This window comes from Streptomyces sp. NPDC091272, from assembly GCF_044757485.1.
In the GTDB taxonomy this organism is placed as follows: Bacteria; Actinomycetota; Actinomycetes; order Streptomycetales; family Streptomycetaceae; genus Streptomyces.
Map to the genome: position 1 here is coordinate 339,841 of NZ_JBIVVC010000005.1, position 57,671 is coordinate 397,511.

Annotated in this window: 42 protein-coding genes and 1 tRNA gene (1 of these 43 running past the window's edge); 23 read left to right on the forward strand and 20 right to left on the reverse strand. The window is 72.3% G+C overall.

The window, feature by feature from the left end:
- Positions 1–984: the 3' portion of a hypothetical protein gene (locus ACIQM4_RS17145; protein WP_401591994.1), read on the forward strand. Its footprint begins 123 nt before the window's first position; only the last 984 of its 1,107 coding nucleotides appear in the window; the start codon falls outside the window, past its left edge; it ends in the stop codon at positions 982–984.
- 182 nt (positions 985–1,166) lie between these two features.
- On the opposite strand, the gene ACIQM4_RS17150 is transcribed toward ACIQM4_RS17145, so the two are convergent.
- The gene (locus ACIQM4_RS17150; RefSeq protein WP_401591996.1) at positions 1,167–1,625 is read right to left on the reverse strand and encodes an NUDIX hydrolase; all 459 of its coding nucleotides are present in this window, start codon (positions 1,623–1,625) and stop codon (positions 1,167–1,169) included.
- A gap of 259 nt (positions 1,626–1,884) precedes the next feature.
- Between ACIQM4_RS17150 and ACIQM4_RS17155 the strand changes: the two genes are divergently transcribed.
- Positions 1,885–5,178, forward strand: coding sequence for a S8 family serine peptidase (locus ACIQM4_RS17155; protein WP_401591998.1), 3,294 nt, complete (start codon positions 1,885–1,887; stop codon positions 5,176–5,178).
- 130 nt (positions 5,179–5,308) lie between these two features.
- On the opposite strand, the gene ACIQM4_RS17160 is transcribed toward ACIQM4_RS17155, so the two are convergent.
- Entirely contained in the window at positions 5,309–6,010 is a 702-nt protein-coding gene (locus tag ACIQM4_RS17160) for a nitroreductase family protein (protein WP_401592000.1), read from the reverse strand.
- 137 nt (positions 6,011–6,147) lie between these two features.
- Here ACIQM4_RS17160 and ACIQM4_RS17165 point away from each other — a divergent pair, with 137 nt between their 5' ends.
- Together ACIQM4_RS17165 and pepN are read left to right on the forward strand one after the other, a co-directional pair.
- Positions 6,148–7,176, forward strand: coding sequence for an aspartate-semialdehyde dehydrogenase (locus ACIQM4_RS17165; RefSeq protein WP_401592002.1), 1,029 nt, complete (start codon positions 6,148–6,150; stop codon positions 7,174–7,176).
- Between the two features lie 118 nt (positions 7,177–7,294).
- Entirely contained in the window at positions 7,295–9,871 is a 2,577-nt protein-coding gene (gene pepN, locus ACIQM4_RS17170) for an aminopeptidase N (RefSeq protein ID WP_401592004.1), read from the forward strand.
- Between the two features lie 139 nt (positions 9,872–10,010).
- Here the strand turns inward: pepN and alc are convergent, their stop codons facing one another.
- The 6 genes from alc to ACIQM4_RS17200 form a co-directional block, all read right to left on the reverse strand.
- Positions 10,011–11,159 (reverse strand): allantoicase, encoded by a 1,149-nt coding sequence (gene alc, locus ACIQM4_RS17175; RefSeq protein WP_401592006.1) that lies wholly within the window; start codon positions 11,157–11,159, stop codon positions 10,011–10,013.
- Positions 11,160–11,347: 188 nt separating this feature from the next.
- The gene (locus ACIQM4_RS17180) at positions 11,348–12,253 is read right to left on the reverse strand and encodes a LysR family transcriptional regulator (RefSeq protein ID WP_401592008.1); all 906 of its coding nucleotides are present in this window, start codon (positions 12,251–12,253) and stop codon (positions 11,348–11,350) included.
- A gap of 116 nt (positions 12,254–12,369) precedes the next feature.
- Positions 12,370–13,314: a DMT family transporter gene (locus ACIQM4_RS17185; RefSeq protein WP_401592010.1), complete on the reverse strand. Its 945-nt coding sequence runs from the start codon at positions 13,312–13,314 to the stop codon at positions 12,370–12,372.
- A gap of 225 nt (positions 13,315–13,539) precedes the next feature.
- A complete protein-coding gene (locus ACIQM4_RS17190; protein WP_401592012.1) occupies positions 13,540–13,770 on the reverse strand; it encodes a hypothetical protein in 231 nt (76 codons plus the stop codon).
- A 20-nt stretch (positions 13,771–13,790) separates the two neighbouring features.
- Positions 13,791–16,070: a 4-alpha-glucanotransferase gene (gene malQ / locus ACIQM4_RS17195; protein WP_401592353.1), complete on the reverse strand. Its 2,280-nt coding sequence runs from the start codon at positions 16,068–16,070 to the stop codon at positions 13,791–13,793.
- Positions 16,071–16,478: 408 nt separating this feature from the next.
- Positions 16,479–16,721, reverse strand: coding sequence for a hypothetical protein (locus ACIQM4_RS17200; protein ID WP_398416932.1), 243 nt, complete (start codon positions 16,719–16,721; stop codon positions 16,479–16,481).
- Positions 16,722–17,031: 310 nt separating this feature from the next.
- On the opposite strand from ACIQM4_RS17200, the gene ACIQM4_RS17205 reads away from it, so the two are divergent.
- Positions 17,032–19,974, forward strand: a complete 2,943-nt coding sequence (locus ACIQM4_RS17205) for a beta-N-acetylglucosaminidase domain-containing protein (protein ID WP_401592355.1) — start codon at positions 17,032–17,034, stop codon at positions 19,972–19,974.
- A 186-nt stretch (positions 19,975–20,160) separates the two neighbouring features.
- Here ACIQM4_RS17205 and ACIQM4_RS17210 read toward each other — a convergent pair whose 3' ends face one another.
- Entirely contained in the window at positions 20,161–20,712 is a 552-nt protein-coding gene (locus ACIQM4_RS17210; protein WP_401592014.1) for an HNH endonuclease, read from the reverse strand.
- A gap of 238 nt (positions 20,713–20,950) precedes the next feature.
- Here ACIQM4_RS17210 and ACIQM4_RS17215 point away from each other — a divergent pair, with 238 nt between their 5' ends.
- From ACIQM4_RS17215 to ACIQM4_RS17280, 14 genes are all read left to right on the forward strand, one after another.
- The gene (locus ACIQM4_RS17215) at positions 20,951–22,069 is read left to right on the forward strand and encodes a mechanosensitive ion channel domain-containing protein (RefSeq protein WP_401592016.1); all 1,119 of its coding nucleotides are present in this window, start codon (positions 20,951–20,953) and stop codon (positions 22,067–22,069) included.
- A gap of 225 nt (positions 22,070–22,294) precedes the next feature.
- Positions 22,295–23,491 (forward strand): ROK family protein, encoded by a 1,197-nt coding sequence (locus ACIQM4_RS17220; RefSeq protein WP_401592018.1) that lies wholly within the window; start codon positions 22,295–22,297, stop codon positions 23,489–23,491.
- Positions 23,492–23,550: 59 nt separating this feature from the next.
- Positions 23,551–24,885, forward strand: coding sequence for an ABC transporter substrate-binding protein (locus tag ACIQM4_RS17225; RefSeq protein ID WP_401592020.1), 1,335 nt, complete (start codon positions 23,551–23,553; stop codon positions 24,883–24,885).
- Positions 24,886–24,891: 6 nt separating this feature from the next.
- Positions 24,892–25,860, forward strand: a complete 969-nt coding sequence (locus ACIQM4_RS17230) for a carbohydrate ABC transporter permease (protein WP_401592022.1) — start codon at positions 24,892–24,894, stop codon at positions 25,858–25,860.
- A 4-nt stretch (positions 25,861–25,864) separates the two neighbouring features.
- A complete protein-coding gene (locus ACIQM4_RS17235; protein ID WP_401592024.1) occupies positions 25,865–26,758 on the forward strand; it encodes a carbohydrate ABC transporter permease in 894 nt (297 codons plus the stop codon).
- A gap of 28 nt (positions 26,759–26,786) precedes the next feature.
- Positions 26,787–28,052, forward strand: coding sequence for a 6-phospho-beta-glucosidase (locus tag ACIQM4_RS17240; protein ID WP_401592026.1), 1,266 nt, complete (start codon positions 26,787–26,789; stop codon positions 28,050–28,052).
- Positions 28,049–29,029 carry an N-acetylglucosamine kinase gene (locus tag ACIQM4_RS17245; RefSeq protein ID WP_401592028.1) on the forward strand — a complete coding sequence of 327 codons (981 nt, stop codon included), beginning with the start codon at positions 28,049–28,051 and terminating at the stop codon, positions 29,027–29,029. Before ACIQM4_RS17240 ends, ACIQM4_RS17245 begins: the two co-directional genes overlap by 4 nt.
- Positions 29,030–29,425: 396 nt before the next feature.
- The gene (locus ACIQM4_RS17250) at positions 29,426–30,832 is read left to right on the forward strand and encodes a hypothetical protein (RefSeq protein WP_401592030.1); all 1,407 of its coding nucleotides are present in this window, start codon (positions 29,426–29,428) and stop codon (positions 30,830–30,832) included.
- 92 nt (positions 30,833–30,924) lie between these two features.
- Positions 30,925–31,956, forward strand: a complete 1,032-nt coding sequence (locus ACIQM4_RS17255; RefSeq protein WP_401592032.1) for a glutamate ABC transporter substrate-binding protein — start codon at positions 30,925–30,927, stop codon at positions 31,954–31,956.
- Between the two features lie 175 nt (positions 31,957–32,131).
- Positions 32,132–33,538 carry a hypothetical protein gene (locus ACIQM4_RS17260; RefSeq protein WP_401592034.1) on the forward strand — a complete coding sequence of 469 codons (1,407 nt, stop codon included), beginning with the start codon at positions 32,132–32,134 and terminating at the stop codon, positions 33,536–33,538.
- The gene (locus tag ACIQM4_RS17265; RefSeq protein ID WP_401592036.1) at positions 33,535–36,321 is read left to right on the forward strand and encodes a tetratricopeptide repeat protein; all 2,787 of its coding nucleotides are present in this window, start codon (positions 33,535–33,537) and stop codon (positions 36,319–36,321) included. The genes ACIQM4_RS17260 and ACIQM4_RS17265 overlap by 4 nt, the downstream gene beginning before the upstream one ends.
- 2 nt (positions 36,322–36,323) lie before the next feature.
- Positions 36,324–37,877, forward strand: coding sequence for a protein phosphatase 2C domain-containing protein (locus ACIQM4_RS17270; RefSeq protein ID WP_401592038.1), 1,554 nt, complete (start codon positions 36,324–36,326; stop codon positions 37,875–37,877).
- An 84-nt stretch (positions 37,878–37,961) separates the two neighbouring features.
- Positions 37,962–39,320 carry a VWA domain-containing protein gene (locus tag ACIQM4_RS17275; RefSeq protein WP_401592040.1) on the forward strand — a complete coding sequence of 453 codons (1,359 nt, stop codon included), beginning with the start codon at positions 37,962–37,964 and terminating at the stop codon, positions 39,318–39,320.
- A gap of 101 nt (positions 39,321–39,421) precedes the next feature.
- Positions 39,422–40,423 carry an FHA domain-containing protein gene (locus ACIQM4_RS17280; protein ID WP_401592042.1) on the forward strand — a complete coding sequence of 334 codons (1,002 nt, stop codon included), beginning with the start codon at positions 39,422–39,424 and terminating at the stop codon, positions 40,421–40,423.
- 40 nt (positions 40,424–40,463) lie between these two features.
- On the opposite strand, the gene ACIQM4_RS17285 is transcribed toward ACIQM4_RS17280, so the two are convergent.
- The gene (locus tag ACIQM4_RS17285) at positions 40,464–41,429 is read right to left on the reverse strand and encodes a methyltransferase domain-containing protein (RefSeq protein ID WP_401592044.1); all 966 of its coding nucleotides are present in this window, start codon (positions 41,427–41,429) and stop codon (positions 40,464–40,466) included.
- A gap of 96 nt (positions 41,430–41,525) precedes the next feature.
- Between ACIQM4_RS17285 and ACIQM4_RS17290 the strand changes: the two genes are divergently transcribed.
- A complete protein-coding gene (locus ACIQM4_RS17290; RefSeq protein WP_401592046.1) occupies positions 41,526–41,930 on the forward strand; it encodes a globin in 405 nt (134 codons plus the stop codon).
- Between the two features lie 88 nt (positions 41,931–42,018).
- Here ACIQM4_RS17290 and ACIQM4_RS17295 read toward each other — a convergent pair whose 3' ends face one another.
- The 7 genes from ACIQM4_RS17295 to ACIQM4_RS17325 form a co-directional block, all read right to left on the reverse strand.
- Positions 42,019–42,696, reverse strand: coding sequence for a hypothetical protein (locus ACIQM4_RS17295; RefSeq protein ID WP_401592048.1), 678 nt, complete (start codon positions 42,694–42,696; stop codon positions 42,019–42,021).
- Positions 42,697–42,712: 16 nt separating this feature from the next.
- A complete protein-coding gene (locus ACIQM4_RS17300) occupies positions 42,713–43,156 on the reverse strand; it encodes an acyl-CoA thioesterase (protein WP_401592050.1) in 444 nt (147 codons plus the stop codon).
- Between the two features lie 29 nt (positions 43,157–43,185).
- Complete coding sequence (gene ettA / locus ACIQM4_RS17305; protein WP_401592052.1) at positions 43,186–44,850, reverse strand: energy-dependent translational throttle protein EttA; 1,665 nt, start codon at positions 44,848–44,850, stop codon at positions 43,186–43,188.
- Between the two features lie 161 nt (positions 44,851–45,011).
- A complete protein-coding gene (locus ACIQM4_RS17310) occupies positions 45,012–46,463 on the reverse strand; it encodes a TQXA domain-containing protein (RefSeq protein WP_401592054.1) in 1,452 nt (483 codons plus the stop codon).
- 218 nt (positions 46,464–46,681) lie between these two features.
- Positions 46,682–47,257 (reverse strand): single-stranded DNA-binding protein, encoded by a 576-nt coding sequence (locus ACIQM4_RS17315; protein ID WP_401592056.1) that lies wholly within the window; start codon positions 47,255–47,257, stop codon positions 46,682–46,684.
- A 241-nt stretch (positions 47,258–47,498) separates the two neighbouring features.
- Positions 47,499–49,340, reverse strand: a complete 1,842-nt coding sequence (locus tag ACIQM4_RS17320) for a GTPase (RefSeq protein ID WP_401592357.1) — start codon at positions 49,338–49,340, stop codon at positions 47,499–47,501.
- Positions 49,341–49,492: 152 nt separating this feature from the next.
- On the reverse strand, positions 49,493–51,076 hold the full coding sequence (locus ACIQM4_RS17325; RefSeq protein ID WP_401592359.1) for a dynamin family protein: 1,584 nt from the start codon (positions 51,074–51,076) through the stop codon (positions 49,493–49,495).
- A gap of 339 nt (positions 51,077–51,415) precedes the next feature.
- On the opposite strand from ACIQM4_RS17325, the gene ACIQM4_RS17330 reads away from it, so the two are divergent.
- Both ACIQM4_RS17330 and ACIQM4_RS17335 read left to right on the forward strand, forming a co-directional pair.
- Positions 51,416–51,488, forward strand: a tRNA-Arg gene (locus tag ACIQM4_RS17330).
- Between the two features lie 208 nt (positions 51,489–51,696).
- Positions 51,697–52,845: a glycosyltransferase gene (locus tag ACIQM4_RS17335; protein WP_401592058.1), complete on the forward strand. Its 1,149-nt coding sequence runs from the start codon at positions 51,697–51,699 to the stop codon at positions 52,843–52,845.
- 97 nt (positions 52,846–52,942) lie between these two features.
- Here ACIQM4_RS17335 and ACIQM4_RS17340 read toward each other — a convergent pair whose 3' ends face one another.
- The 3 genes from ACIQM4_RS17340 to ACIQM4_RS17350 form a co-directional block, all read right to left on the reverse strand.
- Positions 52,943–53,413 (reverse strand): DUF1772 domain-containing protein, encoded by a 471-nt coding sequence (locus ACIQM4_RS17340; RefSeq protein ID WP_401592060.1) that lies wholly within the window; start codon positions 53,411–53,413, stop codon positions 52,943–52,945.
- 74 nt (positions 53,414–53,487) lie between these two features.
- Positions 53,488–54,366, reverse strand: a complete 879-nt coding sequence (locus ACIQM4_RS17345; RefSeq protein WP_401592062.1) for an ABC transporter permease — start codon at positions 54,364–54,366, stop codon at positions 53,488–53,490.
- A gap of 35 nt (positions 54,367–54,401) precedes the next feature.
- Entirely contained in the window at positions 54,402–57,053 is a 2,652-nt protein-coding gene (locus ACIQM4_RS17350) for an alpha/beta fold hydrolase (RefSeq protein WP_401592064.1), read from the reverse strand.
- 178 nt (positions 57,054–57,231) lie between these two features.
- On the opposite strand from ACIQM4_RS17350, the gene ACIQM4_RS17355 reads away from it, so the two are divergent.
- Entirely contained in the window at positions 57,232–57,642 is a 411-nt protein-coding gene (locus tag ACIQM4_RS17355) for a GNAT family N-acetyltransferase (protein WP_401592066.1), read from the forward strand.
- Positions 57,643–57,671 lie beyond the last annotated feature (29 nt).

Below are 57,671 nucleotides of genomic sequence, written 5' to 3' on the forward strand. Positions count from 1 at the left end.
GGTTCGGTCCGGGCCGGTGCACCCGGCCGCCCTCCCGCCGGCATCCAGCGGCGCGTCGTGACGTCCGCCCAGTTGCGCGAGGACGGGGTGACGGCGGCCGGGGCGTCCGCGCGGTGCGGGCCCGGCGGGCCGTGGCAGCAGTTGCTGCCGGGGGTGTTCGTCCTGCACCAGGGGCCGCCGACCAGCGAGGAACGCCTGCACGCGGCGCTGCTGTACGCGGCGCGCCCCGGGCGTGCGGACGAGGAGGCGGTGATCACCGGGCTCGCGGCGCTCGCCCTGCACGGGTTCTCCTCGGCGCCGCCGCTGCCCGCGCTGGAGCACATCGACGTGCTGGTGCCCAGGACGCGGCGGCTGCGCTCCACCGGGTGCGTGCGGATCGTGCGGGCGCACGCACTGCCCGGCACCCGTGTCGTCACCGGACTGCCGGTCGCGCCGGTCTGCCGCGCGGTGACCGACGCGGTGGCGCAGCTGAGCGACCCGGAAGCGGTACGCCGACTGCTGACCGAGGCAGTGCGCGGCGGTCACTGCGAACCGTCCGTGCTCGTCCGGGAGTTGCGGCTGGCGCGCCTGCTGACCAGGCCCGGCGTGCAGGACGCGGTGGACTCGGTGCTCGCCGAGGACCGGTCGGTCGCCGAGGAGCGGCTGTACGAGATGGTGCGCTGCTTCGGGCTGCCCGACCCGCTGTGGAACGTGGACCTGCGGCTGCCGGGCGGCCCGCACCTGGGCGGTGTGGACGCGTTCTGGCCCGAGCAGTCGGTGGCCGTGGAGCTGGACACCCGTGCGCCGCGCCAGGACGAGGACGCGCTGTTCTCGCAGTACGCGCGCAAGCGGGAGCACCTGGAGCGGGCCGGCGTCACGGTCGTGCACCTCACGCCGCAGAAGCTGCGGGAGACGATGGACCAGCAGGCGGCAGTGGTACGCACCGCCCTGATGGCCTCGGCGGACCACGACCCGGCTCCCTACCTGGTCGTACTTCCTCGCTGAGCCCCGACCGAAAGCCCTCGCCCCCGGGGGCGGGGGCAAGCTTCCAGGGGCGCGGGGAACTGCGCGACCAGCCACGACGCACCCGCACGGTCTCCCGCAACCCCCGGTAGGTCCCCGGCAGGCCCCCGGGGGCCCTAAGCGGCGCGGATGCTACGGGCCCGGCGGCCGACCACTGGAAACCCTCACGGCGCCACCCTCCCGCTGCGTCCCGTCGCCGGCCTCTCGCGCCACAGCGCGAGACCGGTGTCGACAAGTTCCACCCGGTCCAGCGCCTCGACCGCGTCGAGCCTGTGCCACGCCGCCAGGTCCGTCGAGCCGCCCGTCTCGTGCCGGAGCTCACCGCCCACGACCTTCGCCTCGTACACGATCCGCAGGCCCTGGAAGTCCGCGAAGGAGCCGAGCCGGCGGGGGTAGCGGCGGCGGATGGAGTCGAGGCCGAGCAGCTGGACGGGTTCGACCGCGTAGCCGGTCTCCTCGTCGACCTCGCGGACCACCGCTTCGAGGGGGTCCTCGCCGTGTTCGAGGCCGCCGCCGGGCAGCGTCCAGCGCTTCGCCCCGTCCCGGGCCACCCAGCGGGCCAGCAGCACTTTCTCGTCCCGTACGCACACGGCATAGGCAGCGACTCTTAGCTCAGCGTTCATCTGCCGAGGCTAGGCGGATCGGCTGTGGAATGCGCTTCGGACGCATCAACTGGCGCTACGGCGCACTCCGTGGCGCGCGCCGCCGGGCGCCGGGTGGCGGAACACGGCCACTGGCGGATGTGTGCCAGGGCCGCGATCCGACTCAGTCAACTCTCCCCAAACAACTGTCACTTACGACATGCTGACCGGTCATTGGACACCGAAATCCGGACCGAATCCGTCCGGACTTCTTCCAGTTCCTTCACATTCAGGGATGCCCATGACCCCCATGTCCCAGCCGTCCGCGCCTCGCGCGGGCGGAGTCAGACGCAGCGCGCGAATAGCCTTCGCCGCCTCGCTGGTGGCCGCGCTGTGTGCGACCGCGCCGCTGCCCGCCTTCGCGGCCGGAACGCCCGACCCCACTCCCCCGGCCCCGAAGTCCGCCGCGGCCAAGCTCGGCAGCACGGACGAGGCGCTGCTGACCGAGGCGCAGGCCTCGGGTGCCAAGGACGTCACCGTTATGGTGGCCACCGCTCCGGGCGCGACCGAGCAGGTCGCCGCGCAGTTCGACGGCATCCCGGGTGCGACCGTCGGGCGTACCGACGACGAGCTCGGCTACGTACGGGCGACCCTGCCCACCGCCAAGGCCGAGGGCGCGCTGAGGGACGCCGCGAAGCTCACCAGTGTGCGGGCCATCGACCTCAAGCACGAGATCGCGCTGGACGACCCGACCCCGTCCGCGGACCGGGCCGGCGCAGCGGTCGCCGCGAAGGGGACGTATCCGGCGCCGGGGAAGAACACCCCCGCCGAGAACCCGTACAACCCGTCCTTCGAGACCGGCGCCGTCGACTTCGTGAAGAAGAACCCGAAGGCGGACGGCCGCGGCGTCACCATCGGCATCCTGGACTCGGGTGTCGACCTCGGGCACCCCGCGCTGCAGAAGACCACCACGGGTGAGCGCAAGATCGTCGACTGGGTGACCGCGACGGACCCGGTCGCCGACGGCGACCTGACCTGGCGCCCGATGATCACCTCGGTCAACGGCCCGGCCTTCACGGCCTCCGGCCGGACCTGGACTGCGCCCGCGGGCACCTACAAGTTCAACCTCTTCCGGGAGAACGCCACCGTGGGTGGCGACATGCAGGGCGACCTGAACCGGGACGGCGACACCACGGACGTCTGGGGCGTGCTGTACGACCCGGCGGCCGGCACCGTCCGGCTGGACCTGGACGACGACGGGGACTTCGCCGACGAGGAGGCGATGAGCCCCTACAAGGACAAGTTCCAGGTCGGCTACTTCGGCAAGGACGACCCGGCGACCGAGGTCGTCGAGCGCATCCCGTTCGTCGTCGAGTCCCGCAAGGACGTCGTCTACAACGCGGGCGGCGCCAAGGCCGACTTCGTCAACATCGGCGTCATCCAGAGCGAGCACGGCACTCACGTGGCCGGCATCACCGCCGCCAACAGCCTCTTCGGCGGCAGGATGAACGGCGCGGCGCCCGGCGCCAAGCTGGTCTCCTCGCGCGCCTGCACCTGGAGCGGCGGCTGCACCAACGTCGCGCTGATGGAGGGCATGTCCGACCTGGTGAAGAACCGGGGCGTCGACATCGTCAACATGTCGATCGGCGGTCTGCCCGCGCTCAACGACGGCAACAACGCGCGCGCCCAGCTCTACACGCAGCTCATCGACACCACGGGCGTGCAGCTGGTCATCTCGGCCGGCAACAGCGGTCCCGGCACCAACACCATCGGCGACCCCGCCCTGGCCGACAAGGTCATCTCGGTCGGCGCGTCCATCTCCAAGGAGACCTGGGCGGCCAACTACGGCTCGGTCGTGAAGACCAAGTACGCGATGATGCCGTTCTCCTCCCGCGGTCCGCGTGAGGACGGCGGCTTCGCGCCGACGATCACCGCGCCCGGCGCCGCGATCAACACCACGCAGACCTGGCTGCCCGGCGGCCCGGTCGCCGAGGCGGGTTACCCGCTGCCGGCCGGTTACCAGATGCTGCAGGGCACCTCGATGGCGTCCCCGCAGGCGGCCGGCGCGTCGGCGCTGCTGATCTCGGCGGCCAAGCAGTCGGGGCTCGACCTCACCCCCGCGAAGCTGCGCACCGCGCTGGTCAGCCAGGCCGACCACATCAAGGGCGCGCAGGCCCACGAGCAGGGCGCCGGCCTCATCAACGTCGTCGACGCGTGGAAGTCCCTGAAGAAGGGCGCCACCGCCCACGAGTACACCGTGAAGGCCCCGGTCGACACCGCGATCGACTACGCCCTGGCGACGCCCGGCTTCGGCACCGGTCTGTACGACCGTGAGGGTGGCCTGCGGACGGGCCAGAAGAAGACCTACGACATTACCGTCACCCGTACCTCGGGCCCGGCCGGTGCCGTCCGTCACGAGCTGCACTTCGAGAACAACGACGGCACCTTCAAGGTCGTCGGCAACGACGTCGTGCAGCTGCCGCTGAACCAGCCGGTCACCGTGAAGGTCTCCGCGCAGCCCCGCTCCGGCGGCATCCACAGCGCGGTCCTGGAGGTGTCCGACAAGGCCACCGAGGGCATCGACAAGCAGATCCTCACCACGGTCGTGGCCGCGGACGAGCTGGCGAAGCCCGGCTACACGCTGTCGAAGTCGGGCACGGTGCAGCGCAACGCCCCCACCTCGTACTTCGTGACCGTCCCCGCGGGCGCGAAGAACCTTGAGGTGGCACTGAGCGGGCTCGCCGCCGGCAGTCAGACCCGGTTCATCTCGATCCACCCGTACGGTGTGCCGTCGGACCCGACCGCGACGACGAACTGCTACCCGAACTACACCAACCCGGCGAACACCTGCCGCCCCGACGTCCGCTCGTACCCGGACCCGGCGCCCGGTGTCTGGGAGGTCGAGGTCGAGTCGCGCCGTACGTCGCCGCTGCTCGACAACCCGTACAAGCTCGACGTGACGCTCCTCGGCGCGGCCTTCGACCCCGCGGTCAAGGTCGTCCCGGAGGCGAAGGTCGGTACCCCGGCCCCCGTCGAATGGAAGGTCACCAACGGCTTCGCCGCGGTCGAGGGCAAGCTGAAGGGCGGATCGCTGGGCTCCGCGAAGATCGCCAGGCCGAGCATCAAGCAGGGTGAGTCGCAGCAGACCACCGTCGTCCTCGGCACGGGCGTCGAGCGCCTCGACGTCGCGATCGGCAAGGTCTCCGACGCCGCGGCCGACCTGGACCTGGCGGTCCTCAAGGACGGCGTCCAGGTCGCCAGTGCGGCGGACGGCGACTCCGAGGAGGCCGTCAGCCTGGTGAAGCCCGCCGCGGGTACGTACACGATCGTCGTGGACGGCTACTCGGTCCCGGCCGGCAGCACCACGTACGACTACCAGGACGTGTTCTTCGCCCCGTCGCTCGGTTCGGTCACGACGGACGAGACGAAGACCGTGCAGCTCGCCAACGGGGCTTCGGCGCAGGTCGAGGCCTCGGTACTGGTGGGCGGCGCGGCCCCCGAGGGACGCCGGTTCTTCGGCCAGGTGCAGCTCGTGAACCCGCGCGGCACGGTCGCGGGCACGGGCAGCGTCCAGATCGAGAAGGTCACGCCGTAACGGCCGTGGCGAGGTGACCGAGGGGCGGGCCCGGATCCTGGGCCCGCCCCTCGTGCGTGCCGGGGGCGCTCGTCGTGCGTCCGGGGATCCGCCCCCGTTCGTACCGGGCTCCCTCGTGCGTGCCGGGGTCTCAGACCTCGACCAGTACCTGGTCCAGCGACTTGCGCACCAGGTCCGGCACGACGCAGTCGTCCGCCGGGTAGCCCACCGGGATCACCGCGAACGCCTTCTCGTTGACCGGGCGGCCCAGCACCTCACCGAGGAAGCGCATGGGGCTCGGGGTGTGGACGAGGGCGGCGAGGCCCGAGAGGTGCAGGGCGGAGAGCAGCATGCCGACCGCGATGCCGACGGACTCGTCGACGTAGTAGTGCTTGTGCTTGGTGCCGTCCTCGGCGAGCCAGTAGCGCTGCTGGAGGACGACGATCAGGGCGGGCGCGTCGGTGAGGTGCGGTTTGACCTCGTCGGTGCCCAGCGGGCGCAGCGCGTCGAGCCACTCCTCGCCGAGCCGGCCTTCGTAGGAGATCTGCTCCTCCGCCTCGGCCGCCTCGCGGATCCGGCGCCGTACGTCCGGGTCCTTGACGAGTACGAAGGTCCAGGGCTGCTGGTGGGCGCCGGAGGGGGCGGTCGCGCCGCAGGCGATCGCGTCGCGTATCACCTGGTCGGGGACGGGGTCGGGGGAGAACTGCCGGACCGTGCGGCGCTCGTCCATCCGGGCGCGGAGCTCGGCGGCGCGGGCCAGGGATTCGGCCGCGTCCATCCGTGCGGGGGTGTAGGGCACCGGCCGGTAGGGGTCGCCGTGGGTGGGTGTCCACTTGTTCTTCGTCACAGACATGGCCAGAGCATCGCCGGGGCAGGTGCCCCCTGTCCCGCACTTCGGACAATCGATTGGACAAGGCGGACAGCACCGCGCGCATCATGGGTGCAACGCCGCAGGTCGTCATGCCTGCGTACACAGACTGAGGAGTCACAGTGAGGGTCGGAATCGTCGGAGCCACCGGTCAGGTCGGCGCGGTAGTGCTGCGCATCCTCGCGGAGCGGAAGTTCCCGGTGAAGGAGCTGCGGCTGTTCGCCTCCGCGCGGTCCGCCGGCTCGACGCTGGAGTGGGACGGCAAGCCGGTCACCGTCGAGGACGCGTCGGCCGCCGACTACACCGGGCTCGACATCGTCATCTTCTCCGCGGGCGGCGCGACCTCCAAGGCCCTCGCCGAGAAGGTCGCGGCCCAGGGCGCCGTCGTCATCGACAACTCCTCCGCCTGGCGCCGTGACCCCGAGGTTCCCCTCGTCGTCTCCGAGGTCAACCCGCACGCGGTCGCGGACCGCCCCAAGGGCATCATCGCCAACCCGAACTGCACGACGATGGCCGCGATGCCGGTACTGCGTCCGCTGCACGACGAGGCCGGTCTGACCGCGCTGATCGCCACCACCTACCAGGCCGTCTCCGGCTCGGGCCTGGCCGGTGTCGCCGAGCTCGACGGCCAGGTCAAGAAGGTCGTCGACCACGCGGCCGAGCTCACCCACGGCGGTGACAAGGTCGAGCTGCCCGCGCCGGAGGTGTACAAGAGGCCGATCGCCTTCAACGTGCTGCCGCTGGCCGGCAACCTCGTCGACGACGGTTCCTTCGAGACCGACGAGGAGCAGAAGCTCCGCAACGAGTCCCGCAAGATCCTGGAGATCCCGGAGCTGAAGGTCTCCGGCACCTGTGTGCGCGTGCCGGTCTTCTCCGGCCACTCGCTCCAGGTCAACCTGCGCTTCGAGCGTCCGCTCAGCGTGGAGCGCGCGTACGAGCTGCTGGGCGGCGCCCCCGGGGTCGCGCTCTCCGACATCCCGACGCCGCTGGAGGCGGCCGGCCAGGACGTCTCGTACGTGGGGCGCATCCGCCTCGACGAGACCGCGGAGAACGGCCTCGCGCTGTTCCTCTCCGGCGACAACCTCCGCAAGGGCGCGGCCCTCAACGCGGTGCAGATCGCGGAGCTGGTGGCGGCCGAGCTCAACGGCTGACACACCTGGTGCACGACAGGGGCGGTGACGGCCGGGCGAGGGGCCTTCACCGCCCTTCGCCGTCCGTCCCCGCCGTGGAAGGATGGTCCAGAACGTCACGATCCGAGGAGATGACAGGGTGCCCGGTACCAATCTGACCCGCGAAGAGGCGCAGGAGCGCGCGCGGCTGCTCACGGTTGAGGCGTACGAGGTCGAGCTCGACCTCAGTGGCGCGCAGGAGGGCGGTACGTACCGCTCGGTGACGACGGTGCGCTTCGAGTCCGCCGAGGACGGCGCCACGAGCTTCATCGACCTGGTCGCGCCCGCCGTGCACGAGGTCGTGCTGAACGGCGCCGCGCTCGACGCCGGGGCGGTCTTCGCCGACTCGCGCATCGCGCTGGCCGGCCTGCGCGGCGGCGCCAACGAGCTCAAGGTGGTCGCGGACTGCGCCTACACGAACACCGGTGAGGGTCTGCACCGCTTCGTGGACCCGGTCGACGAACAGGCCTACCTGTACACGCAGTTCGAGGTGCCGGACGCCCGCCGGGTGTTCGCGTCGTTCGAGCAGCCGGACCTGAAGGCGACCTTCCGGTTCACCGTGAAGGCCCCGGCGGGCTGGACCGTGATCTCCAACTCGCCGACGCCCGAGCCGAAGGACGACGTCTGGGCGTTCGAGCCGACGCCGCGCATCTCCACGTACATCACGGCGCTGATCGCCGGTCCGTACCACGCGGTGCACTCGTCGTACGAGGGCAAGGACGGGCAGTCCGTCCCGCTCGGCATCTACTGCCGTCCCTCGCTCGCCGAGCACCTGGACGCGGAGGACATCTTCGCCGTCACCCGGCAGGGTTTCGACTGGTTCCAGGAGAAGTTCGACTACGCCTACCCGTTCGCCAAGTACGACCAGCTGTTCGTGCCGGAGTTCAACGCGGGCGCGATGGAGAACGCGGGCGCGGTGACCATCCGCGACCAGTACGTGTTCCGCTCGAAGGTCACGGACGCCGCGTACGAGACGCGCGCCGAGACGATCCTGCACGAGCTCGCCCACATGTGGTTCGGCGACCTCGTCACCATGGAGTGGTGGAACGACCTGTGGCTGAACGAGTCGTTCGCCACGTACACCTCGATCGCCTGCCAGGCGTACGCCGAGGGTTCGAGGTGGCCGCACTCCTGGACCTCGTTCGCGAACTCCATGAAGACGTGGGCGTACCGCCAGGACCAGCTGCCCTCGACGCACCCGATCATGGCCGACATCCGTGACCTGGACGACGTGCTGGTCAACTTCGACGGGATCACGTACGCCAAGGGCGCCTCGGTGCTCAAGCAGCTGGTGGCGTACGTCGGCATGGACGAGTTCTTCGCCGGTGTGCAGTCGTACTTCAAGGCGCACGCCTTCGGGAACACCCAGCTGAGCGACCTGCTCGGCGCGCTGGAGCAGACCAGTGGCCGCGACCTCGGGACGTGGTCGCAGAAGTGGCTGCAGACGGCCGGCATCAACGTGCTGCGCCCGGAGCTGGAGACGGACGCGGACCGTGTCATCACGTCGTTCGCCGTGCGGCAGGAGGCCCCGGCGCTGCCCGTCGGCGCGAAGGGCGTCCCGACGCTGCGTCCGCACCGCATCGCGATCGGCCTGTACGACCTGGACGGTGCGGGCAAGCTGGTGCGCACCGACCGTGTCGAGTTGGACGTGGACGGTGAACTGACCGTCGTGGACGCCCTGGTGGGCCGGGCCCGCCCGGACGTCGTGCTCCTCAACGACGACGACCTGAGCTATGCGAAGGTTCGCATGGACGAGGCCTCGCTGGCCTTCGTCACCGAGCACCTGGGCGACTTCACCGAGTCGCTGCCGCGTGCGCTGTCCTGGGCCTCGGCGTGGGACATGACGCGTGACGGCGAGCTGGCGGCCCGTGACTACCTCGCGCTGGTGCTGTCCGGCATCTCGAAGGAGTCGGACATCGGCGTCGTGCAGTCGCTGCACCGTCAGGTGAAGCTGGCGCTCGACCTGTACGCGGCGCCGTCCTGGCGCGAGGTGGGGCTGACGCAGTGGACCGAGGCGACTCTCGCCCACCTTCAGTCGGCGGAGCCGGGCAGCGACCACCAGCTGGCGTGGGCGCGGGCGTTCGCCGCCACCGCCCGCACCCCGCAGCAGCTGGACCTGTTGCGGGGGTTGCTCGACGGCGCGGAGTCGGTCGAGGGCCTGGCGGTGGACACCGATCTGCGCTGGGCGTTCGTCGGGCGTCTGGCGGCGGCCGGTGTCATGGACGACGACGACATCGCGGCCGAGCTGGCCCGCGACAACACCTCGGCGGGCAAGCAGCACGCGGCCTCGGCCCGTGCGGCGCGGCCGACCGAGGACGCGAAGGCGGAGGCCTGGGCGTCGGTCGTCGAGTCGGACAAGCTCCCCAACTCCCTCCAGGAGGCCGTCATCGGCGGCTTCGTGCAGACCGACCAGCGCGAGCTGCTCGCCCCGTACGCGCAGAAGTACTTCGCAGCCGTCAAGGACGTGTGGAACTCGCGTTCGCACGAGATGGCGCAGCAGATCGCCGTCGGTCTCTACCCGGCGCTCCAGGTCTCCCAGGAGACGTTGGACGCGACGGACACCTGGCTGGCGTCGGCCGAGCCGAGCGCGGCCCTGCGGCGGCTGGTGTCGGAGTCGCGCTCGGGCGTCGAGCGGGCACTCAGGGCGCAGGCGGCGGACGAGGCGGCGGGGGCCTAGCGGCCCGTTGAACGCGGCGGGCGCCCAGCGGCCCGGTGAACGCGGCGGGGCCCCGGCGCGGGTGGGTGTGCGCCGGGGCCCTTCGGTTGTACCCGTGCGTGCGGGATCGCTGTCCACCGCACGCACGGAGTCTGCGGGACTAGTTGTTCAGGTCCTCGTAGCGGGCCTTGAGCTCGGCCTGGCCCTGCTCGGTGACCGTGCCGTGCAGGCGCATCCGGGCGACGCCGCCGTCGGGGAAGGCGTCGAGGCGGACGTGGGTGGCGACGGCCTGCGCGGCGAGCTTGAAGCGGTGCAGGGTGTCGGGCTGCAGCTTGGTGCGCGGCAGGATCTCGAACCAGTCGCCGGTGTCGCCGTTGCGGCCGCTGAGCGCGATCCAGCCGGCGGAGTTGCCCTTGAGGTAGGCGGTGTCGATCTCGACGGCGCGGATGGCGCCCTGCGCGACGAGCTTGAAGCGCACCCAGTCGTTGGTGTCGCGGACCCGGCGGCGGCGGTTCTCCCAGCCGTCGTCCATCTTGCGGGAGGTGCCGGGCAGGATGATCTGGGTGGGCGAGGAGTAGAACTTGTCGGACGCGTCCTCGTAGGTGCCGCCGTTCTGTACGGCGACCAGGTCGACGGTGCCGAGGAGCTGGAGCCACTCGGGGTCCGGGACGACCTCGCCGTGCACACGCAGGCGGGCCACGCCGCCGTCGGGGTGCTGGCACAGGCGTACGTGGGTGAAGCGGCGCTCGACGTCGATCTCGAAGCCGTTGGCGGCGTGGCCCTTCACGGGCGTGACCGGGACGAGCTCCTCCCACTTCACGTCGGGCGCCAGGAGCTGCTCGGGGCTCGGGGAGCCCTCGACGGCGGTGGCCTGGATGCTGACGCGCTGCGGGTAGTTGCCGCGGAAGTGGGCGGTGTCGACGATGATGCCGCGGATGACGCCGGGGGCACCGAGGCGGACTATCGCCCAGTCGTGCTCCTCGGGCTCGGGGAAGGGACGCTCCGCGCCGGCCCCGCGGCGGCGGCGGGTCTCCCAGCCGTCCATGATCTTGCCCTTGTGCCCGAAGTGCTCGGGGTCGAAGACGGCGCGCTCACGGATCAGGAGGTTCTCGCGCTCGGCGAAGAACTCGTCGTTGGCGGCGATGACGCCGGCGCCGAGGCGACGGTCCGCGAGGTCGACGAGCTCGGTGAACGCGTGGTCGCCCGCGCCGCGGTAGTCGGCGTACGGGTCGCCTCCGCCGTAGGGGGCGGCGTCGTTGGCGTGCGGGTCGTCGGGGTTCGCGGTCGCGGTCACGTCGGTCGTCGTCATGCCTTGGACTCTGCCGTGCGCGACCACTCAGGTCTATCGAAAGTTTTCGCACAGGCTTTTAAGCTGAGCTGAAAGGTTGCGATCTGTGTGGTTGCGATCCGAGTGGTTGTGATCTGAGTGGTTGTGATCCGAGTGGTTGTGATCCGATGCCTGGGCCGCGGGTCAACGGGGCCCGCGCCGCCGGTCGGCTAGGTCCGTTCCGCGGCGATCGTCCGCAGTGCGGCGAGGGCCCGCCCCACCGCGGGGCCGTCCTGTGCGCCGCGCCGTACGGCGGCGACCACGTGCCGCCGGGGCCGGTCCGCTTCGAGCACCCGCATGACGACCCCGGCCCGGCGTTCCGCCGCCGCCATCCGCGGCACCAGGGCGACCCCCATCCCGGCCTCGACCATCGCGAGGATCGCCGTCCAGCCGGCCGCGCTGTGGGCCTGCTCCGGGACGAATCCCGCGGCCTCGCAGGCCGCGGTGGTGATCTCCGACCAGGGGCCGCTGCCGCCGAAGATCCAGGCTTCGCCGGACAGGTCCGCGAGCCGCAGACCGGGGGCCGTCGCGAGCGGGTGCCCGGTGGGCAGTGCCACGTCGAGGGGGTCGGCGAGCAGCGGGACGCGGGCGAACTGCGGGTCGCGCGCGGTGGGCGCGTGGGCCGCCAGCGAGAGGGCGAGGTCGACGGCGCCCTCGGAGAGCAGTGCGTACGCCTCGGCCGCCTCCGCCTCCCTGACCCGTACCTCCAGACCGGGGTGGGTCTCGCGCAGCCGCCGCACCGCAGGTACGACCAGGGCGGGCACGGCGGTCGAGAACGCCCCGATCCGCACCTCTCCCGCCTCACCCTGCGCGTACCCCTCCAACTCGGCCTCCGCGCGCTCCAGTTGCGCGAAGACGGCCTCGGCGTGGCGCAGTACGAGGTGCGCCGCGTCGGTGAGGCGGACCCGGCGGCCGTGCGCCTCCAGCAGGGTCACGTCGAGTTGCCTGGCCAGGTTGGAGAGTTGTTGGGAGACGGCGGAAGGCGTCATGAGCAGCGCCTGGGCGGTCGCGGTCACGGTGCCGCGGTCGCGCAGGGTCCGCAGGATGCGCAGCTTCTTGATGTCCCACTCGGCCATGAGCGCAACCTATCCAAGGTCCACGGCCCCCACCGGCACCGGGAGGCCCGCGGCGCCTTCGCACCGTGGGCCTCCCGGTGCCGGTGGTCCCGGCGCGCGGCGGCACTGCGCCTTGCCTACTGACGCCCGGTGCGGCGGGTACCGCTCGCCGCTCCGAGCACCACACCGCCGAGGATCAGCGCCATGCACAGGACCTGGAGCGGGCCAGTCCGCTCACCCAGGACCGCGTACGAGAGCAGCGCCACGCAGACCGGCTGGAGGTAGTAGATGATTCCGGCGCGGGCGGCGCCGATCAGGGAGATGGCCTTGTTCCAGGCGAAGAAGGCGACGGCGGAGGAGAACACGCCGACGTAGACGAGCGGTCCCACGGTGCCCGGCCTGGCCTCGAAACCGCCCTGGACGGCGAGGCTGACGCCGTACACCGGTGCCAGCATCAGCGCGCCGAGCACGAACGTGGCGAAGAGGAAGGCGAGGGAGCCGATCTCGGCGGGCTTGCGGCGCAGCAGGGCGCTGTACGAACCGAAGCACAGGGCGGCGGCGATCATCCAGAACGCGCCCACGGACAGTCCCAGGGTGAGCGAGCCCTTGCTGACCAGGAGCAGTACGCCGGCGCAGGCGATCACCATGCCGATGACGCGGCGGGCGCCGAGGCGCTGCCCGCCGAGCCGCTCCCAGAGCGCCATGACGACGGGTGAGGCGGCCATGATCATGCCCATGGTGCCGGCCGGGGTGTCGAGTCCCGCCTGGTTGACGAGGGTGTTGTAGACGGTGACGCCGAGCAGCGCGGCGAGGGTGAGGAAGCCGAGGTGCTTGCGGAGCAGGGCCCGCTGGCGCCAGGTCTCGCGGACGGCGAAGGGGGCGACGGCAAGCAGTGCGACGATCCAGCGCCAGAACGCGGCCTGGACGGGCGGCACGGAGTCGTGCAGACCGCGCGAGGTCACGAAGCTGCCGGACCAGACGACGGTGGCGACGGCGGCGAGCAGGAGCCCGAGGCCCGCGCCCTTCTGCGCCTTGGCCACCGTGCTGGTGCTCGGTGTGCGGATACGGTCAAGAACTGCCATCGCTGCCCCCGTGAGGTGATCGGTGAGTGGTCCACGAGTGAGCCGCGGACCGTGCTGAGGGCTCTACCGTCACACCGGTGGCACGTTCAGGTCTATCGAAACTTTTCGACGAATCTGTTCAGCTGAACTGAACGATTGGCCGGTCGGACAACGCAGCGAGGGCGCCCGCGGCCCGTACGACGATGCGTACGGGCGCGGACGCCCTCGGCGGAGCGAGATCCGGTGTCAGACCTGCTTGCGCGACTTGTCGAGCACCATCACCAGTCCGGCGATGATCACGAAGAGACCGATCGGGGCCGCGACGAAGAGACCGAGGGTCTCGGCGACGTTCAGGCCGGGGCCCGGGTCGTCACCGTCGTCCCGTACGGCCGCGAGCGCGGGAGACGACAGGAGCAGCATCATCAGCGTCGTACCGGTCGCGACAGCGCCGGCGCGCAGAGCGTTCTTCTTGTCCACGGTGCAAAAGTAGCGAACGACTAAGTGGAGCGCGCGCCCGGGGGTGCCGTAAGGGGTCCCGGTGGCGCGCCCGGGGGTGCTGCAAGGGGTCCGTGCGGCGCACCCGGGGGTGCCTCCGCGCCCGCCCTGACCGTCTCCATCAGGGCGTGCAGCCGGGGGGAGGCGGCCAGTTCCTCCAGGGTGCGGGGGTGTCCTTCGGCGTCGGCGAGGGGCAGCCGCCAGTTCGGGTACTGGTCCCAGGTGCCGGGCAGGTTCTGCGGCCTGCGGTCGCCCACGGCGTCCGGCAGCCACACACCGACCATCCGGGCCGGGGTGGCGCACAGGAAGCGGTGGACGGCCCGTACCGCGGCCTCCTCGTCGCCCGCGCCCTCGGGCAGCAGGCCCAGCCGGGTGAGGTAGGACAGCCATTCGGTGACCTCCGTGGTGTCCTCGGCGCGCTCCTGCTCCAGGGGGCGGGTCAGCAGACCGAGGCGGTGCCGCAGGGCGACGTGTTCGCCGGTGAGGCGGGCGGCGGTGGAGGGCAGGTCGTGGGTGGTGGCGGTGGCCACGCAGCCCTCGCGCCAGGCGTCGGGCGGCAGCGGGCGGCCGGTGCCCGCCCAGTCGCGTTCGAACCACAGCACGGAGGTGCCGAGCACCCCGCGCGCGGCGAGCGCGTCGCGCACACCGGGCTCGACCGTGCCGAGGTCTTCCCCTATGACGGTGGCCCCGGCCCTGTCCGCCTCCAGGACGAGGACGGCGAGCATGGCCTCGGCGTCGTGGCGGACGTACGTGCCCTCGGTCGGCGGCCGCCCCTCGGGCACCCACCAGAGCCTGAAGAGGCCCATGACGTGGTCGATGCGGACGGCTCCCGCGTGCCGCAGGAGGTTGCGCAGCAGGCTGCGGTACGGGGCGTAGCCGGACCTCGCGAGGACGTCCGGCCGCCAGGGCGGCAGCCCCCAGTCCTGGCCGTGCGCGTTGAAGGCGTCGGGGGGCGCGCCGACGGACATGCGCGGCGCGAAGACCTCCCGCGCGCACCAGGTGTCGGAGCCGCCGGGGTGCACGCCGACCGCGAGGTCGTGGACGAGTCCGACGGCCATGCCGGCCTCGCCCGCGGCCCGTTGGGCGTCGCCGAGCTGGCAGTCGGTGAGCCAGACGAGCCGGCAGTGGAAGTCGATGCGCTCGCGCAGGCCGGCGCGGGCACGGGCAGTCTCCTCGGAGGCGCTGTCGCGCAGCGCGGCCGGCCAGAGCTGCCAGTCACCGCCGTGCTCCTCGGCGAGCGCGCACCAGGTGGCGTGGTCCTCCAGCGCCCGGCCCTGCTCGGCGAGGAAGTCGCAGAAGGCGGCGCGGCGGCCGGGGCCCAGCGGCACCTCGTGGAGGATCTCCAGGGCCCGTCTCTTGAGGTCCCACACGGCGTCGCGGTCGATCAGGGCGTCCTTGTGCAGCACCCCCTCCCGCAGGGCGGCGGCCCGTGCGAGCAGCCCGTCCAGTTCCTCGCGGGCGGCGGGGGCGGTGACGTGCCCGAACTCGGGCACGGCCTCGATCCGCAGGTGCACGGGGTCGGGGAAGCGCCGGGAGGAGGGGCGGTACGGGGACGGGTCGGTCGGCGTTCCGGGCACCGCCGCGTGCAGCGGGTTGACCTGGACGAACCCGGCGCCGAGCGAGCGCCCCGACCAGGCGGCAAGCTCACCGAGGTCCCCGAGGTCACCCATGCCCCAGGACCTGGCGGACAGCAGGGAGTAGAGCTGGACGAGGAAACCGTGCCGGGGGCCGTGCGGCGCGGGCACGCGCGCGGGGGCGACGACGAGACGACAGGAGGCCTCACGGCCGTCGGCCAGCCGGGCGCTCAACGCGTGCACACCGAGCGGAAGTTCGGCCCAGTGGTCGGCGACGGCGCCCGGGGACGGCACTCGGGGGACGGACGCGACGCGTACTTCCGGGGCGGACGCGCCCGGCGCCGGGGCGGAGCGGCCGGCGGTCGTGTCCGGGGTGGAGGGGCCGACGGTCGCGTCCGGGGTGGAGGAGCCGGCGGTCGCGTCCGGGACCGAGGTGACGGGGGCGGGGCCGCCCTGCGGCCCGGTCGGCCACTCCCGGGTCTCGCCCTGCTCGGTGGCGATCCGCAGCACGGTGCCCTCGGGCAGCGCCGCCAGGGGGCCAGGAAGGGCGGGGGCGTCCCGCCACAGGACGACCGTCGGCGGCAGCAGCCACGCCGTTGCCGCCGCCTCGTGGGCGGCGAGGGCGTCGTCGACCGCCTGCGGCGTGGAGGCGTCGACGTCCAGTGCGGCGAGCACCTCGACGACGGTGGCGGCCGGAACCTGGACCATCCGGTCGTCGGACGGCGCGTAGGAACTGGCGACACCGTGCAGCGCGGCGAGCCGGGCGAGCGGCTCGGACACGGGCGGCGGCTGCTCGGCCGGGTGCTCAGCCGGCTGCCTGGCCGGCTCGGGAGGCGGTCCGTCGGACACGGGAGGCGACTGCGGCACGGGAGGCTGCTCCTCAGACGTAGAAGGCGGCTCCACGGTCGCAGAAGAGGGCTCGCGCGCGGGGTGCGGCTCGCCGGTCACCGGGGACGGCCCCGGCGCGCGCGGCGGCTCATCGGGCCCCCCGGGCATCGCGTGCGACGGCCCATCGGGTCCCCCAGGCATCGCGCGCGGCGGCTCCCCCGGCACCGCGGACGGCTTCGGCCCGTCAGCGCGCTCCGGTGTGCCCGGCGGCTCCTGCGCTGCGGCCATCTAGACCCCCGGGTACTGGTACTCCATGCCGGACGCCGTTCCGTACGACGTCGGCTCGCTGGTGAGGGGCGCGGCGTCGGTGAGCGGCGGCTCACTCGTCAGCGGCGCTGCGTCGGCGAGCGGGGGCTCGCTGGTGAGGGGCGGCTCGGCGCAGCCGCACGCGCAGGATCCGTCGAGACCCGAGTCGGGACCCGAGACCTGTTTGGACAGGGCGGAGAGGAGAAGCTGGGCAGAAGCGGCCACGGGGGCCTCCCTTGGTGGGGGACGCGGACAACAGCAGCCATACCCAAAGGACGGAACCGCAGACATTTCCGGTCGCCCAAGGTGACCCGGGTCACAACCGCACCCCGGGGCGGGAGTTGACGGAAAAACTTGGAGCGGGGGGACGGAACGCCGCAGACTGTCCGCCGGCCCCCGGCGGCGCACGCGGTCCCTCCACCACACCCCCCGCAGGCAAATGCGACATACGGGCGGCTCGCATTGACACCCTTGGCAGACGGGTGATGGCATCGGCGCCGTAGGTCACGAAGCGATGAACACCGAGGAGTACGGCGTGCAGCTGGGGCGCAGAAGGGGTGCGACCGCCGTCGCGTTCGCCGTGATGGGCGGCCTGCTCGGCGGGGCACCGGTGGCGGTCGCCGCGCCGCCCGCACCCGACGCCCCCTCCCCCACCGCGCGGGACCATGAGAGCGGGGCCCCGCTACCGCCGGTGTGGCCGCGACCGCAGTCGATGCGGGCCGCCGGACAGGGCGTGCCGGTCGGGGACGAGGCGGTCCTCGTCGTGGCGCCCGGCACCGATCCGTACGCGGTGGACGCGCTGCGCAGCGTGCTGCGGGGTGCCGGCGCGCACACCCTCTACGAGACCGCGCCGGGCGAGGCACTGCCCCCGCGCGGTCTGGTCGTACGGGTGGGGGACGCCGAGGCCGCCCTGAAGGCGCTCCGCGCGCCCGCCCGCGCGGACCTGCCGCAGGGCGGCTACCGGATCGCGGTGGGTGAGGTCGCGGGGCGCCACACGGTGGCCCTGGACGGCGTCGGCCAGGACGGCATGTTCCACGCGGCGCAGACACTGCGGCAGTTGGTACGCACCCCCGCCGGGGCCCCGGGCAGCATCGCGGGCGCCGTCGTACGCGACTGGCCGGGAACAGCCGTACGGGGCATGACGGAAGGTTTCTACGGCCGCCCCTGGAGCACCGAACAGCGGCTCGCGCAGATCGACTTCATGAGCCGTACGAAGCAGAACCGCTATCTGTACGCGCCGGGTGACGACCCGTACCGGCAGGCGCTGTGGCGTGAGCCCTACCCGGCGGCCGACCGGGCCTCCTTCCGGGTGCTCGCCGACCACGCCCGCCGCAACCACGTGGCGCTGGGCTGGGCGGTGGCGCCCGGCCAGGCGATGTGCATGTCCGACGACCGGGACGTGCGCGCGCTCACCCGCAAGGTCGACGCGATGTGGGCGCTGGGTGTACGGGTCTTCCAGCTCCAGTTCCAGGACGTCAGCTACAGCGAGTGGCACTGCGGTCAGGACGCGGACGTGTTCGGCTCGGGCCCAGAGGCGGCGGCGAAGGCACACGCGCGCGTGGCGAGCGCGGTGGCCCGCCATCTCGCCGAGCGGCACCCGGGCGCCGAGCCGCTGTCGTTGATGCCGACCGAGTTCTACCAGGAGGGGGCGACCGCCTACCGGCGCGCCCTGGCGACCGAGTTCGATCCCCGCGTGCAGGTCGCCTGGACCGGTGTCGGCGTGGTGCCGCGCACCATCAGCGGACGCGAACTGGTCACCACCCGGGCCGCGTTCGGCCATCCCCTGGTGACCATGGACAACTACCCGGTCAACGACTACGCGCAGGACCGCATCTTCCTCGGCCCCTACACGGGCCGTGAACCGGCGGTGGCGGGCCGCAGCGCCGCCCTGCTGTCCAACGCGATGGAACAGCCCTCCGCTTCCCGCATTCCGCTGTTCACGGCCGCCGACTTCGCCTGGAACCCGCGGGGTTACCAGCCGCAGGAGTCCTGGCAGGCGGCGATCGACGACCTCGCGGGCGGTGACCCGAAGGCGCGTGAGGCGATGCGCGCCTTCGCCGGGAACCACGCCTCGTCGATACTGGACCCGGCGCACGAGTCGGCGTACCTGCGGCCGCTGATCGACGCGTTCTGGAAGTCCCGCCCGTCCGGCGACGCCGCGGAGCGGAACGCGGCCGCCAAACGGCTGCGGGCCGCGTTCACAGTGATGAAGGAGGCCCCGCAGCGTCTGGGCAAGGCGGCGGACGGCGCCTTCGACGACGAGGTACGGCCCTGGGTGGACCGGTTCGCGCGGTACGGCGCGGCCGGTGAGCACGCGGTCGACATGCTCCAGGCACAGGCGGCGGGCGACGGTGCGGGTGCCTGGCGGGCGTCGCTCGCCCTGGACGCCTCCCGTGCGGGGCTGAAGGCGCCCCGCGTGACGGTCGGCAAGGGGGTGCTCGACCCGTTCCTGTCGAAGGCCGTGCGCCAGGGGGCCGCCTGGACGGGCGCGGACCGCGCGCCCGACAGCGCCGCCCAGGGGCCCGGCACGTACACGGTGCGCCTGAAGCACCCCCGTCCGGTGTCCACGGTGACGACGATGACCGACCCGGGGAACGCCGACACCGCGGTCGAGGTGCATGTGCCGGGCGAGGGCTGGCGGAAGGTTGGGGCGCTCACCCCGGACGGCTGGACGCAGACGCCCGTCGGCGGCACGCGCGTGGACGCGGTGCGGCTCGCCTGGACCTCCGGGGTGGCGCGGGTGCACCGGCTGGTGCCGTGGTTCGCGGACGAGCCCGAGGCCAGGCTGTCGCTGTCCCGCAAGGAGGTCGACGCGGAGATCGGCGGCCGGGCGGTGCGCGTGCAGGCGGCGCTGACCGGGCAGCGGCCCGGCGAGGTGCGCGGGGAGCTGGCCGCGAGGGCGCCCAAGGGCATCGAGGTGGTGGCTCCCGGGGCGACCGTCGTGCCGCGCGGCACGGACGCCTCGGTGCCGCTCGACGTCAAGGCCGCCAAGGGCACCCCGGCGGGCGAGTACCGCGTACCGGTGTCCTTCAGCGGGGGCGAGGAGCAGGTGCTGACGGTGCGGGTGGCGCCGCGCACCGCGGGCGCCGACCTCGTACGCGGGGCGAAGATCTCGTCGTCGGGCGACGAGACGGCCGACTTCCCGGCCGCGGCGGCGGCCGACGGCGACGCGGGGACGCGCTGGTCGTCGCCGGTGGGGCCCTCCGCGTGGTGGCAGGCCGAGCTGGCGCAGCCGGCCCGGGTGGGCCAGGTGGTCCTGAACTGGCAGGACGCGTACGCCAAGGCGTACCGCGTACAGGTGTCGGCCGACGGCCGTACGTGGCGGACGGCGGCGACCGTACGGGACGGCAGGGGCGGCCGGGAGACGGTGCGCCTGGACGCGCCGGACGCCAGATTCGTCCGGGTGCAGGGCGACGAGCGGGCGACCCGGTTCGGGTACTCGCTGTGGTCGGTGGAGGCGTACGCGGTCGCCCCCTGACGGCGTCACTGTGGGGTTGGACGAGCGCTGTGGGGCCGGACGTGCACTGCGGGGAGGGGCTGGACGTGCACTGTGGGGTTGAGCGGTCGCTCAACCCCACACGTGGCACGGCTCCTGGGCCCGGCCCGGGGTGCTCGTCCGGCGGCGGAACTCCGCGCGGACTCCTACCGCAAGAAGGTCCAGATATCAGGCGACCCCGGTCCGCACCGAGGAACCGTCGATCCGGGCCAGTGCGTCGTCCGCGCCGAAGGGCTGCAGGTACGGGAGCCAGCGCGGGTCCCGGTGCCCGGTCCCGATGATGCGCCAGGCGAGGCCGGACGGCGGGGCCGGCGGGTGGCGCAGCCGCCAGCCGAGCTCCAGCAGATGCCGGTCCGCCTTGACGTGGTTGCAGCGGCGGCAGGCCGCCACCACGTTCTCCCAGGCGTGCTGTCCGCCGCGACTGCGCGGAATGACATGGTCGACGCTGGTTGCGACGCCACCGCAGTACATACAGCGCCCGCCGTCCCTGGCGAAGAGCGCACGGCGGGTGAGGGGGACGGGACCCCGGTAGGGAACCCTTACGAACCGTTTCAGCCGGACCACGCTGGGAGCGGGCACGACCCGGGTCGCACTGTGCAGAAAGGCGCCGGACTCCTCAAGGCAGAGTGCCTTGTTTTCGAGGACGAGGACGAGCGCGCGGCGGAGCGGTACGACGCCGAGGGGCTCGTACGACGCGTTGAGGACCAGGACATGCGGCACGGATGCCTCCTATGACGCCGGCGGCGCGTGGCTCGCGCCGGGACGATGCACGACCAGTCTCCCCTCATGCCTGGTCGTGGCGCCACCACGTCCGGGTAACGGGCCGGGAGTGTTTTGCACCACAGGGCCTCGTGCACGGGAACCGGCCCGCCGGGGTGTCGGGGACCACAGCGCCCGTGGGCCCGAGTCAGCGGGCCGCTCCCCCTTGCCCCGTTAGTGTGGTGGGTCTGCCGTACGCATGGAGGTGCCCGAGGTGTACTGGTCCACCCGACTGGTCGCAGAACCGCCCGCCGATCCCGTCACGTTCGACGAGGCCGCCGAGAAGGCGGGCAACGCCGCGAGCTGGGTGGAGCAGAACTGGTCCACCTGGCTGAGTGTCGGCCTGCGCATCCTGCTGATCATCGTGATCGCCACCGTGCTGCGGTCGGTGATCCGGCGCACGATCACCAAGCTGATAGCCCACATGAACAACAGCGCCCAGGCGGTGGAGGGCACCGCGCTCGGCGGGCTGCTGGTCAACGCGGAGCGCCGCCGCCAGCGGTCCGAGGCGATCGGTTCGGTGCTCCGTTCAGTGGCGTCCTTCCTGATCCTCGGCACCGCGGCGCTGATGGTGCTGGGCGCGTTGAACATCAATCTGGCGCCGCTGCTCGCGAGTGCCGGTGTGGCCGGTGTGGCGCTCGGTTTCGGTGCGCGCAACCTGGTCACGGACTTCCTCTCCGGCGTGTTCATGATCCTGGAGGACCAGTACGGCGTCGGCGACACCATCGACGCGGGTGTCGCGTCCGGCGAGGTCATAGAGGTCGGCCTGCGCGTCACCAAGCTGCGCGGCGACAACGGCGAGATCTGGTACGTGCGCAACGGCGAGGTCAAGCGGATCGGCAACCTCAGCCAGGGCTGGGCCACCGCGGGCGTCGACGTCCAGGTCCGCCCGTCGGAGGACCTGGAGAACATCAGGGCCGTGCTGTCCGAGGTCGCCGAGGACATGGCGAAGGCCGAGCCGTGGAACGAACGGCTGTGGGGACCGATCGAGGTCCTCGGCCTGGACTCGGTACTGCTGGACTCGATGATCGTGCGGCTGTCCGCGAAGACCATGCCGGGCAAGGCGCTCGGGGTGGAGCGCGAGCTGCGCTGGCGGGTCAAGCACGCCTTCGACGCGGCGGGCATCCGGATCGTCGGCGGCCCCGTCCCGGTGCTGGAGGAGGAGCTCGCGGACCCGTCGGCGGGTGTCGCCGCACCGTCCGCGATGGCCAACCCGCTGTCCCCGCAGGCGGTGGCGTCCAACCCGATCCCGCCCGCAGGGGCGTCGCCCGGCTCGGGCCCCACGCCTCCCGCGCCGAACCCCAACCTGAACAAGTAGGCGCACCACCGGCCCGGTACGGGCGAGAAGCATTGCGCCCGGTTTCGTACCGCCCCACCGCATTCCGTACACCTTCCGCGCCCCCGCAGGTAACGCTTTGGTTGCCTCGGGGGCGCTTCCCATTGACGCCTCTTTCGCCTCCGCTTACGTTCCTCCCACCGAATAGGAAACTTTCCTAACAACGTGGTTGGGAGAGCGGGCAGCCGAGAGGCGGGTGACTTCGTCATGGCCACAACACCAGGCACACCGAGTGTTCTGCGCGCGATGAACGACCGTGCCGCGCTGGACCTGCTGCTGGCCCACGGACCCCTCTCCCGGACCCGGATCGGCAAGCTCACCGGGCTCTCCAAGCCGACCGCCTCCCAGCTGCTGGCCCGCCTCGAAGCGGCGGGGCTGGTCGTCGCCACCGGCACCACGGAGGGCCGCCCGGGACCCAGCGCGCAGCTGTACGCGGTGAACGCGGGCGCCGCCCATGTCGCGGCCCTCGACGTCACCCCGGCCCGGATCCGCGCCGCCGTCGCCGACCTCACGGGCGAGACCGTCGGCAGCTTCGAGCTGGCCACCCCGGGGCGCGCGCCGGAGGGTGTCGTACGCCAGGTGACGCAGGCGATCGACGGCGCCGCGGCCGACGCCTCCCTCACCCGCGGTGACCTGCACCGGGTGGTGATCGGCACTCCCGGCGCCTTCGACCCGAGCACCGGCCGGCTGCGGTACGCCTCGCACCTGCCGGGCTGGCACTCCGCCACGCTGCTCGACGAACTGGCGGCGGTGCTCCCGATGCCGGTGGAGTACGAGAACGACGTGAACCTGGCGGCGGTCGCCGAGCAGCGGCTCGGCGTGGCGCGCGGCCACGAGAACTTCGTGCTGCTGTGGGCGGAGGCCGGCCTCGGCGCCGCGCTGGTACTCGGCGGCCGGCTGCACCGCGGCCGGACCGGAGGAGCGGGTGAGGTGGGCTTCCTGCCGGTGCCCGGCGCCCCGCTGATCCGGCGGGTGGCGCAGGCCAACGCGGGCGGCTTCCAGGAACTGGTCGGTCCGGTCGCCGTGCCGCGGATCGCGAAGCGGCTCGGCGTCGACACTCCCGAGCAGCCGGCCGTGCGGGTCGCCACCGGCCTGCTGGGCCGCGCCGCGGCCGGCGAGAGCGAACTGGCCGGGCTCCTCCCGGAGTACGCCCAGCGCCTCGCCGTCGGCCTCGCCTCCGTGGTCGCCGTGCTCGACCCCGAACTGATCGTGCTGTCCGGGGCGCTGGTCGCCTCGGGCGGCGAGCCCCTGCGGTCCCTCGTACAGGCGGAGCTGGCCGACCTGGCCGCGCCCCGTCCGCGTCTTGTGATCGGTGAGATCCAGCAGGACCCCGTGCTGAGAGGTGCGCTGCAGAGCGCCCTGGAGGCCACCCGGGACGAAGTGTTCGACACCTCGGCCCGCTAGACCCCTTCCGCCCCCGTCGCACCACCCCCGTGCCCCGTCCTGCCCCTGGGAGCTTTGTCATGCGCAGAAACCGCCGTCTGACCGCCGCCGCCGTCTCCGTCGCCGCGATATCCGTGGTGGCCACCGCCTGTACCGGCTCCGCCGAGAACACGGCGAAGGACGACCCGAAGGCCAACACCACGATCAACTTCTGGCACGGCTGGAGCGCCCCGAACGAGGTCAAGGCGATTCAGGAGAACGTCGCCCGCTTCGAGAAGGCGCACCCGAACATCAAGGTCAACGTCGTCGGCAACATCAATGACGACAAGCTCAACCAGTCGCTGCGCAGCGGCGGTTCCAAGGGCCCGGACGTCGTGTCGTCGTTCACCACGTCCAACATCGGAAAGTTCTGCTCGTCGGGCGCTTTCGCGGATCTGAAGCCCTTCATCGAGAAGTCGAAGCTGGATCTGGAGAAGACTTTCCCGAAGGTCATGCTCGACTACACACAGTTCGAGGGAAAGCGCTGCGCCCTGCCGCTGCTCGCGGACGCCTACGGCCTCTACTACAACAAGGACGCCTTCGAGAAGGCCGGCGTGAAGAAGGCGCCGGTGACGTTCTCGGAGCTCGCCGCGACGGCGAAGAAGCTGACGAAGACCAAGGGCGACGGTTTCGAGCAGCTGGGCTTCATGCCCGCCTACCACGGCTACGAGACGACCACCGAGCACTACCTGGGCGCCTGGGGCCCGGAGTACTTCGACAAGGACGGCAAGTCCAACATCGCCAAGGACCCCGCCTTCACGGAGATGTTCACGACGCAGAAGAAGCTCGTGGACGAACTCGGCGGAATACAGAAGTTGGAGAAGTTCCGCAACACATTCGGTGACGAGTTCGGCCCGAAGCACCCGTTCCACACCGGTCAGGTCGCGATGCAGCTGGACGGTGAGTGGCGGCTCGGGATGGCGAAGGACGCCAAGGTGCCCTTCGAGATCGGTGTCGCGCCGATGCCGGTCCCGGACAGCGAGCGGGCCGAGTACGGCAAGGGCTTCCTGTCGGGAACGGTGATGGGTATCGCCCCGCAGAGCAAGAAGCAGAACGCGGCGTGGGAGCTGGTGAAGTTCATGACGACCGACACCAAGGCGGTCGTGGAGTTCTCCAACGCGATCCACAACGTGCCCTCGACCTTCGCAGCACTGAAGTCCCCCGACCTGAAGAACGACCCGGCGTTCAAGACCTTCCTCGACATCGCGCAGCACCCGAAGTCCAACACCCCGGCAGGCGCGGTCAACGGCGCCACGTATCTCAACGCGATGCAGGAGTTCGGCTACCAGTACGAGAAGGGCACCGAGAAGGACCTGAAGGCCGGCCTGGCGAAGCTCGCGAAGCAGATCGACACCGACATCGCGAAGGCGAAGTAGTCCGTCATGACCACGCACACGCTCCTCCCGCAGCGCGGGAAGCCGGGCCTCGCCGCGAAGCACAGGAGGCAGGCACTGCGCACGGCGGCCTTCATGTCTCCCTGGCTGATCGGCTTCGCGGTCTTCTTCGCGTACCCGCTGCTCTCCACCGTGTACTTCTCCTTCACGAAGTACGACGGCTTCGGCGCACCGGTGTTCAACGGCCTGGACAACTGGAAGTACGTCTTCGCGGACTATCCGAACTTCTGGCCCGCGATGCGCAACACGCTGTGGCTGGTCGTCGTGATGGTGCTGTGCCGGGTCGTCTTCGGTCTGGGCGTAGGCCTGCTGATCACCAAGATCAAGACGGCTACGGGCATCTTCCGCACCCTCTTCTACCTGCCCTACCTGGCTCCGCCGGTCGCCGCGACACTCGGTTTCGTCTTCCTGCTGAACCCGGGCACCGGGCCGGTCAACGAGATCCTGGGCAGCATCGGCCTGCCCACCCCCGACTGGTTCACCGATCCCGCCTTCGCCAAGCCCGCGCTCACCGTCCTCGCGGTGTGGGGCATCGGTGACCTGATGGTCATCTTCATGGCCGCACTCCTGGACGTACCGAAGGAGCAGTACGAGGCGGCGGAACTGGACGGCGCGTCGGCCTGGCAGCGGTTCCGCTTCGTGACGCTGCCGAACATCTCCCCGATCGTGATGTTCGCCGTGGTCACCGGCGTGATCCAGGCGATGCAGTACTACACCCAGCCGCTGGTGGCGGGGAAGGTCGCCTCCGGCATCATCGGCAACTCCGGCCAGCAGTTCGAGCCGGGCTTCCCCGACAAGTCGACCCTGACCCTGCCCCAGCTGGTCTACAACCTCGGCTTCCAGCGCTTCGACTACGGCGCGGCCGCGGTCACCGCGCTCGTCCTGTTCGTCCTGGCGATGGCCTTCACGGCCCTGCTGATGCGACGTCGCGGCGGCCTCCTCCAGGCAGGTGACTAACCCCATGTCCACCTCGACACTTGAGCGTCCGCTCAACGTCAACGAGCCCACCCCCGCCCACCGCACCGCACGCCGCAGGGCGGCCCTGCACTGGATCGGCGTGCACTCGCTGGGGATCGCGGCGGCACTCTTCTTCGTGCTGCCGTTCCTCTTCCTCTTCCTCACCTCCGTGATGAGCGACCAGCAGGCGCTCACCAGCGACCTGGTGCCGCACACCTGGGAGTGGGGCAACTACGTCAAGGTCTTCGAGACGCCGGGCTTCCTCACCTGGTGGAAGAACAGCCTGATGTACGCGGGCCTGGGCACCGTCCTGACGGTCCTCTCGTCGGTCCCGGTCGCCTACGCGCTCGCCAAGTTCCGCTTCAGGGGCCGCAACCTCTCCCTGATGCTGGTCATCTCGATGATGATGCTGCCGCAGCAGGTGGTCATCATCCCGATGTACCTGTTCTGGTCGAAGCAGCTGGACCTCACCGGCACCCTGTGGCCGCTGATCGTTCCGCTGGCATTCGGGGACGCATTCTCCATTTTTCTGCTGCGACAGTTCCTGCTGACCATCCCCAACGAGTACCTGGACGCGGCGAAGGTGGACGGCTGCGGCGAGTTCCGCACGCTGATCCGTGTCGTACTGCCGATGGCCAGGCCCGGCATCGCGGCGATCGCCCTGTTCCAGTTCTTCGCCCTCTGGAACGACTACTTCGGACCGCAGATCTACGCGTCGGAGAACCCGGCCGCGTGGACGCTGAGTTACGGCCTGGAGTCCTTCAAGGGCGCGCACCAGACCAACTGGAACCTGACCATGGCCGCGACCGTACTGGTCATGGCCCCCGTGATCCTCGTCTTCTTCTTCGCCCAGAAGGCGTTCGTCGAGGGTGTCACGCTGACCGGAGTGAAGGGCTAGGTCATCACAGCATGAAGATCGGAACAGTATGAAGCTCGCCGTAGTCGGTGGAGGATCCACCTACACACCCGAGTTGATCGACGGCTTCGCCCGGCTCCGGGACACGCTCCCGGTCACCGAGCTGGTCCTGATCGACCCGGCGGCCGACCGCCTGGAACTCGTCGGCGGACTGGCCCGCCGGATCTTCGCCAAACAGGGTCACCCGGGCACCATCGTCACCACCGCCGACCTGGACGCGGGCGTCGCGGGCGCCGACGCGGTACTGCTGCAGCTGCGCGTGGGCGGCCAGGCGGCGCGCAACCAGGACGAGACCTGGCCGCTGGAGTGCGGCTGCGTCGGCCAGGAGACCACCGGCGCGGGCGGCCTCGCGAAGGCGCTGCGCACGGTTCCGGTCGTCCTGGACATCGCCGAACGCGTCCGCCGCACCAACCCGGACGCGTGGATCATCGACTTCACGAACCCCGTCGGCATCGTCACCCGCGCACTGCTGCAGGCCGGCCACAAGGCGGTGGGCCTGTGCAACGTGGCGATCGGCTTCCAGCGGAAGTTCGCCGCGCTGCTCGACGTCACCCCCTCCGAGGTCCATCTCGACCACGTGGGGCTCAACCACCTCACCTGGGAGCTGGGCGTGCGCCTCGGCGGCCCGGCGGGCGAGAACCTGCTGCCGCGGCTGATCGCCGAGCACGGTGACACGATCGCGGCCGACCTGCACATGCCGCGCGCGGTCGTGGACCGCCTCGGCGTCGTCCCCTCGTACTACCTGCGGTACTTCTACCAGCACGACGAGGTCGTGCGGGAGCTCGGCACGAAGCCGTCCAGGGCGGCGGAGGTGGCGGCCATGGAGAAGGAACTGCTGGCCATGTACGGCGACCCCGCGCTCGACGAGAAGCCGGAGCTGCTCGCCAGGCGCGGCGGCGCCTTCTACTCGGAGGCGGCGGTCGACCTGGCGTCCGCCCTGCTCGGCTGCGGCGGTTCGCCGGTGCAGGTGGTCAACACGTACAACAACGGCACCCTGCCCTTCCTGCCGGACGACGCGGTCATCGAGACCCAGGCACGCGTCGACGCGTCCGGGGCGACGCCTCTTGAGGTGCCCGCGCTCGACCCCATGTACGCGGGACTGGTCGCGCATGTGACGGCGTACGAGAACCTCGCGCTGGAGGCGGCCCTGCACGGGGGCCGCGAGAGAGTCTTCAAGGCGCTCCTCGCGCACCCCCTGGTCGGGCAGTTCGAGTACGCGGAGGCGCTCACGGACAAGCTGCTCGCGCACAACAGGGAGCACCTGGCGTGGGCATGAGCACGAGCCGCGGCGCTCCCGGCTCGGTGCTGGCGGTCGACGCGGGCAACAGCAAGACGGACGTCGCCGTGATCGGCGCCGACGGCCGGGTCCTGGGCACCGGCAGGGGCGGCGGTTTCCAGCCGCCCCTGGTGGGTGTCCAAGTGGCGGTGGACACCCTCGCGGACGCGGTCACGACGGCACTGGAGCAGGCGGGGGCCGACTGTGTCGACCATGTGTCCGCGTGCCTGGCCAACGCCGATCTGCCGGTCGAGGAGGAGGAGTTGGCGCAGGCGGTGCAGGCGCGCGGCTGGGGCCGCAGCACCGAGGTCCGCAACGACACCTTCGCGATCCTGCGCGCCGGTGTGGACGAGCCGCGCGGGGTGGCGGTGGTGTGCGGGGCGGGCATCAACTGCGTGGGCATGCTGCCGGACGGGCGCACCGCCCGCTTCCCCGCGATCGGGAAGATCTCCGGCGACTGGGGCGGCGGCAGCGGTCTCGCCGAGGAGGCCCTGTGGTTCGCCGCCCGCGCCGAGGACGGGCGCGGGGCGCCGACACAGCTGGCGCGTACGCTGCCCGCGCACTTCGGGCTGGCGTCGATGTACGCCCTCATAGAGGCCCTGCACCTGGGGCGCATCCCGGCGGTGCGCCAGCACGAGGTGGCACCGCTGGTGTTCACCGTGAGTGCGGCGGGCGACCCGGTGGCCCGGTCCCTCGTGCACCGGCTGGCCGACGAGGTCGTCGCGATGGCGTCGGTGGCGCTGGGCCGGCTCGGCCTCCTGACGGAGGAGGCGCCGGTGCTGCTCGGTGGCGGTGTGCTGGCCGCCCGGCACCCGGAGCTCGACGACCGGATCGCGGTCCTGCTGGCGCAGCGGGCGCCGAAGGCGGTGGTACGCGTGGTGGCGGCGCCTCCGGTACTCGGCGCGGCCCTGCTGGGACTCGACCACGTCGCCGCTCCCGCGCAGGCCCACCGGACACTGCGGGCGCACTACGCGTAGCGGCGGTCCGCGGGACGGGAGGGGGCACACGTCGTGCGGTCGTCCCGCGACGCGGCGGCCGTGAACCGCGGGGCGCGCGTTCCCGGCCGCCGCCCACGTCGTACCGGAGCCACCCACGTCGCACCCTGTCAATTGGGGACGACTCGGGCGGCGGCCGGATCCCCATGGCCCCGGCCCCCCGGGCCGCATAGGATGCGGCCTCGAAGTGGCATGTCCCTGGCGCGAATTGGCAACGAACGGTCTCCTGGCCGGTCACCGCTCCGGCCCCCGACCCGGCCGGCGCGCTGATCACCCACGGGCCCGGTACGGGAACCAAACGGATCTCTCCGACGTATTCATGGGGAGGGGAGCCCGCCGGGAGACGGGCCAGCCGTCCACGACCGAGGGGGAGGTCACGTGGCACACCCGCCGATGGGCGGCCCAGGGGGGACCGCCGTGGCGCCCGCGCCCGCGGGGGCGCCCGCACCCATGGGGCCAGGACCGCACCCACCACCCGTGCGCGCCGCCGCCTGGACCGAGGGCATGGACCGGCTGCGGGCCGGAGCGACCACCGAGCCGGGCCGGCTGCGGATCATCGGGGCCGTGCTGGCCGCCCTGGTCGTCGCCTTCGGGGCGGTGACAGCCTGGCAGGTCTCCGACCGTGCGTCGGCCGCCGACGACGTGGTGTCGCGCAGCCAGCCGCTCTCCGCCGACGCCGCGAGCATCTACCGTTCGCTCGCCGACGCCGACACCTCCGCCGCGAGCGGTTTCCTCGCGGGCGCGCAGGAGCCGCCCGCGGTGACGAAGAAGTACGACGAGGACATCGCCGAGGCGTCCCGACTGCTGGTCAAGGCCGCGGCGAACACGGCGGGCACGAGCGCGTCGGGCCGGCAGATCACCCTGCTCAACCAGCAGCTCCCCCGCTACACCGGCCTGATCGAGCGGGCCCGCGCCAACAACCGGCAGGGCCTCCCCCTCGGCGGCGCCTACCTGCGGTACGCGAACGAGCAGATGACCACCCAGCTGCTGCCGGCCGCCAAGAGGCTGTACGACGAGGAGACGGACCGGCTCTACCGGGACTACGACGACGCGAGCACCTGGCCCTACCTGGCACTCGGCCTCGGCGTGGTGGCGCTCGGCACCCTCGGCTGGGCCCAGCGCCGCAACTACCGCCGGACGAACCGGGTGTTCAACCAGGGCCTGCTCACCGCGACCGTCGCCTCGGCCGCCGTCCTGCTGTGGCTGGCCGTCGGGCACGCGCTCGCCTCCGCGGGCCTGGAGGACTCCCGGGCGCACGGCCAGGAGTCGCTGCGGGTCCTCAACGACGCAAGGATCAGCTCGCTCCAGGCCCGTGCCAACGAGAACCTGACCCTGGTCTCCCGGGGTGCGGTCTCCACGAAGGACGGCGCCGACAAGTACGACGCCGACTACACGGCCGGGATGAAGGACCTCGACGCCCGGCTGGCCGCCGCCGCCCGGCTCGCGGAGGACCGCGGGGGCAAGGACCCGGTGCAGCGGGCCACCAAGAGCGTGACGGCCTGGAAGGCGCTGCACAAGGAAGCCAGGGACACCGACAACCAGGGCAACTACGACATGGCGCTGGAGAAGGTCACCGGTGAGGGGAACTCCACCGGCACCCGGTTCGGCGAGGTCGACACGGCGCTGGCGAACGCCCTGGAGTGGGAGCAGCGCGAGTTCACCGAGGCCGCCGAGGACGGCCGCGGCGCCCTGTCGGGGCTCGCGGTCGGCGCGGCGGTACTGGCCCTGCTCGCCGCCGCGGGCGCGGTGCTGGGCATCGGCCGCAGGCTTTCGGAGTTCAGGTGATGGGCCCGCGGGAGAGGCGTGACGCGCGGGAGTCGCGCGAGTCGCGGGAGTTGCGGGAGACGCGGGAGACGGTGCACGGGGGGAGCGCGAGGGTGCGGACCGGATCGGAAGGGACCGGGGCGGGACGGACCGGCGGGGCGCGCACCCTGCGCGGCGGCTGGCGGCTGGGCCTGGTCGCGCTGGCCGCGGCGTGCGCCCTGACGGCGGGCGTGGCCGTACTGCCCCTGCCCACCACGGGCGGCGTTGCGGACACGGTGTCCTCGCCGGGCAGCGGCACGACGGCGGCGCTGCCCGCGAAGGCCGACGAGTGCGAGGACCCGGAGGCGAGTCTGCGGCCGTCCCCGCTGGACGGCCCGGCCATCAAGCGGATCAAGGAGCGCACGGGCGCCACCGCGGGCAAGCTCGTCGCCGGTGTCGACCAGAACAGCTACCGCTGGGGATACCGCAATCCGGCCAGCAAGGAGCTCGAAGGCTTCGACATCGACATCGTGAAGGCCATCGCGACGGAGCTGTTCGGCAGCCCGGACAAGGTGATCTACCGTGCGATACCGACCAGTCAGCGCATTCCGGCGCTGAAGTCGCACAAGGTGGACGTCGTGGTGCGGACGATGACGGTCAACTGTTCCCGGATCAAGGACGTGGCCTTCTCCAACGCGTACTTCGAGGCCGGCCAGCAGGTGCTGGCGCTGAAGGGGCCCGGGATCACCGGGTACGACGGTTCGCTGAAGGGCAAGCGGGTCTGCACCGCCAAGGGCTCCACCGCGTACGACGCGATGAAGAAGGAGTCGCACGGCGCGCTCTTCGACGACCCTCGCTACATCGTGCCCAACCAGCTGGACTGCCTGGTGCGGCTCCAGATGGGCCAGGTCGACGCGATCGTCACCGACAACGCGCTGGCCGCCGGCCAGGCGGCGCAGGACCCTGCGATCGAGGTGAAGGGCACCCCGTTCACCACCGAGTACTACGGCGTCGCGACGAACAAGGACGACGCGGACCTGGTGCGCCGCATCAACAAGGTCCTCGCCGACTACAGCAGGAGCCGCTGGAAGCAGTCGTACGACGACTGGCTGAAGGAGGACCTTCCCGGCATCAAGGGCCCGCCGGCCCCGAAGTTCTCGGACTGAGCGCCGCCGGCCGACCGGACGCACCGGCCGGACGCACCGGCCGGCCAGGCGGCCACCCGGCACCACTCAGCACCACCCGGCACCACCGAGCACCACCCGGCACCACCGAGCAGCACCCAGCACCCAGCACCCAGCACCACAAGAGCAGTTGACGGCAGAAGCGGAGAGGTGATCGATGGGCGTCGCGGGATCCTCCCCCGGCTCCGCGGGGAGCCACCCGGGCCCGGTCCTGGACCGGGACCAGGTGGACCGCGCGCTGGCCCGGCTCGGCGCCGAGCACGAGGCGATCGAGACCTCGCTGCTCGCCCTCCAGGACCACGCGGGCCGGCGGCTCCTCGAAGGCGCCGAGCTGACCGGGACCACCAAGGACCGCTGGGCGTCCGCCGAGCGCGCGATCACGCTGCTGTGGACGTACTTCGACGCGTACTGCGCCGCCGTCCGGGGCGCCCGCGAGGTGCGGGCCCGGCGGCGCTGGCCCAGCCGCGAGGACCTGGCCGAGCTGACCGACGTCCTCCAGGGCCGGGGCGTCACGGTGGCGGGCGGCGCGCACCCGCACGGGGCCCCCGCGTCGATCACCGGGCCCGCGAAGCTCTCCGAGCACTTCTCGCTCGCCGAGCTGGTGAGCCGGATGAACGAGCTGTACGCCTCCTCGCTCGACATGGTCGTCACCGCGGACGCGGTGTGGTCGGCGCTGCCCGCCCGGATAGACCTTCTCGCCGCGGAGCTGCACCGCACCCGCTCCCTCGCGCACTCCGTCGGCGTACGGCCGGGCGAGCACCCGGCCGGCGACGACCTGGAGTCGATCACCCAGGAGCTGGCGACGCTTCGCGCCCAGGTGGTGTCCGACCCGCTGGCCTTCTGGCGCCCCGCGGCCGGGAGTTCGGCGCCCGGTGGCGGCCGCCCGGACACCGACCGCTACGACCGGGCGGCCCGCGCGCTGGAGGACGTCCGGCGGGAGATCGACGCGGTGCTGACCGTACGGCAGGACGCCGAGCAGCGGCTGCTGCGGCTGCGCGACGTGCTCTCGCGGGCGGACCGCACCCTGACCGAGGCCAGGTCGGCGCGCGGCGAGGTACTCGCGAAGATCGCGGCGTCCGAGGTGCCTGCGGTGAGCGGCCCGCCCACCGCGCTCCAGGAGCTCCTGGCGACGGCCGCCGACTACCGCAGACGGGCCCAGTGGCACCGGTTGTCCCCGCTGCTGGAGTCGCTGGAGCGGGACGCCGAGGACGAACTGCTGCGGGCCCGTGAGTCGTTGACCGCGGTGACCGCGCCGCTGGCGGTCCGCGCGGAGCTGCGCGGCAGGCTGGACGCCTACCGGGCGAAGGTCTCCCGGCACGGCATGGCGGAGGACCCGCAGCTCATCGAGCGCTACGACGCGGCCCGCCGGATGCTGTGGAGCGCGCCCTGCGACCTGCGGGTGGCCGAGCAGGCGGTGCTGCGCTACCAGCAGAGCGCCAGGGAGGTCCTCGCACCACGGCCATCGGGTCCCGCCGCGGGGGCCGGTGGAGGCCCGTCCGCCGGGCCGCCGCACGACGGTCCCGCCGCGGGGCCCTACGACCGCACCCACGGGGGTAACTCATGAGCACGGCCTGCCAGCGCCCCGGTTGCGGGGGCACCTACGAGGACATGGGCGGCGGCGAGATGTACTGCGACACCTGCGGGCTCGCCCCCGTGGTGTCACCCACCGGCCTGATCGCCGCGACCACGACCGGTGTCACGGGCGGCGGCGCCGCGTCCGCCCGCGGCTCGAACAGCAGCTCGCTGGGCAGCACTTCGCGCGCCTCCTCGCAGGCGTCCCGGTCCTCGCGCTCGGCGACCTCCCGCCGTTCGGTCTCGGGCAGGCTTTCGCGGGCGCTCTCCGGGGCGTCGGGGTCCCGTTCGGTGTCGGTGCGGGCGTCCGGCAAGTCGACGGCCGCCTCGGGCCGCAGCCGGCTGGGGGCGGGCCTGGTCAGCGTTCCGGAGGTGCCGCGCCCCGACCCGCGCACCGCGATCATGGCGAATCCCGAGGTGCCGGAGCGCAAGCGGTTCTGCTCCCGCTCCGAGTGCGGCGCCCAGGTGGGCCGTTCGCGCGGCACCAAGGTGGGCCGCACCGAGGGCTTCTGCACCAAGTGCGGCAATCCGTACTCCTTCGTACCGAAGCTGGGCACGGGCGACGTCGTGCACGGTCAGTACGAGGTGGTGGGCTGCCTGGCGCACGGCGGCCTCGGCTGGGTGTACCTCGCCGTGGACAAGGCGGTCTCGGACCGATGGGTGGTCCTCAAGGGCCTCCTGGACACGGGCGACCAGGACGCGATGGCCGCCGCGATCTCCGAGCGCCGCTTCCTCGCCGAGATCGAGCACTCCAACATCGTCCGGATCTACAACTTCGTGGAGCACCTGGACACCCGCACCGGCTCCATGGACGGCTACATCGTCATGGAGTACGTCGGCGGCAAGTCCCTCAAGGAGATCGCCAACGAGCGCCGCGACACGGGCGGCAAGCGCGACCCGCTGCCGGTCGAGCAGGCGTGCGCGTACGGCATCGAGGCCCTTGAGGCCCTCGGCCACCTGCACAGCCGCAACCTGCTGTACTGCGACTTCAAGGTGGACAACGCGATCCAGCAGCAGGACCAGCTGAAGCTGATCGACATGGGCGCGGTCCGCCGGATGGACGATGAGGAGTCGGCCATCTACGGCACGGTCGGCTACCAGGCGCCCGAGGTGGCCGAGGTGGGCCCCTCCGTCGCCTCCGACCTGTACACGGTGGCGCGCACCCTGGCCGTCCTCACCTTCGACTTCCAGGGCTACACGAACGTCTTCGTCGACTCGCTGCCGGACCCGGACCACATTCCGGTCTTCCATCAGTACGAGTCGTTCTACCGGCTTCTCGTACGGGCGACGGACCCGGATCCGGCCCGCAGGTTCGCCTCCGCCTCGGAGATGGCCGACCAGCTGACCGGGGTGCTGAGGGAGGTCGTGGCGCTCCAGACGGGACGGCCGAGGCCGTCGCTCTCGACGCTGTTCGGGCCCGAGCTGCGGGTCACGGACACCGGGCTCTTCGCCGAACTGACCGGGTCCGTTTCGCAGTTGGGCGTACGGACGCCGCCCGCTCCACGCCGGGCACGGCGCGGCAAGAAGGCGGAGGGCCAGATTCCGCCTTCGCTCCCGGCGCAGCCCCTGATCCCCGCACAGGCCCAGTCCTCCGGCCTCCCCCAGCCCTCCGGTCACCCGCAGGCCCAGCCCCCCGCCCACCCCCTCGCCCAGGCTCCCGGCGGGCAGTACTCCGCCGCCCTGGCGGGCGCGCCGACCCATCAGCAGCCCGCCGTGGGCGCATACGCCGCGTACCCCCCGGCCCAGGGGGCCCTTCAGGTGCCTGCGGTGCCCGGCGGCCCACCGGCCGCGGCTCCTGTCGCCCCCGCCCCGCAGCCGGTCTCCGTGGCCCCGGAGAACGCCACCCCGTACCTGCTGCCCCTGCCGCCCTCGACCACCGCACTGGCGCTGCCCGTGCCCCGGGTCGACCCGAACGACCCGAACGCCGGGTTCCTCGCGGGCCTGATGGCGGCTGCACCCGCCGAACTGATCACGGCGCTCCAGCAGGCACCTGGCGACTCGGTGGAGCGCCGGCTGCGTGAGCTGCGGGCCCGCCTGGAGATGGGTGAACTGCGCACCGCGGCAGAGACGTTGCAGGAGCTCGACGCCGCGTACCCGGACGACTGGCGGGTGGTCTGGTACCGCGGCATCGCCGCCCTGACCTCGGGGGACAACGAGACGGCCGCGCTGTCCTTCGACGCGATCTACGACGCGTTCCCCGGTGAGGCCGCGCCCAAGCTGGCCCTCGCGGTGTGCGCGGAGGTGCTCAACCAGCTCGACAACGCCGCGGAGTACTACCGGCTGGTCTGGACGACCGACCCCAGTTACGTGAGCGCCGCGTTCGGGCTCGCCCGGGTGCAGCTGGCGGCCGGGGACAGACCCGCCGCGGTCCGCACGCTGGAGTCGGTGCCCGAGGCGTCGATCCACTACACGGCGGCACGCGTCGCCGCCGTACGGGCGAGACTGCGGCGGCGCGCCGCGCACGAGCCGTTGATCGACGATCTACTGGCGTCCGCGGCGCAGGTCGAGGCCCTCCAGGGCTTCGGTCTGGATGCCGTGCGCCGTGAGCAGTTGGCCACCGAGGTGCTGGGTAGCGCACTCGACTGGGTACTCTCCGGTGGGCACGGGGCCCGCCCCGTGCAGACCGCGCTGCTCGGCAGCCAGCTGGACGAGCGGGGCCTGCGCTTCGGCCTGGAACGCTCGTACCGGGTGCTCGCACGGCTCGCGCAGCGCGGCGACGAGAGGATCGAACTGGTGGAGCGGGCCAACCGCCTCCGCCCCCGGACTTGGGTGTGAAGATGTCGCAGACGCACCAGCTGTCGGCCTGCCCCGGCTGCGAGGAGCCGCTGGAAACGGGCGACTCGTTCTGTGAGGTGTGCGGGTACGACCTCACCGCCGTGCCGCAGCCACCGCAGGACCGCCCGACGGTGGCGGTCGGGACGCACGCGCCCGGCCGGGGACCGGACCCACGGCCCGCCGAGGCCCCACCGGCCCAGGCCCCACCCGCCCAGGCTCCCGGCCAGGCGGCCACCGCCCCCGGCCAACCGGCGCCCGCCCAGGCCGCCCGGACCCCCGGCCAACCGGCGCCCGCCCAAGCCGCCCAGACCCCCGGGCAGCAGTCCGAACACCCCGCGCGGCCGGCCGGGTCCCCCGCCCGGCCCGGCAACGGCCACGCGGGCGCCGGTGACGAGCAGGCCGCCCCGGTGTCGGCCGCGCACCCCCCGACCGCCGACTTCTCCGCGCCCGACTTCCCCGCTCCCGATTCCTCCGCCGCCCCCGATTCCTCCGTGCCCGATTCCTCCGTGCCCGGCCTCGACGAGGGCGACAGCGGCGAGGACACCGCGGACCTGCCCGTCGTGGAGCGGCCCACCGTCGAGGACTATCCCCTCGCCGCCCCCGCGGCCCCCGACGAGGGCCCCGCCAAGGTGTGCGTCGCCTGCCGGGCCGGCCGGATCGACGACGACGGCTACTGCGAGAACTGCGGTCACGCCCAGCCCCGCGAACGCGACCACCAGGAGCGGGAGCTGGCGTCCGTCGCCGCGGTGAGCGACCGCGGGCTGCGCCACCACCGCAACGAGGACGCCTTCGCGATCTCCGAGGCGGCCCTGCCCGACGGGTCGACGGCGACCATCGCCGTGGTCTGCGACGGGGTGTCGTCCGCGACCCGCCCCGACGAGGCGTCCGCCGCCGCGGCCACCGCCGCGAACACCCTGCTGCTGGAGTCCCTGCCGCGCGGCACCCACCCGCAGCAGGCCCTGCACGAGGCGATCCTCGCCGCCGCCGAGGCCGTCAACGTACTGGCGGCGCAGCAGGCCCGGCCGATGGAGCACGACCCGCACCGCCACCAGAACGCCCCGGCGTGCACGCTGGTCTCCTCCATCATTGCGGGCGGCCTCCTGGTCGTCGGCTGGATCGGCGACAGCCGGGTCTACTGGGTGCCCGACGACAGGTCGGCGCCGCCCGCCCGACTCACCGAGGACGACTCGTGGGCCGCGCAGATGGTCGCCGCCGGGCTGATGGGTGAGGCCGAGGCCTACGCGGACGACCGTGCGCACGCCATCACCGGCTGGCTGGGCGCCGACGCGTACGAGATCGACCCGCACACCGCCTCGTTCAAGCCGGACCGGCCGGGAGTGGTCGTCGTCTGCACGGACGGGCTGTGGAACTACGCGGAGGCGGCGCAGGAAATGGCACACGTCATTCCGGCCGACGCGGCGCGGCGCCCGCTGCACAGCGCCCAGGTGCTGGTGGGACACGCCCTGGACGGCGGGGGCCACGACAACGTAACAGTGGCGGTACTGCCGTTCCCGATGCTGCCGCTAGGGGCAGGATCGGGCTACGGCGCCCGCTAGCTCCCTCGTCTCCCTCGTACGTTCCGCTTCTTCGCCCCCGTCCCCAGGGACCTGGATTCGCAAGATTCGCTAGGAGCCGATTCGATGGCCAATTTCTCCAAGTCCAACGTGCCGCAGTTCTCCGTCGACGTGTATCAGAACGAGTTCCTGCCGGAGGGCGGCCGGGAGGTCAACGCGATCGTCACGGTGACCTCGACCGGTGGCGGCACCAGCGGCGGCTCGCCCCTCGCCGGGACGTCCCTTGCGCCCTCTGCGATATCCGGCCAGGACCCGACGGCCGCCGTGGTGATCATGGTGGACTGCTCGGGTTCGATGGACTACCCGCCGACGAAGATGCGCGGCGCCAGGGACGCGACGGCCGCGGCGATCGACGCGCTGCGCGACGGGACGGCCTTCGCGGTGGTCGGCGGCACCCACCTCGCCAAGGAGATCTACCCGGGCCATGGCGCCCTCGCGGTGGCGGACGCCGACACCCGCGCCCGGGCCAAGGGCGCGCTCAGATCGCTGACCGCGGGGGGCGGCACCGCGATCGGCACCTGGCTGCGGCTCGCCGACCGGCTGCTCGCCTCGTCCGAGGCCCCGATCCGGCACGGCATCCTGCTGACCGACGGCCGCAACGAACACGAGTCGCCGCAGGACCTGGCCGCCTCCCTCGAAGCCGTCGCGGGCCGTTTCACCTGTGACGCCCGCGGGGTGGGCACGGACTGGGAGGTGAAAGAAGTCACGGGCATCGCGTCCGCCCTGCTGGGCACCGCCGACATCGTCGCGGACCCGGCCCAGCTGTCCGACGACTTCACACAGATGATGGAGAACGCGATGGGCAAGGAGGTCGCGGATGTGAATCTGCGGCTCTGGACCCCCGTCGGCGTCGAGATCAGATTCGTCAAACAGGTCGCTCCCACGGTCGAGGAACTGACCTCCCGGCGCACCGGGGCCGGGCCCCGGGCGGGCGACTACCCGACCGGCTCCTGGGGTGACGAGTCCCGGGACTACCACGTCTGCGTGGCGGTTCCGCAGGCCGGTGTGGGACAGGAAATGCTGGCCGCCAGGGTGTCGCTGATCCTGCCCGACTCCGCGGGCGGCAGCCCGCAGACCCTGTCCCAGGGGCTGGTACGGGCGGTCTGGACGGACGACATGGCCGCCTCCACCTCGATCAATCCGCAGGTCGCGCACTACACCGGCCAGGCGGAACTTGCACAAGCAATCCAACAGGGCCTGGATGCGCGGAAGTCGGGCGATTTCGACGGCGCGACGTCCAAACTGGGACGGGCGGTGCAGCTCGCGGCCGCGTCGGGGAACGCGGATACTGCGAAACTGCTTGCGAAGGTGGTGGACGTCGTCGACGAGGCGACGGGTACTGTGCGGCTGAAGGCGAAGGTCGCGGAAGCGGACGAGATGACTCTCGAAACGCGCTCCACGAAGACCGTCCGAGTAAAGAAGTAGACCGAGTACAACCATTTTCTGACGTGGGCCGTCCAGGGAGTCTGGCGGTCCAGAGCTGTGTACGGCCTGCGGGCCGGACGAGGAGAGGGGGAAGCGCCGACATGCCGACCTGCCCGAACGGACACCAGTCGGGTTCCGACGACTGGTGCGAGGTCTGCGGCCATCGCATGGCCGGCGCCGTGCCGCCGCCTCCGCCGCCGCCACCCGCGTACGGATACCCGCCGCAGCCCGACCAGGGCTACGGGGGCCAGGACGCCACCGCGCACGCCGAGCTGTGCCCGCAGTGCCGCACGCCGCGTGAGGCGATGGCGCCGTACTGCGAGGAGTGCCGGTGGAACTTCCTCACCCACCAGGCCACCCCGTACGCCCCGCAGCAGCAGCACATGCAGCCACAGCAGGGTTACGGGAACCAGGGACACGAGCCGTACGAGTACCAGGGCTCGCGGCCCTCGCAGCTGAACCGGCCCGCCGAGCCCTTCCAGCAGCAGGGCGCGGGCGGCGGCTACCAGCAGGAGTACCAGCAGCCGCAGCACACCGGCGGCGGCGAGGACGACTGGATGCTGCCACCGCCCTCGCAGCAGCAGGGCGGCCCCGGCGGCTACCCGCAGCAGGGGCAGCACCCGCAGCAGGGCCACCAGCAGGGCCCCGGCGGTTACCAGCAGGAGTACCAGCCGCAGGGCGCTCCGCAGGCCGGCGGCGGGCACTGGTCGGCGACGGTCGGCCCCGACCGTGACTACTTCATGGCGATGATGCAGCGCAGCGGCCCGGAGGCGGGCGGTCTGAACCTGCCCGCGTACTCGCCGGAGCAGCAGCTCCAGCTCACCGGCAACCAGATCACCATCGGCCGCCGCCGGCACTCCACCGGTGAGTCCCCCGACGTCGACCTGGCCGTCCCGCCGGAGGACCCGGGCGTCTCGCACCAGCACGCGGTGCTGGTGCAGCAGCCGGACGGCACGTGGGCGGTCGTCGACCAGAACTCGACGAACGGCACCACCATCAACGGCGGCGAGGACCCGATCCAGCCGTACGTCCCGGTCCCCCTGCAGGACGGCGACCGGGTGCACGTGGGCGCCTGGACGACGATCACCGTCCACCGGGGCTGAGCAACGCCGGAGATTCCCGGAAGAGGTGCGGGGAGGCGGTTCAGGCCAGTGGCCAGGCGTACGGTCCTGCCGGATCGTCCAGCCAGGCCCACTGGCCCGCCCCGCTGACCGTCACCCCGAACCTCTCCCGTCTCGGGCGCCCCTCCAGGTGCCACAGTGCCAGCGCCTCGTGCGGGTCCAGGCTGTTCGCGCTGAGCGAGAGCAGGAACCGGAACAGGTCGTTCTCCAGCGCGGCGCGCGGCAGGCCGCCCGTGTAGCGCGGGGCGGGGGCCGCCGTGCCGCCGCGCAGGGGCACGAAGTAGGCGGGGGTCGGCAGGAAGCGGCCCTCGGCGTACCCCGCGTCCCGTACCCGCAGCGCGATCAGCCCGGTCGACAGCGGCGCCAGGATCCGCGCCCCCGGCCTGCACTGGGCCGGCCACGCGGACGGCACCGACGGCACCGTGCAGGTGGCGATGATCCGGTCGTACGGGGCGTGGGCATAACAGCCGGCCGCCCCGTCGCCGGTGAGGACCGCCGGCGCGTACCCGGCCCGCCCCAGATGGGTGCGGGCCGACTCCACGATCTCCGGATCGAGGTCGAGGCTGGTGACGTGCTCGTCGCCGAGCCGGTGGCAGAGCAGCGCCGCGTTGTAGCCGGTGCCCGCGCCCACCTCCAGCACCCGGTGTCCCTCCCGTACCTCCAGCTCGTCCAGCATCCTGGCCATCAGCGAGGGCTGGCTGCTGGAGGAGAGCAGCACGCCGTCCCGTACCCGGGTGGCGAGCGCGGTGTCCGCGTAGACGCCGCGCAGCCAGCGGGCCCGGCGCTGCGGGTCCTGGTCCTCGCCCCAGAGGCGTTCGTGGCCGCCGGGCTTGAACTGGAACCAGTACGGCACGAAGAGGTGCCTCGGCACGGCGCCGAAGGCAGCCCGCCAGGCCGGGTCCTTCAGCGCGCCGGCCGCGGCGATCTCCCGTACCAGCGTGGCCCGCTCCTCGGCGTACAGGTCCACGAACTCCGCGTGTGCGCCCATAGGCCCACTGTGGCGCGACGGGAGGCCCCTTGGCGAGGGTGCGGGCGGGGTCGTAGGTCCTGGGACCTCCGCCGCGCCGTCTGAGACGATGGAATCGTGAACGAGATTCCGCGGGGAACGCTTCAGGAGCAGACCTTCTACGAGCAGGTGGGCGGGGAGGCGACCTTCCGGCGCCTGGTGCACCGTTTCTACCAGGGCGTCGCCGAGGACCCGCTGCTGCGGCCGATGTACCCGGAGGAGGACCTCGGCCCTGCCGAGGAGCGCTTCACGCTGTTCCTGATGCAGTACTGGGGCGGCCCGCGCACGTACAGCGACGCGCGCGGCCATCCGCGGCTGCGGATGCGGCACGCGCCGTTCCAGGTGGACCGGGCGGCGCACGACGCGTGGCTGCGCCATATGCGGGTGGCGGTCGACGAGCTGGGCCTGGAGGCCGAGCACGAGCGGCAGTTGTGGAACTACATGACGTACGCCGCCGCGTCGATGGTGAACACCGAGGGCTGAGTGCGAGGGCGCGCCCCCGCACTCAGCGACCGGCGATGCGGTCACCGGACGGGACGCCCCCGCCTGGTGACCCGGCAAGGCCGCAGCCTCAGGCGGGGCCCACGCTCAGCGTTCCGAGGCCTCCGGAGGCCGCCCTGCGGAGCGTCACCGAACCGTAGGGGGTACGGAGCCGGAGCCAGCCCCCCGCGGAGAGCAGCGCGACCGGTACGCCGGGCCGCAGGAAACCGAGCGAATGGGCGGCGTGCACGGCCCGCAGCGGGAGTTCGGTCCCGCCGAGCGTGCGCGACCAGATGTCACGGCCGATCCGGTCCCTGGCCTCCCTGGTCCGCTCCTCGGGGGGCAACTCCTCGTCCCGGGAACGGAATTCCGCGACCGCCGCCGACACGACGCCCCGCATGGCGACGGCGTCCGGCACCCCTTCGGCCTGCTGCCAGCCGCCGCGCGGCGGCAGCATTCCGGCCCACGGGGGGCCGGTGACCGGCTCGGGAACGGCCAGCGCACCCGTCGCCTCCTCGATCCCCTCAAGGAGCGCCCCGGCCGACACGGTCACGTCGAACCGGGCGGGCGCGGCCAGCCTCGCGGTGCGTACCGCGAGAACCTCGAAGGACGGCGGCCGGCCGAAGACGGCCAGGGCCTCGCCCTCCGCCTGGAGGCGGACGGCGGCGGCCCGGTCGTAGTGGATCAGCCGGGCGAGGAAGGCGGCGAGATCCGCCGCCTCCCCCCGCCCGTCCAGCTCCAGGGTCCGGGCCCCCGCCCCCACGGTCATGACCGCTGCCCCGTCGTCATGCCGCGACGGCCTTGGCGCCGGCGGTCGCGGCGTCGTCGTCCAGGTACTCCCGCAGGAAGGACTTCTCCTCGGCGGTGATCCGCCGGGGCCGTCCCTCCGCCAGGTTGAACGGGACGACGACCGTGCTCGCCCGTACGTACGTCTGCTCGGGATCCTTGATCTCGTACGCGATCGTCAGGGACGCCGCGCCGATCTTCGTGACCCAGGACTCGATCCGCACCGGCTCGTGCCGGTGGACGAGGGGACGCACGTAGTCGATCTCGTGGCGGGCCACGACGGAGCCGCCGGTGAACGACTCGCTGCCCTCCCCCGGTGCCAGCCGGAACATGAAGTCGATCCGCGCCTCTTCCAGGTAGCGCAGGAAGACGACGTTGTTGACGTGCCCGAAGGCGTCCATGTCCGACCAGCGCAGGGGGCAGGAGTAAATGTGGCGAGCCACGGGACATCAGCCTCCAGCCTTCTTCAACCTCAGCCTCGGGTGAGCTTCTTGTAGGTGGCGCGGTGCGGGCGTGCCGCGTCGGCGCCGAGCCGCTCGACCTTGTTCTTCTCGTACGACTCGAAGTTGCCCTCGAACCAGTACCAGCGGGACTCACCCTCGTACGCGAGGATGTGCGTCGCCACCCGGTCCAGGAACCAGCGGTCGTGGGAGATCACGACGGCCGCGCCCGGGAATTCGAGCAGGGCGTTCTCGAGCGACGACAGGGTCTCGACGTCGAGGTCGTTGGTCGGTTCGTCGAGGAGGAGCAGGTTGCCGCCCTCCTTGAGGGTCAGCGCCAGGTTGAGGCGGTTGCGCTCACCACCGGAGAGCACCCCGGCAGGCTTCTGCTGGTCCGGGCCCTTGAAGCCGAAGGCGCTCACGTACGCGCGCGAGGGCATCTCGACCTGGCCGACGTTGATGTAGTCCAGCTCGTCGGAGACGACGGCCCACAGGGTCTTCTTCGGGTCGATGTTGGCGCGGCTCTGGTCGACGTAGGAGATCTTGACCGTGTCGCCGACCTTGATCGAGCCGCTGTCCGGCGTCTCCAGGCCCTGGATCATCTTGAACAGCGTGGTCTTGCCCGCGCCGTTCGGGCCGATGACACCGACGATGCCGTTGCGCGGCAGCGTGAAGCTCAGGTCGTCGATCAGGACCTTGTCGCCGAAGGCCTTCGAGAGGTTCTCCACCTCGACGACGATCGAGCCCAGACGCGGGCCCGGCGGGATCTGGATCTCCTCGAAGTCCAGCTTCCGCATCTTGTCGGCCTCGGCTGCCATCTCCTCGTAGCGGGCGAGACGGGCCTTGGACTTGGTCTGACGCCCCTTGGCGTTGGACCGCACCCACTCCAGCTCTTCCTTGAGGCGCTTCTGGCGCTTCTCGTCCTTCTTGCCCTCGACCTTGAGGCGGGTGGCCTTCTTCTCCAGGTACGTGGAGTAGTTGCCCTCGTAGGGGATCGCGCGCCCGCGGTCGAGCTCCAGGATCCACTCGGCGACGTTGTTCAGGAAGTAGCGGTCGTGGGTGACGGCCACGACGGCACCCGGGTACTTCGCGAGGTGCTGCTCCAGCCAGTTCACCGACTCGGCGTCGAGGTGGTTGGTGGGCTCGTCGAGGAGGAGCAGGTCCGGGGCCTCGATGAGCAGCTTGCAGAGCGCCACGCGGCGCTTCTCGCCGCCGGAGAGGTTGGTGACGGGCCAGTCCCCGGGCGGGCAGCCCAGGGCGTCCATGGCCTGCTCCAGCTGGGCGTCGAGGTCCCAGGCGTTGGAGTGGTCCAGGTCCTCCTGGAGCTTGCCCATCTCGTCCATGAGCTCTTCGCTGTAGTCGGTCGCCATGAGCTCGGCGACCTCGTTGAAGCGCTTGAGCTTGCCCATTTGTTCGGCGGCGCCGTCCTGCACGTTCTCCAGGACGGTCTTCGACTCGTCGAGCTTCGGCTCCTGCATGAGGATGCCGACGCTGTAACCCGGCGACAGGAACGCGTCGCCGTTGGACGGCTGCTCGATCCCGGCCATGATCTTCAGAACGGTGGACTTACCGGCACCGTTGGGGCCCACCACACCGATCTTCGCGCCGGGCAGGAAGTTCAGGAAGACGTCGTCGAGAATCACCTTGTCGCCGTGCGCTTTACGCGCCTTGCGCATGGTGTAGATGAACTCAGCCAAGAGAAACCGTCCGGCAGATCGAGGGGTGGGCAGATAGACCCCATCTTGCCTGACGTCACTCCCCCGGCGGAAACCGGATACCCGCCGGGGCAGGGGCCGCAGCAGGGGGCGCGGGGGCCCGGCGGCCCGCGCCGGCGGGCCCCCGGCCCCTGCGTACCTGGTCAGTCCTTGTCGGGCGTGGCCTCGGGGGCGGGCTCGGGTGTCTTCTTGCGGAGCAGGAAGACGGCGCCGCCGCCCAGGACGACCATGCCGAGCGCGAGGTAGCCGATCATCGGGGTGGCCGCCGAGCCGCCGGTCGCGGCGAGGTTCTCGTCGTCCGTGGTGGCGAGCGGGGTGGGCTGGCCCGCGGTGGCCGGGGCCGGGCGGTTGGCGGGCGCGTCGGCGGTGCCGATGGCGACGGTGCCCGCGGTCTCGCAGTCCAGGACGCCGGTGAAGTTCCTGCCGAGCCCGTCGGGGCCCGGGACCGTGAGGTCGTAGGCCTGGTCCTCCTGCAGCGGGACGGTCACCGTCCGGGTCTTCTTCGCCTCGATGGTGTGCCGGGAACCCAGCAGTTCGAAGCCGAACGGGGCGTCGCCCGCGTTCGAAGCGGTGATGTCGACCCCGCCCTTCGCGCAGTTCTTCCTCGCGGACAGGGCCGGGATCGCCACCGACGCCTTCGGCGCGGCCCAGGTGGCGGTGGCGTCGGCGGTGACGGTGGAGGTGCTGGCCCCGGCCAGGATCTGGGTCTGGCTGTGCGTGTCGCTGACGAGGGCCCGCCCGATCGGCACCGGGGAGTCGGCCTGGACGGTCAGTGCGGTGGTGCCGCCCGGAACGCCCTGGGGTATCTCGAAGTACAGCCGCGCCCCGTCCTTGACCTCGCGGACGGTCCTGCCGTCCTTGTCGACGGCCCGCAGCCCGGCCGGTGCGCCGCCCGCCACCTGCACGGTCGCCCGGTCCGCCTCGGTGCGCACGGTCACCGGCCCGAGGCGCTCCCCGGCGCGTCCCGCCACGGCGGGCGGGTCGAGGGCGAGCGAGGGCGGCGGCTGGGGTGCGTCCTTCGCGACGCGTCCCAGGTAGGCGGCGAGCTTCCCGGCGTCCGGGTCACGCGGGCGGACGTCGACGTTGTCGGAGAGGCGCCAGATCGCGGCCTGCGTGCCCGCGGCGGCGGCCCGGTCGTCGAGGGACTTCGCCCCGGCCTGCCGGGCGAGCGCCGCCAGGTTGTTGACCTGGGGGTAGGAGTGCTCCAGGATCCAGCGGATCCGGCCGGCGTTCTTGTTCCCGTGCAGCGAGGACTGCTCCCAGCCAGCTTCCCGGTACGTGGTCCCCTCACGCGCCGCGGTCCGCAGGTCGACGCTGTAGCTCTGCAGGGCGCCGCCGCCGGTGACAGCCATCTCGAACAGCCCGGCCTCGGCCTTCCACTCCTCGCCCGCGTCGCGGACGGTCACGGTGTCGTGCACGGTGAGGCTGCCCAGGGTCGCCGCCGCGCCGCCGGGGTTGCGCGGCTGTTCGGCGGCCGACGCACCCTGCGCGCCGGCCAGTACGCCCGCCGAGCACAGGGTGGCAGCGAGAACGGCTGCCGCCGCGCGGCGTACACCCTGGTGGTTCCGGTTCGAAGCTGTCGCTTCGCCAAACATGCAAGTCCCCTCCGGGCGAGGAGCTTTCGCATGATGCGTGTGGGGGGAGTGCCTCGCCTGCAACCTCAAGTGCCCCATGGGTATCCGGGAATCCTAAGGAAGCAATACCGAACAGCCCCCCGCCATGCGTCCGGACGTCCGATTCCGAATCGGAATCGTTATCGCCGGTAACCCTCGCCCTTGCCTTTGTCGACAAGTCACTGGCCCATAAGGGGCGTTCAGGACACGGCCCTCACCTTCGCCTTCGCCTTCTCTCCGCCACCGGCCGGTTTCTGCTCCGGTGCTCCCCGCGCCGCCCAGCTCACCGGTGTCTCGGACGCCCAGCCCGGCGGTCCGTCCGGCACACCGGGCCGGGCGGCCGGCTCCGGCCCGTCCCGGCCCGTCGCCCCCTCCGCGCGGGCCCGGACCGCCGCCGGTTCCACCAACTGCGGATCCGCCCTGGCCACCCGGCGGAACGCCGATGTGCCCCTGGTCAGGTCGTGGCCCACCGTCAGGGCGTCCACGTCCGCAGCGAACCAGCGCTGGCCGTCCCTGGTCTCCTCCTTGATGCGCAGTCGCCCGTGCACGACCAGCGGGTCACCGACATCGATCGAGGAGCTCAGGTTCGACGCCAGCGTGCGTCTCGTCCACACCGTGTAGAAGCTGGTCGGACCGTCCGTCCAGGTCGCCCGCTCGCGGTCCCACCGCCGGGCCCGCACCGCGAGGCGGAACCGCACCGAGATGCCCAGCGGTGTCTCGGTGGTGATCGGTCCGGTGGCGGCGTTCCCCACCAGGGTCACCGTCGTCTCGTTCATCGCACGTCCCCCGTCCGCATGTCCGGCGAAGCCGCCGGACCAGCCGCGTACCGGCTGGTGCCTCCCATGCTGGACGGCTCCCGGATTTCCCGCCGGGCCTGTGGAGCGCCACCGGATTGTGGAAAACCTCGTCACCCGAACGGGGCGGGGGCGCCGTAGCGGGCGGGTCGGGGCGGACGCCGATCCGGACGGTCCGGGCGGGCCCGAGCGAGTCCGGGCAAGCCTGCCGCGCCCGCCGCCCTCACCCCGCCCCCGTCACCGCCGCGTACCGCTCCCGCACCTCTCGGTAGCGCAGCAGTTCCGTGGCGACCGGGTCCAGGACCTTGGCCCGGCCGCAGCCCGCCGCGGCCTCCCGCAGCCGTCGCTCGGCGTCCTGCCCGTACCGTCTGGCCGGGCCGCGGGCCGCCGCCCAGGAGCCCCACTCCACCACCGGGCCGCCGGCCACCCCGCACAGCATCAGCAGGAACGGCGGCAGCAGGTCGGGCTGCAGCACCCCGATCACCTGGCCGACCATCCACAGCCCGCCGTAGATCTGAAGCAGCGTCATCGCGGCCTGCGCCAGCACCGCGACCGGCCACCAGGCCGGCCGTGGCGGCCGCCCCCGCTCCACACCGGCCCGCACGGCGAGGACGTCCAGTTCCTCCGGGAGCCCCTCCGCGCCGCGCACCGCCGCCTCGCGCACCGCGTGCGCCCAGGGGGCGGGCAGCCCCGACGTCGCCGCGTCGGCGACCGTACGCACCGCCTGTTCGACCCGTTGCCGCGCGGTCACCTCCACGTCCTTCGACCGCGCGAACGCACGCCCCGGCACTACGAGGCCGCTGCCGGGCACCCGCCGCGCGTCGTACCACCGCCACAGCCGCAGCCACGGCGATCCGCAGGCCCTGCCCGCGTTGCGCCGCCACTCGCGCTCGGCCGCCTCGCCGGTCGCCGCCGCGCCGACCGCCTCCGCGAGCCGGTCAGCGAACTCCTGCCTGGCCCGCTCCCCGAGCCCCGCCCTCCCCTCCGCCACGTACACCGGGCGCAGCCCGGCGGCCGCCGCGTCCACATCGGCGGCGAGCCGCCGCCCCGCGGCGCCCTTCTCCTGTACGAACGCCCTCAGCAGTTCCCGGAGTTCCTCCACCCCGTCACCCGTAAGGGCGGAAAGCGCGAGCACCGTCGCCCCGGGTTCGCCGTGTTCGCCGAGCGCCATGCCGTCCTCGTCGAGGAGCCGGCGCAGGTCGTCCAGTACGAGGTCGGCCGCCTCGCCGGGCAGCCGGTCGATCTGGTTCAGCACCACGAAGGTGACCTCCGCGTGGCCGGCGAGGGGGCGCAGATACCGCTCGTGCAGGGCCGCGTCCGCGTACTTCTCCGGGTCGACGACCCAGATCACCGCGTCCACCAGGGCCAGTACCCGGTCGACCTGTTCCCGGTGCGCGGTCAGCGCCGAGTCGTGGTCGGGCAGGTCCACCAGGACCAGCCCGCGCAGCCCCTCGTCACCCCCGGCCCCGACGCCCGTCCCCGCCTGGAACGGCCGCCTGCGCAGCCGTCCCGGGATGCCGATGCGGTCGAGCAGCCCGGCCGCTCCGTCCGTCCAGCTGCAGGCGATCGGTGCGGACGTGGTGGGGCGCTTGAGGCCTGTTTCGGAGATCCGCACCCCCGCGAGTGAGTTGAAGAGGGTGGACTTGCCGCTTCCGGTCGCGCCCGCGACGGCGACGACGGTGTGCTGGGCGGACAGCCGTCGCCTGGCCCCGGCCTCGTCCAGTACCCGCCCCGCCTCGCGCAGCGTGTCCCCTTCGAGCCTGGCCCGGGACAGACCCACCAACTCCCGCAGCGCGTCCAGCCGTACCCGCAGGTCGGCGCCGTACTCACCGCTCTCGGGCGGCACGTCGCCGAGCTCGTCGGGCAGCGGGAAGTCGCCCAGCACGTCGCCGTCGGGCCCGCCCCGTCCCTTTTTGCGGCCCACCGCCCGCCGTGCGATCAGCCCGTCGTCCCAGCCACTCGGGGGCTGCCCGTCCCGCCCCTTGACGCCGTGCCCCGCGTGCTCCCCGTCCGTCTCCTGCGCACCGCGCCCCGGTGACGCCCCGTCGGCGTCCACGTCGGACACCCCAGACGGCCCCGCGGCCGCCTCCGCGTCACGTACCCCGGGCGCCCGGGCGCCGCGGCCCGACGCCTTCGAACCGGCCTCGTCGTCCGTGCCACCGCCCGCCGCCTTCGTAGCGGCCTTACCCGTCTTCACCTGTTCCACGGTCACAGCCGTCACCTCTCCCTCTTCGTCACGGACAGTGCGGCGATCAGCTCGGCCTGCGGTTCGGGCCGCACGTCCAGCGCGTCGAGCGGTGCGAGGCGCCGGCCGCGTTCGGCGTGCAGCACCTGCTCGATGTACGTCGTCACCAGCTCGCCGCCCTTCTCCCGCAGCCGCAACGCGCCCTGGGCGCCGATCCGCTCGGCCAGCCGCTCCCCGGCCGAGCGGGCCCGCAGCCCGCCGAGCAGCGCCGCTGCGAGGAGCGCGGCGACGGCCTCCGCGTCGGGTGCGGCGGGCCGTTCCAGCTGCCGCACCTCCTCCTCGGCCAGTTCCTCCAGCACCCGCCGCCAGCGCCGTACGACCAGCCCGATCCGTTCGCCGGACTCCGGGTCGGGGCCGTCCGGCACGACCGCCCGCGCGGCCGGTTCCTGCCGCCAGGCGACCCGTACCTGCTCCTCGGCGGCGGCCACCGCGCACTGGAGCAGCGCGATCAGGCTGTCCACCAGCGAGTCCAGCAGCTCCCCGTCCGTGGCGTCCACCGGGTGGGCACGCCAGCGGGTCAGGGCGTCCCCGGACAGCACCGCACCCCGCTGGAGCCGTTGCCGCACCCGCTCGCCCTCCTGCGCGTACGCGTCCTCCACGGCCGTGGTCAGCCGTACGGCCGCCGCGTACTGGGCGGCGACCGCACCCGCGAGTGCGGGCATCCTGGCGTTCAGCGAGTCCATGGCGCCGCGCGCGGTCCTGGCCACGGCCTGCTGTCGAGCGGCCGGGTCCTTGGCGCGGTGCGTGAGCCACTCCAGCAGCGGCCCCACCGCGGTGGACGGCAGCAGTCCGCTTCCCCCTCCGGCCGATTCGGGCAGCTCGGGGATGGTGAAGCGCGGTACGTCGCCGAGCCCGGCGCGGGTCAGCAGGGCCGCGTACTGGCGCGACACCTCACCGACGACCTGGTGCGGCACCCGGTCCAGGACGGTGACCAGCATCGCGTCGTACTCCTTCGCGGTACGCAGCAAGTGCCAGGGCACGGCGTCCGCGTAGCGCGAGGCGGTGGTCACCATCACCCACACGTCGGCGGCGCAGATGAGTTCGGCCGCCAGCACCCGGTTGGCGGCCACCAGCGAATCGATGTCGGGCGCGTCGAGCAGCGCGAGCCCGAGGGGCAGCGACTCGGAGGTCTCCACCCGCAGCACCCCGCTCCCGGCCGGTTCGTCGAGTTCCTCCTCGCAGCGCTCGGGCAGCCACACCCGGGTCAGCTGCGGCAGTACGCGCAGCCCCGCGAACCAGTGGTGGTCGTCGGGGTGGCACACCAGCACCGGCGTACGCGTCGTCGGCCGCAGCACCCCCGCCTCACTGACCCGCCGCCCGACCAGGGAATTGACGAGCGTCGACTTGCCCGCCCCGGTGGACCCGCCGATGACGGCGAGCAGCGGCGCTTCGGGGTCCCGGAGCCGGGGCACCAGATAGTCGTCGAGTTGAGCCAGGAGCTCCACCCGTGTCTGTCGTGCGCGGGGCGCCCCCGGCAGCGGAAAAGGGAGGCGCACGGCGGCGACACGGTCGCGCAGGGCGGAAAGTGCGTCAAGCAGCTGAGGCCGTACGTCCAAGGTCACCACATACGAAGAATGCCCAACTATGACCGTTTTTTGAAGCGTATGGACTGTCCCTGCGCGCCGATATCCCCCCAATCGAGGACAATCACCGCCCTGGGACACTTGGGACGAGTGGGGCGCAGGCATAACGAGTGCACAACACCCGGGGCGCGAGACGTCAAAAGCGATGCGGGATTCGCACCTGCCTGCGATTATCGGGGTCGCTTCACTGAACCTCCACATGGTGCCACGCAGGCGAAGCAACCGGGCCGAGGCCGCCGGAGCCCTATCCTTGTCCCCGGCAACGGCCACAAACGGCCACACTGGCCGATCCGGGCCCCAGGCCCACCACCGGCCCCCGTAGCTCAGTGGATAGAGCAGGCGCCTTCTAAGCGCTTGGCCGCAGGTTCGAGTCCTGCCGGGGGCGCATACCGGAGCTGACCAGCAATGACGCTGGTCAGCTTTGTCATGTGCGGCGATTCGCGAGCAGAGGTGCTGGGCGGATTCGCGAGGCGGTTCCGACCCACGCCTCGTCGCGGGTGATCCGCCAATTGCTTCACTCCCCAGAGCTACGAGCTTTCCCTTGTGTATTTCATATGAAATGCCCTATTCGCCCTCCAGCCTGGGGAAAGCTCTTGGACATCTTTGTTGTCTCCGGCAGCGTCGACGCGCAGGGCGGCCCCGCCCACCGGGCCCACAAACTGGCCGGACTCTTCTCCGAACGGGGGCACCGGGTGCGGTTCGTCGGGGTCGCGCACGCGGCGGCCGGGGCGCGGCGGCTGCGGACCGACGGTGCCCCGTACCCGGTCAGCGCCCTGTACGACGCGCCGCCGCCCACCGCCCCCGCCCGCCCCAGGAACCGGCTGGATCTGCCCGCACACCGGCGCCGGCGGGCACACGAGCTGGACATGCGGGCGAAGGCCGCGCGGCTCTCGGCGCTCTTCCGGGGCAGTCGCGGGGTCGTCGTGGTGACCGAGGGGTGGGCGCTGGAATGGGTGGCGCTCGCGGACACCGCCGGGCTCTCGGTCGTCGTGATGAGTCATGAGCCGTACGCCGTCACCCGAGGCTCCGGCCGCTACCGGCGGCTGCGCTGGCTGTGCGGCCGGCACGCGGACCGGGTGCTCGCCCCGACCCGGCAGGACGCCGACTGGTGGATCCGCAGCTGGGTCAACAACGCAGGCGTGATGCCGACCCTCCTTCCGGGACCCGTGCCCGAGCCCTCACCGCGCGACCGGCGGTGCGTGCTGAGTATCGGGCGGCTCGACCACGACAAGGGCCCGGACATCCTGCTCGACGCGTGGGCGCAGGTCGCGCCGCGCCATCCGCAGTGGCGGCTGCTGATGTACGGCGAGGGCACCGCCGACGCGCGGGCGCGCGGGAACGCGCTGCAGAAGCAGTGTGCGGAGCTGGGCACCGGGGCGTCCGTGGAGTGGCGCGGGTTCACCCATGACGTACCGGGGGCGCTGCGGGAGGGATCGCTGTTCGTGCTGCCGTCGCGGCAGGAGGGGTTCCCGGTGGCGCCGCTGGAGGCGATGGCGGCCGGGCTGCCCTGCGTCGCCTTCAACACGTCGCCCGGAGTACGGGAGATCGTCACGGACGGCGTCGACGGGCTGCTCGCCCGGCCGGGCAACGTCGACGAAATGGCGCGAAAGATCGAGCTGCTGATGGTGGACCGGGAGCTACGGGAACAATTCGGCGACGCGGCCCGGGAGAAGGTGCGGCGGTACGCGCCCGAGGTGGTCGGTCAACGGTGGGACGACCTGTTCACGCTGCTGAAGCGGTGAGGGATGAGCGGGAGGCGGGAGGTGGGAGGTGGGAGAGTGAGCGGGAGGTGGGAGAGTGAGCGGGAGGCTCACGGCCCCACTCCCCCTCCCCCACCGCCTAGTTCAGCGCGGCAGCCACCACCAGTGCGAACCCCGCTGTCGCGAGCAGGGTGCGGATCCGGTGCACCCTGTTCCAGCGGGGTTCGAACGCCGCCCTGGCCGTGGCGTCCGGGGTGCCGGCCCCCTCCGAGGCCGCGAGGGCGTTGTTCAGCGGGACGTTGCCACCGGCCGTGACGACGTGGTTGAGGAAGGTGAGGGCCAGGCCGCAGGCCAGCAGCCAGAACTGGGTGCCCGAGCGGCCCCCGTCGGGGTCGACGAAGAGGGCGGCGGCGGGAAAGGCAATCGAGGCGAACATCGTCGTCACGAAGACGCCCCGTGGCACGTCCTCGTTGATGCGCCGCATCGCCGTGACGAACTGCTCGTCGTTCAACCGCGCCATGGCGGGCATGATGCCGGTCAGGAAGACCAGCATCATGCCCGCGTAGAGACCGGTGGAGACAACTGCCAGCGCCAGCAGAAGAGTTGACATGCCGCCCATGATGTACAGAACGCAGCGTGCCCCACAGCACCTTCAGGCCACGCACTCCCGCACGACGTCGGCTGTCACGACACGATGTCCTTGCGCGAGAAGCCCCGGAAGGCGAGCGCGAACAGCACCAGTGCGTACGTCACCGAGATAGCCGCACCCTTGACCATCCCGCCCGTCTCCAGCTGTGGCTGGAGCGCGTCCACCCAGGCGAACTGCCAGTGCGCGGGCAGGAAGTCACGCAGGTCGCCGAGGGCGGTGACCGCGTCCAGGACGTTCCCGACGATGGTCAGGCCGACCGCGCCGCCGACCGCGCCCAGCGGGGCGTCCGTCTTCGTGGAGAGCCAGAACGCGAGCGCCGCCGTGACCAGTTGCGACACGAACAGGTACGCGACGACCAGGGCGAGGCGCGGCACCGCGGCACCGGCCGCGAGCGCGCCGCCGGTGGGCAGCTCCAGGGGGCCCCACCCGTACGCCGCCGTACCGGCGATCAGGGCGACCAGCGGCAGCAGCACCATCGCCGCCAGGCTGAAGGCGAGTGCGACCGCCAGCTTGCTCCACAGCAGCCGGGCGCGCGGCACCGGGGCCGCCAACAGGTAGCGCAGCGAGGACCAGTTGGCCTCGGACGCGACCGTGTCACCACAGAACAGCGCCACCGGGATGATCAGCAGAAAGCCCGCCGAGACGAACAGACAGGTCGCGGCGAAGTTCGCGCCGGACTGGGTGGCGGTGTCCATGAGGTTGATCCGCCCGCCGCCCCCGCCGCCGTCGTTCTCGGAGGGGGTGCCGCCGATGGCGAAGGCGGCGATGAGGACGAACGGCAGGGCGCCCAGGATGATCGCCATGACCATGGTGCGGCGCCGCCGCCACTGGCGCCTGGCCTCGACGCGCAGCGGCAGGGTCCGTCCCGGCCGGTAGCCGGGCGCCCTCTCCGTGCCGACGGTACTGGTGCTCATGCCCGGTCTCCGATCAGTGTGACTGCCGCCGGCGCTCATGCGGAGCCCGCGATCAGGGTGAGGAACGCGTCCTCCAGGCGGCGGTGCGGGCCCACCCCGCTCAACGGGACGTCCAGACGCACCAGTTCCACGATGAGGGACTGCGCCGAGGCGCCGTCGAGGCGGACCAGCAGCCCGCCCTCGGCGCGTACCGCCGTGCCGACGCCCGGCAGCGCGGACACCTTGTCGAGCACGGCCTCGCTCACCTCGCCGTCGACGGAGACCAGCAGGGTGTCCCCCGAGCCGATGATCTCGGCGACGGGCCCGGCCTGCACGAGCTTGCCGTGGTCCATCACGACGAGGTCCGTGCAGGACTGTTCGACCTCCGACAGCAGGTGGCTGGAGACGATGACGGTGCGTCCGCCGGCCGCGTAGCGGATCATCACGTCGCGCATCTCGCGGATCTGCGGCGGGTCGAGGCCGTTGGTCGGCTCGTCCAGGATCAGCAGGTCCGGCATGCCCAGCATGGCCTGGGCGATGGCCAGGCGCTGGCGCATGCCTTGTGAGTACGTGCGGACCGCGCGCTGGAGTGCGTCGCCGAGACCGGCGATCTCCAGGGCCTCCTCGATGTGCGCGTCCGCGGCGGGCCGTCCGGTGGCCTGCCAGTAGAGGTCGAGGTTGGCGCGGCCCGAGAGGTGCGGGAGGAAGCCCGCGCCCTCGACGAACGAGCCGACCCGCGAGAGGACCGGCGCGCCGGGGCGGACGGCGTGCCCGAAGACGCGGATCTCGCCGCCGTCCGGGCTGATCAGGCCCATCAGCATCCGGAGCGTGGTGGTCTTGCCCGCGCCGTTGGGCCCGAGGAGCCCGAGCACCTGCCCCCGCTCGACCCGGAAGGACAGGTCACGCACCGCGTACCTGTCGCCGGACCTGCCGTAGCGCTTGCTCAGCGAGGTGATGGTCAGCGGTACGTCGGCGAGCGCCGGGTCGGGGGGCGGTGCGACCGTTCCGCGGCGCGCACCGATCAGCAGCAGCCCCGCGAGGGCCGCGCCCGCGAGCGGCAGCCCCCACACCCACCAGGCGAGCCCGGCGGCGGCGGTGGCCAGGGCGGGATCGGTGGGGACCTGGAGGCCGCCCTGCAGGTTCACGGTGTACGTGGCCGGCTCGGCGGGCGACGCGTAACCGAGGTCCGTCGAGGTGAGGAGCAGCCGCATCCGGTGCCCGGCCTGGAACTTGTGGTCGATGGCGGGCAGGGTCAGCTCGACGGTCCGCCCCGCCTTGGCGCCGGTGATCCGGACCGGGTTGACGAGCTGGTGCGGCAGCACCTGCCTGCCGTTCGCGCTCGCGTCGTAGACCTTGGCGAAGAGCACCATGTCGTCCTGGTCGGACCGCACCCGCACCTTGACGGTCGGCGCGCCGGTGACCTGGAGGCCGGTGTCCAGCGGCGCGGAGTCGTACTGCGCGTACTGGCCGGGGAAGTCGAGCGAGAGGCCCACGCCGAGCCCGGAGAGCTGCGAGAGGGCTCCCGCGCCGGGTACGGAGGAGATGCCGGGCGGGCTCGCCCCGGCCGGGTTGGCGAAGGTCTGCTGCGGGCCGCGGCGGCCGGTGAGCGCGATGTCGCGCACGTCGTGGCGCAGCCCCGGGTAGCGGGTGGCGTCCGCGCCGCGCAGGCTGGCGGCGCCGTTGGTGGAGTCGACCCCACCGGTCCGGCTCACCCGGAAGCCAGGCCCGGTGTCCGCGGTCGTGTCGTCCTTGAGGTAGCGGTCGAACCAATCGGTGACGCGGCCGTTGACGCGGTCCGTCTCCTGGTCGCCGCCGTCGTGTCCGCCGGAGACCCAGTCGACGGCGACCGGGGCGCCGTTCCTGGCCACGGCACCGGCCATCAGGTCCGCCTGGCCGAGCGGGAAGAGCGAGTCGCTCTGCCCCTGGACGATCAGCGCCGGCACCTTGATCCGGTCCGCGACGGCCGACGGGCTGCGCTCCTCCAGGGTTTTGCGGGCCGCGTCGTCCGGCTTGCCCGCGACGGCCACCCGCTCGTACATCTCGCACAGCTTCGGCTCGAAGCGCGCGCAGCCACCGCCCGTGGTGACGAAGATCCCGGCCCAGAGCTTCTTGAACACCCCGTCGGGGAAGAGGGCTTGGGCGAGGTTCCAGTACGTCAGCCGGGGGGCGATCGCGTCCACGCGCGGGTCGTGGCCCGCGGCGAGGAGGGAGATCGCGCCGCCGTAGGAGACTCCGGTGACGCCCACGCGCGGGTCGCCCGCCTTGTCGAGCAGGACGTCGGGGCGGGCGGCGAGCCGGTCGATCAGCCGGGACACGTCCTTGACCTCGGTGGCCGGGTCGTTGAGGCCGATCTTCCCGCCCGAGGCGCCGAAGCCGCGCGCGGACCAGGTGAGGACCGCGTACCCGTGCCGGGCCAGCTCCTCGGCCTGGGCCTGCACGTCCTTCTTGCTGCCGCCGAAGCCGTGCCCGATGAGGACGGCCGGCCGACGGGTACCGGGGTCGCCCGCGGTGAAGTACGAGGTGTCGATGCGGGCGCCCGGCATCTGCACCAGCTGTTCGGTTCTGCGCACCGGGGCCGGGTCGTCTGCCGCGGCGGCGACTCCGGCCCAGACTCCACCGCCCAGCAGCACGGCGAGCACCGCGAGCACGGCGGCGAGCCGTTTCCCGCGCAGGCGCCCGCGCGGGAAACGGCGAAGGGGATTCTCCATGGTTCCGACCCTAAGCGCCCGCCCGGTGGCTTTAGGCTGCCGTCAGGCGGAACCGGTGCACCTCCTCGGGGAGTAGACCGGCTCGCCGCCGTACCGCAGCCGCTGTACGTCCGCGTGGACCGGGCGCTCTCGCCGAACGGTCCCGCGCGAGCGCGGGGAGACCCGCAGGGAGACCCGCATGGAGATCCGCCGCGCCACCACCACCGCCGAACTGCTCGCCGCGGGACACCTCTTCGACGCCCCGCCGCGCGAGGAGTGGGCGCAGCGCTTCCTCGCCGCGCCCGGCCATGTGATGCTCCTCGCGTACGCCGACGGGTTCCTCGCCGGGATGGTCTCCGGCATCGAGATGCTGCACCCGGACAAGGGCGCGGAGATATGCCTGTACGAACTGTCGGTGGACGAGGGGCACCGACGGCGCGGCGTCGGGCGCGCGCTGACCGAGGCGCTCGCCAAGGAGGCCCGCACGCGCGGCTGTTACGGCATGTGGGTCGGTGTCGACACGGACAACACGGCGGCCCTGGCCACGTACACCGCGGCCGGGGCCCGCGGGGACGGGGTGTTCGCCATGCTCACCTGGGACTTCGACTGACCCGCCCGGCGTGCGCGGCGCACCGCCGC

What these genes read in the sequence shown, in the direction of transcription:
- ACIQM4_RS17345 (WP_401592062.1), bottom strand. Translation starts at nt 54,366, where the DNA reads ATGAGCACCAGTACCGTCGGCACGGAGAGGGCGCCCGGCTACCGGCCG.
- ACIQM4_RS17280 (WP_401592042.1), top strand. Translation starts at nt 39,422, where the DNA reads ATGCCGACCTGCCCGAACGGACACCAGTCGGGTTCCGACGACTGGTGC.
- ACIQM4_RS17155 (WP_401591998.1), top strand. Translation starts at nt 1,885, where the DNA reads ATGACCCCCATGTCCCAGCCGTCCGCGCCTCGCGCGGGCGGAGTCAGA.
- ACIQM4_RS17310 (WP_401592054.1), bottom strand. Translation starts at nt 46,463, where the DNA reads ATGTTTGGCGAAGCGACAGCTTCGAACCGGAACCACCAGGGTGTACGC.
- alc (WP_401592006.1), bottom strand. Translation starts at nt 11,159, where the DNA reads ATGACGACGACCGACGTGACCGCGACCGCGAACCCCGACGACCCGCAC.
- ACIQM4_RS17240 (WP_401592026.1), top strand. Translation starts at nt 26,787, where the DNA reads ATGAAGCTCGCCGTAGTCGGTGGAGGATCCACCTACACACCCGAGTTG.
- ACIQM4_RS17295 (WP_401592048.1), bottom strand. Translation starts at nt 42,696, where the DNA reads ATGACCGTGGGGGCGGGGGCCCGGACCCTGGAGCTGGACGGGCGGGGG.
- ACIQM4_RS17315 (WP_401592056.1), bottom strand. Translation starts at nt 47,257, where the DNA reads ATGAACGAGACGACGGTGACCCTGGTGGGGAACGCCGCCACCGGACCG.
- malQ (WP_401592353.1), bottom strand. Translation starts at nt 16,070, where the DNA reads ATGGTCCAGGTTCCGGCCGCCACCGTCGTCGAGGTGCTCGCCGCACTG.
- ACIQM4_RS17285 (WP_401592044.1), bottom strand. Translation starts at nt 41,429, where the DNA reads ATGGGCGCACACGCGGAGTTCGTGGACCTGTACGCCGAGGAGCGGGCC.
- ACIQM4_RS17215 (WP_401592016.1), top strand. Translation starts at nt 20,951, where the DNA reads ATGGAGGTGCCCGAGGTGTACTGGTCCACCCGACTGGTCGCAGAACCG.
- ACIQM4_RS17230 (WP_401592022.1), top strand. Translation starts at nt 24,892, where the DNA reads ATGACCACGCACACGCTCCTCCCGCAGCGCGGGAAGCCGGGCCTCGCC.
- ACIQM4_RS17340 (WP_401592060.1), bottom strand. Translation starts at nt 53,413, where the DNA reads ATGTCAACTCTTCTGCTGGCGCTGGCAGTTGTCTCCACCGGTCTCTAC.
- ACIQM4_RS17270 (WP_401592038.1), top strand. Translation starts at nt 36,324, where the DNA reads ATGTCGCAGACGCACCAGCTGTCGGCCTGCCCCGGCTGCGAGGAGCCG.
- ACIQM4_RS17275 (WP_401592040.1), top strand. Translation starts at nt 37,962, where the DNA reads ATGGCCAATTTCTCCAAGTCCAACGTGCCGCAGTTCTCCGTCGACGTG.
- ACIQM4_RS17355 (WP_401592066.1), top strand. Translation starts at nt 57,232, where the DNA reads ATGGAGATCCGCCGCGCCACCACCACCGCCGAACTGCTCGCCGCGGGA.
- ACIQM4_RS17180 (WP_401592008.1), bottom strand. Translation starts at nt 12,253, where the DNA reads ATGGCCGAGTGGGACATCAAGAAGCTGCGCATCCTGCGGACCCTGCGC.
- ACIQM4_RS17150 (WP_401591996.1), bottom strand. Translation starts at nt 1,625, where the DNA reads ATGAACGCTGAGCTAAGAGTCGCTGCCTATGCCGTGTGCGTACGGGAC.
- ACIQM4_RS17350 (WP_401592064.1), bottom strand. Translation starts at nt 57,053, where the DNA reads ATGGAGAATCCCCTTCGCCGTTTCCCGCGCGGGCGCCTGCGCGGGAAA.
- ACIQM4_RS17260 (WP_401592034.1), top strand. Translation starts at nt 32,132, where the DNA reads ATGGGCGTCGCGGGATCCTCCCCCGGCTCCGCGGGGAGCCACCCGGGC.
- ACIQM4_RS17265 (WP_401592036.1), top strand. Translation starts at nt 33,535, where the DNA reads ATGAGCACGGCCTGCCAGCGCCCCGGTTGCGGGGGCACCTACGAGGAC.
- ACIQM4_RS17225 (WP_401592020.1), top strand. Translation starts at nt 23,551, where the DNA reads ATGCGCAGAAACCGCCGTCTGACCGCCGCCGCCGTCTCCGTCGCCGCG.
- ACIQM4_RS17160 (WP_401592000.1), bottom strand. Translation starts at nt 6,010, where the DNA reads ATGTCTGTGACGAAGAACAAGTGGACACCCACCCACGGCGACCCCTAC.
- ACIQM4_RS17245 (WP_401592028.1), top strand. Translation starts at nt 28,049, where the DNA reads ATGAGCACGAGCCGCGGCGCTCCCGGCTCGGTGCTGGCGGTCGACGCG.
- ACIQM4_RS17220 (WP_401592018.1), top strand. Translation starts at nt 22,295, where the DNA reads ATGGCCACAACACCAGGCACACCGAGTGTTCTGCGCGCGATGAACGAC.
- ACIQM4_RS17235 (WP_401592024.1), top strand. Translation starts at nt 25,865, where the DNA reads ATGTCCACCTCGACACTTGAGCGTCCGCTCAACGTCAACGAGCCCACC.
- ACIQM4_RS17185 (WP_401592010.1), bottom strand. Translation starts at nt 13,314, where the DNA reads ATGGCAGTTCTTGACCGTATCCGCACACCGAGCACCAGCACGGTGGCC.